The 51,306-nt window shown below is 71.4% G+C and carries 52 protein-coding genes and 1 pseudogene (1 of these 53 only partly in view); 31 read left to right on the top strand and 22 right to left on the bottom strand.

All coding sequences use genetic code 11. The features are described from left to right. Positions 1-156: 156 nt before the first annotated feature. Complete coding sequence (locus tag JOB34_RS03415; RefSeq protein ID WP_208051390.1) at positions 157-1,176, bottom strand: hypothetical protein; 1,020 nt, start codon at positions 1,174-1,176, stop codon at positions 157-159. Positions 1,177-1,195: 19 nt separating this feature from the next. Then, complete coding sequence (gene dapD, locus JOB34_RS03410) at positions 1,196-2,125, bottom strand: 2,3,4,5-tetrahydropyridine-2,6-dicarboxylate N-succinyltransferase (RefSeq protein ID WP_179479288.1); 930 nt, start codon at positions 2,123-2,125, stop codon at positions 1,196-1,198. A gap of 112 nt (positions 2,126-2,237) precedes the next feature. Here dapD and JOB34_RS03405 point away from each other — a divergent pair, with 112 nt between their 5' ends. Genes JOB34_RS03405 through JOB34_RS03375 form a run of 8 tightly spaced genes read left to right on the top strand, consistent with a single transcriptional unit; the run spans position 2,238 to position 8,867 of the window. Next, positions 2,238-3,209 carry an aldo/keto reductase gene (locus tag JOB34_RS03405; protein WP_208051389.1) on the top strand — a complete coding sequence of 324 codons (972 nt, stop codon included), beginning with the start codon at positions 2,238-2,240 and terminating at the stop codon, positions 3,207-3,209. Positions 3,210-3,227: 18 nt separating this feature from the next. Beyond that, positions 3,228-4,400, top strand: a complete 1,173-nt coding sequence (locus tag JOB34_RS03400; protein ID WP_208051388.1) for a hypothetical protein — start codon at positions 3,228-3,230, stop codon at positions 4,398-4,400. A gap of 22 nt (positions 4,401-4,422) precedes the next feature. Further along, positions 4,423-5,493 (top strand): succinyl-diaminopimelate desuccinylase, encoded by a 1,071-nt coding sequence (gene dapE, locus JOB34_RS03395; RefSeq protein ID WP_208051387.1) that lies wholly within the window; start codon positions 4,423-4,425, stop codon positions 5,491-5,493. A 35-nt stretch (positions 5,494-5,528) separates the two neighbouring features. Further along, positions 5,529-6,242 carry a TIGR00730 family Rossman fold protein gene (locus JOB34_RS03390; RefSeq protein ID WP_208051412.1) on the top strand — a complete coding sequence of 238 codons (714 nt, stop codon included), beginning with the start codon at positions 5,529-5,531 and terminating at the stop codon, positions 6,240-6,242. Between the two features lie 45 nt (positions 6,243-6,287). Further along, on the top strand, positions 6,288-6,590 hold the full coding sequence (locus JOB34_RS03385; RefSeq protein WP_208051386.1) for a DivIVA domain-containing protein: 303 nt from the start codon (positions 6,288-6,290) through the stop codon (positions 6,588-6,590). Between the two features lie 20 nt (positions 6,591-6,610). After that, the gene (locus JOB34_RS17365; RefSeq protein ID WP_243757535.1) at positions 6,611-7,045 is read left to right on the top strand and encodes an SRPBCC family protein; all 435 of its coding nucleotides are present in this window, start codon (positions 6,611-6,613) and stop codon (positions 7,043-7,045) included. Further along, positions 7,042-7,626: a DNA-3-methyladenine glycosylase I gene (locus JOB34_RS17360; RefSeq protein ID WP_347813697.1), complete on the top strand. Its 585-nt coding sequence runs from the start codon at positions 7,042-7,044 to the stop codon at positions 7,624-7,626. The genes JOB34_RS17365 and JOB34_RS17360 overlap by 4 nt, the downstream gene beginning before the upstream one ends. Then, positions 7,623-8,867 carry a hypothetical protein gene (locus tag JOB34_RS03375; protein ID WP_208051385.1) on the top strand — a complete coding sequence of 415 codons (1,245 nt, stop codon included), beginning with the start codon at positions 7,623-7,625 and terminating at the stop codon, positions 8,865-8,867. The genes JOB34_RS17360 and JOB34_RS03375 overlap by 4 nt, the downstream gene beginning before the upstream one ends. Before the next feature lie 3 nt (positions 8,868-8,870). On the opposite strand, the gene JOB34_RS03370 is transcribed toward JOB34_RS03375, so the two are convergent. Then, positions 8,871-9,677: an enoyl-CoA hydratase-related protein gene (locus JOB34_RS03370; protein WP_208051384.1), complete on the bottom strand. Its 807-nt coding sequence runs from the start codon at positions 9,675-9,677 to the stop codon at positions 8,871-8,873. Positions 9,678-9,844: 167 nt separating this feature from the next. Between JOB34_RS03370 and JOB34_RS03365 the strand changes: the two genes are divergently transcribed. After that, on the top strand, positions 9,845-10,012 hold the full coding sequence (locus JOB34_RS03365) for a DUF3117 domain-containing protein (protein WP_083450321.1): 168 nt from the start codon (positions 9,845-9,847) through the stop codon (positions 10,010-10,012). Between the two features lie 68 nt (positions 10,013-10,080). On the opposite strand, the gene JOB34_RS03360 is transcribed toward JOB34_RS03365, so the two are convergent. Continuing rightward, positions 10,081-10,707, bottom strand: coding sequence for an O-methyltransferase (locus tag JOB34_RS03360; protein WP_208051410.1), 627 nt, complete (start codon positions 10,705-10,707; stop codon positions 10,081-10,083). 172 nt (positions 10,708-10,879) lie between these two features. Here JOB34_RS03360 and sigE point away from each other — a divergent pair, with 172 nt between their 5' ends. The 4 genes from sigE to JOB34_RS03340 are packed head-to-tail and all read left to right on the top strand — an operon-like array spanning position 10,880 to position 13,660. Further along, positions 10,880-11,524, top strand: coding sequence for an RNA polymerase sigma factor SigE (sigE, locus tag JOB34_RS03355; protein WP_208051383.1), 645 nt, complete (start codon positions 10,880-10,882; stop codon positions 11,522-11,524). 23 nt (positions 11,525-11,547) lie between these two features. Continuing rightward, positions 11,548-12,063, top strand: coding sequence for a zf-HC2 domain-containing protein (locus tag JOB34_RS03350; protein WP_208051382.1), 516 nt, complete (start codon positions 11,548-11,550; stop codon positions 12,061-12,063). Positions 12,064-12,090: 27 nt separating this feature from the next. Continuing rightward, a complete protein-coding gene (locus JOB34_RS03345; protein ID WP_243757534.1) occupies positions 12,091-13,263 on the top strand; it encodes a trypsin-like peptidase domain-containing protein in 1,173 nt (390 codons plus the stop codon). Between the two features lie 22 nt (positions 13,264-13,285). Next, entirely contained in the window at positions 13,286-13,660 is a 375-nt protein-coding gene (locus tag JOB34_RS03340; RefSeq protein ID WP_208051381.1) for a preprotein translocase subunit TatA, read from the top strand. 16 nt (positions 13,661-13,676) lie between these two features. Here JOB34_RS03340 and gndA read toward each other — a convergent pair whose 3' ends face one another. The 5 genes from gndA to JOB34_RS03315 all read right to left on the bottom strand — a co-directional run bounded on the left by gndA (position 13,677) and on the right by JOB34_RS03315 (position 18,844). Further along, complete coding sequence (gene gndA / locus JOB34_RS03335) at positions 13,677-15,134, bottom strand: NADP-dependent phosphogluconate dehydrogenase (protein WP_208051380.1); 1,458 nt, start codon at positions 15,132-15,134, stop codon at positions 13,677-13,679. Positions 15,135-15,249: 115 nt separating this feature from the next. After that, positions 15,250-16,383 (bottom strand): P-loop NTPase, encoded by a 1,134-nt coding sequence (locus JOB34_RS03330; protein WP_179479311.1) that lies wholly within the window; start codon positions 16,381-16,383, stop codon positions 15,250-15,252. Between the two features lie 28 nt (positions 16,384-16,411). Next, positions 16,412-17,014: a DUF1003 domain-containing protein gene (locus JOB34_RS03325; protein WP_208051379.1), complete on the bottom strand. Its 603-nt coding sequence runs from the start codon at positions 17,012-17,014 to the stop codon at positions 16,412-16,414. Beyond that, the gene (locus tag JOB34_RS03320; protein WP_208051378.1) at positions 17,011-18,333 is read right to left on the bottom strand and encodes a CBS domain-containing protein; all 1,323 of its coding nucleotides are present in this window, start codon (positions 18,331-18,333) and stop codon (positions 17,011-17,013) included. The genes JOB34_RS03325 and JOB34_RS03320 overlap by 4 nt, the downstream gene beginning before the upstream one ends. Before the next feature lie 10 nt (positions 18,334-18,343). Next, a complete protein-coding gene (locus JOB34_RS03315; protein ID WP_208051377.1) occupies positions 18,344-18,844 on the bottom strand; it encodes a hypothetical protein in 501 nt (166 codons plus the stop codon). 50 nt (positions 18,845-18,894) lie between these two features. Between JOB34_RS03315 and JOB34_RS03310 the strand changes: the two genes are divergently transcribed. Next, positions 18,895-19,092, top strand: coding sequence for a hypothetical protein (locus JOB34_RS03310; RefSeq protein WP_208051376.1), 198 nt, complete (start codon positions 18,895-18,897; stop codon positions 19,090-19,092). Between the two features lie 4 nt (positions 19,093-19,096). Here the strand turns inward: JOB34_RS03310 and JOB34_RS03305 are convergent, their stop codons facing one another. The 3 genes from JOB34_RS03305 to JOB34_RS03295 are packed head-to-tail and all read right to left on the bottom strand — an operon-like array spanning position 19,097 to position 21,790. After that, positions 19,097-20,617 (bottom strand): aminopeptidase P family protein, encoded by a 1,521-nt coding sequence (locus JOB34_RS03305; protein ID WP_208051375.1) that lies wholly within the window; start codon positions 20,615-20,617, stop codon positions 19,097-19,099. A 19-nt stretch (positions 20,618-20,636) separates the two neighbouring features. Next, on the bottom strand, positions 20,637-21,248 hold the full coding sequence (locus tag JOB34_RS03300; RefSeq protein WP_208051374.1) for a DcrB-related protein: 612 nt from the start codon (positions 21,246-21,248) through the stop codon (positions 20,637-20,639). Between the two features lie 5 nt (positions 21,249-21,253). Further along, complete coding sequence (locus JOB34_RS03295; RefSeq protein WP_208051373.1) at positions 21,254-21,790, bottom strand: hypothetical protein; 537 nt, start codon at positions 21,788-21,790, stop codon at positions 21,254-21,256. A 79-nt stretch (positions 21,791-21,869) separates the two neighbouring features. On the opposite strand from JOB34_RS03295, the gene JOB34_RS03290 reads away from it, so the two are divergent. From JOB34_RS03290 to JOB34_RS03280, 3 genes are read left to right on the top strand one after another with little or no spacing between them, the layout of a single operon-like run. Continuing rightward, complete coding sequence (locus JOB34_RS03290) at positions 21,870-22,718, top strand: PHP domain-containing protein (protein ID WP_208051372.1); 849 nt, start codon at positions 21,870-21,872, stop codon at positions 22,716-22,718. Then, a complete protein-coding gene (locus tag JOB34_RS03285; protein ID WP_208051371.1) occupies positions 22,715-23,563 on the top strand; it encodes a PD-(D/E)XK nuclease family protein in 849 nt (282 codons plus the stop codon). The genes JOB34_RS03290 and JOB34_RS03285 overlap by 4 nt, the downstream gene beginning before the upstream one ends. A gap of 58 nt (positions 23,564-23,621) precedes the next feature. Further along, entirely contained in the window at positions 23,622-24,668 is a 1,047-nt protein-coding gene (locus JOB34_RS03280; RefSeq protein WP_179479330.1) for an NAD(P)-dependent alcohol dehydrogenase, read from the top strand. Between the two features lie 81 nt (positions 24,669-24,749). Here JOB34_RS03280 and JOB34_RS03275 read toward each other — a convergent pair whose 3' ends face one another. Both JOB34_RS03275 and JOB34_RS03270 read right to left on the bottom strand, forming a co-directional pair. Further along, entirely contained in the window at positions 24,750-25,697 is a 948-nt protein-coding gene (locus tag JOB34_RS03275) for an SDR family NAD(P)-dependent oxidoreductase (RefSeq protein ID WP_208051370.1), read from the bottom strand. Positions 25,698-25,731: 34 nt separating this feature from the next. Next, the gene (locus JOB34_RS03270; RefSeq protein WP_208051369.1) at positions 25,732-27,288 is read right to left on the bottom strand and encodes a DEAD/DEAH box helicase; all 1,557 of its coding nucleotides are present in this window, start codon (positions 27,286-27,288) and stop codon (positions 25,732-25,734) included. 208 nt (positions 27,289-27,496) lie between these two features. On the opposite strand from JOB34_RS03270, the gene JOB34_RS03265 reads away from it, so the two are divergent. Continuing rightward, positions 27,497-28,213, top strand: a complete 717-nt coding sequence (locus JOB34_RS03265; protein ID WP_208051368.1) for a ferritin-like fold-containing protein — start codon at positions 27,497-27,499, stop codon at positions 28,211-28,213. Here the strand turns inward: JOB34_RS03265 and JOB34_RS03260 are convergent. Beyond that, entirely contained in the window at positions 28,203-29,426 is a 1,224-nt protein-coding gene (locus JOB34_RS03260) for an HNH endonuclease signature motif containing protein (RefSeq protein WP_208051367.1), read from the bottom strand. The two genes, JOB34_RS03265 and JOB34_RS03260, sit on opposite strands and share 11 nt — an antisense overlap. A gap of 79 nt (positions 29,427-29,505) precedes the next feature. Here JOB34_RS03260 and JOB34_RS03255 point away from each other — a divergent pair. After that, positions 29,506-29,799: pseudogene (locus JOB34_RS03255) on the top strand (GNAT family N-acetyltransferase); the annotation flags it as partial. Between the two features lie 20 nt (positions 29,800-29,819). Further along, complete coding sequence (locus tag JOB34_RS18020; protein WP_347813698.1) at positions 29,820-29,948, top strand: hypothetical protein; 129 nt, start codon at positions 29,820-29,822, stop codon at positions 29,946-29,948. A gap of 14 nt (positions 29,949-29,962) precedes the next feature. Here the strand turns inward: JOB34_RS18020 and JOB34_RS03250 are convergent, their stop codons facing one another. Beyond that, positions 29,963-30,184, bottom strand: coding sequence for a DUF3107 domain-containing protein (locus tag JOB34_RS03250; protein WP_208051366.1), 222 nt, complete (start codon positions 30,182-30,184; stop codon positions 29,963-29,965). 120 nt (positions 30,185-30,304) lie between these two features. Beyond that, the gene (locus JOB34_RS03245) at positions 30,305-30,934 is read right to left on the bottom strand and encodes a TetR/AcrR family transcriptional regulator (protein WP_179479338.1); all 630 of its coding nucleotides are present in this window, start codon (positions 30,932-30,934) and stop codon (positions 30,305-30,307) included. 111 nt (positions 30,935-31,045) lie between these two features. On the opposite strand from JOB34_RS03245, the gene moeB reads away from it, so the two are divergent. From moeB to JOB34_RS03230, 3 genes are all read left to right on the top strand, one after another. Further along, positions 31,046-32,185, top strand: a complete 1,140-nt coding sequence (moeB, locus tag JOB34_RS03240) for a molybdopterin-synthase adenylyltransferase MoeB (RefSeq protein ID WP_347813696.1) — start codon at positions 31,046-31,048, stop codon at positions 32,183-32,185. Between the two features lie 66 nt (positions 32,186-32,251). Beyond that, the gene (locus JOB34_RS03235; RefSeq protein WP_208051365.1) at positions 32,252-35,398 is read left to right on the top strand and encodes an ATP-dependent DNA helicase; all 3,147 of its coding nucleotides are present in this window, start codon (positions 32,252-32,254) and stop codon (positions 35,396-35,398) included. Next, positions 35,395-38,718 (top strand): ATP-dependent DNA helicase, encoded by a 3,324-nt coding sequence (locus tag JOB34_RS03230; RefSeq protein WP_208051364.1) that lies wholly within the window; start codon positions 35,395-35,397, stop codon positions 38,716-38,718. The genes JOB34_RS03235 and JOB34_RS03230 overlap by 4 nt, the downstream gene beginning before the upstream one ends. Before the next feature lie 21 nt (positions 38,719-38,739). Here the strand turns inward: JOB34_RS03230 and JOB34_RS03225 are convergent, their stop codons facing one another. Beyond that, positions 38,740-39,912, bottom strand: a complete 1,173-nt coding sequence (locus JOB34_RS03225) for a phosphotransferase (protein WP_208051363.1) — start codon at positions 39,910-39,912, stop codon at positions 38,740-38,742. A gap of 41 nt (positions 39,913-39,953) precedes the next feature. On the opposite strand from JOB34_RS03225, the gene nudC reads away from it, so the two are divergent. From nudC to JOB34_RS03205, 4 genes are all read left to right on the top strand, one after another. Continuing rightward, entirely contained in the window at positions 39,954-40,868 is a 915-nt protein-coding gene (nudC, locus tag JOB34_RS03220; RefSeq protein WP_208051362.1) for an NAD(+) diphosphatase, read from the top strand. A gap of 16 nt (positions 40,869-40,884) precedes the next feature. Beyond that, positions 40,885-43,008 (top strand): ATP-dependent DNA helicase UvrD2, encoded by a 2,124-nt coding sequence (locus JOB34_RS03215; RefSeq protein WP_279538817.1) that lies wholly within the window; start codon positions 40,885-40,887, stop codon positions 43,006-43,008. A gap of 128 nt (positions 43,009-43,136) precedes the next feature. After that, positions 43,137-43,349, top strand: a complete 213-nt coding sequence (locus JOB34_RS03210; RefSeq protein ID WP_208051361.1) for a hypothetical protein — start codon at positions 43,137-43,139, stop codon at positions 43,347-43,349. A 165-nt stretch (positions 43,350-43,514) separates the two neighbouring features. After that, positions 43,515-43,802, top strand: coding sequence for a WhiB family transcriptional regulator (locus JOB34_RS03205; RefSeq protein ID WP_208051360.1), 288 nt, complete (start codon positions 43,515-43,517; stop codon positions 43,800-43,802). A 379-nt stretch (positions 43,803-44,181) separates the two neighbouring features. Here the strand turns inward: JOB34_RS03205 and JOB34_RS03200 are convergent, their stop codons facing one another. Then, a complete protein-coding gene (locus tag JOB34_RS03200; protein WP_208051359.1) occupies positions 44,182-45,504 on the bottom strand; it encodes an AarF/ABC1/UbiB kinase family protein in 1,323 nt (440 codons plus the stop codon). 18 nt (positions 45,505-45,522) lie between these two features. Then, positions 45,523-46,332: a hypothetical protein gene (locus tag JOB34_RS03195; protein WP_208051358.1), complete on the bottom strand. Its 810-nt coding sequence runs from the start codon at positions 46,330-46,332 to the stop codon at positions 45,523-45,525. Between the two features lie 123 nt (positions 46,333-46,455). On the opposite strand from JOB34_RS03195, the gene JOB34_RS03190 reads away from it, so the two are divergent. Beyond that, positions 46,456-47,046: a M48 family metallopeptidase gene (locus JOB34_RS03190; protein WP_208051357.1), complete on the top strand. Its 591-nt coding sequence runs from the start codon at positions 46,456-46,458 to the stop codon at positions 47,044-47,046. Here JOB34_RS03190 and JOB34_RS03185 read toward each other — a convergent pair. Together JOB34_RS03185 and JOB34_RS03180 are read right to left on the bottom strand one after the other, a co-directional pair. Beyond that, positions 47,039-47,599 (bottom strand): NUDIX domain-containing protein, encoded by a 561-nt coding sequence (locus JOB34_RS03185; RefSeq protein ID WP_208051356.1) that lies wholly within the window; start codon positions 47,597-47,599, stop codon positions 47,039-47,041. The genes JOB34_RS03190 and JOB34_RS03185 overlap by 8 nt on opposite strands. Next, complete coding sequence (locus JOB34_RS03180) at positions 47,596-49,089, bottom strand: zinc-dependent metalloprotease (protein ID WP_208051355.1); 1,494 nt, start codon at positions 49,087-49,089, stop codon at positions 47,596-47,598. The genes JOB34_RS03185 and JOB34_RS03180 overlap by 4 nt, the downstream gene beginning before the upstream one ends. Positions 49,090-49,158: 69 nt before the next feature. Here JOB34_RS03180 and JOB34_RS17355 point away from each other — a divergent pair, with 69 nt between their 5' ends. The 3 genes in view from JOB34_RS17355 to JOB34_RS18015 are tightly spaced (at most 4 nt apart) and all read left to right on the top strand, a layout consistent with a single transcriptional unit that may run on beyond the window. Beyond that, positions 49,159-50,202, top strand: a complete 1,044-nt coding sequence (locus tag JOB34_RS17355; protein ID WP_243757532.1) for an NAD-dependent epimerase/dehydratase family protein — start codon at positions 49,159-49,161, stop codon at positions 50,200-50,202. A 4-nt stretch (positions 50,203-50,206) separates the two neighbouring features. Then, positions 50,207-50,632 carry a molybdenum cofactor biosynthesis protein MoaE gene (locus tag JOB34_RS03175; RefSeq protein ID WP_347813695.1) on the top strand — a complete coding sequence of 142 codons (426 nt, stop codon included), beginning with the start codon at positions 50,207-50,209 and terminating at the stop codon, positions 50,630-50,632. Further along, positions 50,629-51,306, top strand: the 5' portion of a protein-coding gene (locus JOB34_RS18015) for a PDZ domain-containing protein (RefSeq protein WP_208051353.1). Its footprint extends 426 nt past the window's final position; the window shows 678 of its 1,104 coding nt (coding positions 1-678); it begins with the start codon at positions 50,629-50,631; its stop codon lies off the right edge, out of view. Before JOB34_RS03175 ends, JOB34_RS18015 begins: the two co-directional genes overlap by 4 nt.

Here is a 51,306-nt window from a genome sequence, read left to right as displayed (position 1 = left end):
TGATGCGCGAGATCATGAAGGGCCTTGCCAAGTAGAGCGACTCACGCACTGTGAGGATGCAGTCGGCCGGTCACCCCGCGGGGTGACCGGCCGTCGTGCATCTGGGCTTGCGTCGTTCGGGGCCGAGCGGGCCGGAAGGAGGGCGGGCGCGGGGGATCAGCGGCCGGCGAGCGTGATCCGCACGCTGGTCGCCGACCCGGCCGACCTGCTCGCGCCGATCCACTTCGCGCCGTCACGGCCACGATGCCGTTTCCACTCACGATCACCGACGGTGACGCTGGTGATGCCCTCGGCGTCGGCGTGGGTCACCGCCCACGCGGCGACAGCCCAGGCGCGGTCGGTGCTGCGGGCGCGGAAGGTGACGTCCGAGGTACCCGCATTCGCCTGCAGACCCGTCTGATTCGCGATCTTCGACACCACCGCCGCGGGGGTGGAGGAGGTCTTGGCCGGGTCGAGACGGCAGGTCACCTTCTCCGGTGCGCCACCGTCGAGGGAGGCGGTCAGCACCTGACCGGCCGATACGTGGTCCGCGTACGCCGTGGGAACCCCCGAGCGCTGTACCTCCTGCGCCGCGACCTCGACGGCCTGCGCCTGCCAGCCGTCGATGCTGGTCAGCCGGTTGTAGAAGGCGGTGCTGGACTGCACCGGATCGAGGATCTCGGCCTGGGTGCCCCAACCCTGGCTGGGCCGCTGCTGGAAGAGCCCGAGGGAGTCCCGGTCGCCGTAGGTGAGGTTGCGCAGTTTGGACTCGGTGATCGAGGTCGCGACGGCGACCTGCGCGGCGCGTGGCTCCAGGCCCAGCTTCATCGTGCCGACGTCGACGATGGTCGCGGCGTTCGCGGCCTGTTCGGGGGAGTATTCGAAGCTGCCGTTCGCGGTGAACTGGCAGGTGGGTGAGCCGAAGTTGTCCAGCAGATGCTGGTAGCCGTAGTACGCGCCACCGGCCACCGCCGCCACGAGCACGATCGGCACCAGGCAGCCGGCGGTCCACCCGCAGCCGCGCCGTCGGCGGGGTGCGTCGTGGAAGTCGAACTGCGCCACGGGATCGTGGGGATCCACGTCGTGGTCCCAACCGTGCGCGTCATCGGGCTCACGTGAGGCGTCGAGGTGATCGTCGTACAACCCGTCGAACTCGCGGTCGTGGGCGTGCGGATCCTTCTTCTTGCGGAATGGCATGTGGGGGACGGTGGCTCTTTCAGTTCTGGTGCAGTACGTCGTTGAGGGCGATGCCGTGACCCTGGCGACCCCGGCATCGGACGACGCCGGTGGTGGAGTCGCGCAGGAAGAGCATCGAGGATCGCCCGGACAGATCGCGGGCCTTGACGACCGAGTCGTCGTCGAGAGTGACCTTGGTGCCCGCGGTGACGTAGAGGCCCGCTTCGACCACGCAGTCGTCGCCGAGGGAGATACCGACCCCGGCCTGTGCTCCGATGAGACAGCGCTCGCCGATGGACACCCGTTCCTTGCCGCCGCCGGACAGGGTGCCCATGATCGAGGCGCCCCCACCGATGTCACTGCCGTCGCCGACCACCACGCCCTGCACGATGCGACCCTCCACCATCGAGGTGCCGAGCGTGCCGGCGTTGAAGTTGCAGAAACCCTCGTGCATGACCGTCGTGCCCGGCGCCAGGTGCGCACCCAGCCGGACCCGGTCGGCGTCGGCGATCCGGACGCCCGACGGCACGACGTAGTCGGTCATCCGAGGAAACTTGTCGACGCCGTAGACATGCACCGGCCCGTCGATCTTCAACCGCATCCGGGTCTCCTCGAACCCCTCGACGGGGCAGGGACCCGCGCTGGTCCAGACCACGTTGGACAGCACCCCGAAGAGCCCGTCCAGGTTGATCGAGTTCGGCCGCGCGAGCCGGTGGGACAGCAGGTGCAGGCGCAGGTACGCGTCGGGCACGTCGGCGGGCGGCGCGTCCAGGTCGACCTGGGTGGAGACCGTCGCGGTCTTGACCCTGCGCGCGATGTCGTCGCCTGCCAGCGCGGCGAGGCGGGCCGGCGTGGAGTACGGGTCGTCCGCGGGCGCGTCACCGAGCTGGGGGGTGGGGTACCAGGTGTCGAGGACGGTGCCGTCGTACGTCGTGGTCGTGAGGCCATGACCCCAGGCGCTGCGCGTCATGGCCCCAGGGTAGGTGAGCGACCTGTCGTATCAGCCCGTCCCCGACGCGGGGCCGGTGCGTGTCGGCGTACGGTCGCATAGAAAAGCGAACCGACGGCGAGGAGCGACAGTCATGAAGTACACCCGACTGGGTACGACGGGCCTGCAGGTTTCCAGGATCGCGCTGGGCTGCATGAGCTACGGCGAGCCGCAACGTGGAGCGCACCCCTGGAGCCTGGACGAGGAGGCCAGCCGGCCGTTCTTCCGGCAGGCGATCGAGGCGGGGGTCACCTTCTTCGACACCGCGAACGTCTACTCCGCCGGGTCCAGCGAGGAGATCACCGGACGCGCACTGAAGGACTTCGCCCGCCGCGAGGAGGTCGTCATCGCGACCAAGCTCAACGGCCGGATGGGCCCGGGACCGAACGGCGCGGGCCTCTCCCGCGGTGCGGTGCTGACGCAGATCGACGAGAGCCTGCGGCGCCTCGGCACCGACTACGTCGACCTCTACCAGATCCACCGCTGGGATCCCGAGACGCCGATCGAGGAGACGGTCGAGGCGCTGCACGACGTCGTGCGGTCGGGGAAGGCGCGCTACGTCGGCGCCTCCTCGATGTGGGCGTGGCAGTTCGCCAAGGCGCTGCACGTCGCCGATGCGAACGGCTGGACCCGTTTCGTGACCATGCAGGACCACTACAACCTCCTCCAGCGCGAGGAGGAGCGGGAGATGTTCCCGCTGCTCGCCGACGAGGGCGTCGGGTCGATCCCCTGGAGCCCGCTGGCCCGCGGCAAGCTCACCCGCGACTGGGACGCCACCAGCACGCGCAGTGAGACCGACGAGTTCGGCAAGTCGCTCTACCGCGACGAGGACCGCACGATCGTCGACGAGGTGGCCAAGGTCGCGGACGAGCGCGGGGTCACCCGCGCGCAGGTCGCGCTCGCGTGGGTGCTGCGCAACCCCGTGGTGAGCTCGCCGATCGTGGGAGCCACCAAGGCCGCCCACCTCGACGACGCGATCGCGGCGGTCGACCTGGAGCTCACCGACGTCGAGTGCGATCGTCTCGAGGCGTCGTACACGGTGCGGGAGCCCGCCGGCTTCAGCTGATCTGCGACCCTGGCGCACGTGTCCGTCCGTCAGGTGCTGCGCACCCACCCGGTGCTCACCGCATGCGTCGGGTACGTCGTGCTGCGCGCGATCTCGGCGCTGGTCATCATCTGGGTCGGCCAGCACGCCTACCACCACCCGTCGCGCGACTACTTCGGTGTCGCCACCCAGTGGGACGGCCAGTGGTACCGCCGGATCGTCGAGCACGGCTACCCGGCCACGCTGCCGCACCGCCCGGACGGGTCGGTGGCCGAGAATGAGTACGCGTTCCTGCCGCTCTACCCCGGGCTGATCCGAGCCCTGATATGGGCGACCGGCGGATCGTTCGAGGTCGTCGCCACGACCCTCAGCCTGGTGCTGGGCGTCGCGGCGACAGGGATGCTGGTGGTCCTGCTGCGGCGGTTCGTCGGACCGGCGGCCGCTGCGGTCGCGGCCATCCTGTGGGCCGCGAGCCCGGCGTCGCCGACCCTGCAGATGGCCTACACCGAGTCGCTGGCCATGCTGCTGCTCGGCGCCTTGCTGTGGGCACTCACGCGTGAGAAATGGCTCATAGCAACGGTTCTGGCGCCTGTGGTGGGTCTGGCGCGGCCGCTCGGGCCGCCGTTGATCGTCGCCGCACTGGTCGCGGCGTGGCTGCGGTGGCGCGCCCGCGCGGACCGTCCACTCCTGCGCGGCGAGCGCATCCGGATCGTGGCGATGGTGGTGGTCACGGCGCTCGCAGGGTGGATCTGGGCGGCGTACGTCGGGTGGCGCACCGGCGTGCGCAACGGCTACGTCCTCACCGAGCTCGCCTGGCAGTTCACCGACAAGGCGCACCCGTTCGGCTCGCTGCTCAGCCAGCTGAACCGGGTCGTGCCCACCCCCGTCAGCGTCGCGATCGCCGTGGCGGTCGGTCTCGGCATCCTGGCGCTGGCGCTCGGACCCTGGGCGCAGCGTCTGGGCTGGGTGCTGCGCCTCTGGGTGGTCGCCTACCTCGGGTACATCGCGGCGGCCGCTCTGGTCAACGCCAGCGTCGTGCGCTACCTGCTGCCCGCCTTCCCCCTGGCGGTCGTCCTCATCGGCGCCGGCCGCGCCCGACCCAGCAGGCGCCAGGGAGCGCGAGCGATCGGATGGTGTCTGGCATTCGTGATCCTGCAGGTCGTCTGGGCCTGGGGGGTGTTGCGTGGGCCGGGCTTCGGCGGCGCACCGTGACCGATGGGACAGGATGAGGCCCATGCCGATCCACACGCTCGACCTGACCCGGGACGTGGTCACCCTCACCGCCGATCTGTGCGACATCGCTTCGGTCAGCACTCAGGAGCGTGCGATCGCCGATGCGGTCGAGGCCGCGCTGCTGTCGCTGCCGCACCTGGACGTCGTGCGCGACGGCAACGTGGTCGTCGCCCGCACAGAACTCGGCCGTGACGAGCGGGTGGTGCTGGCGGGTCACCTGGACACCGTCCCGCTGACCGATCCGCCCAACATCCCCGTACGACGCGTCGACGGGATGCTGGTGGGTCGCGGCACCACCGACATGAAGGGCGGCGTCGCGGTGCAGCTCGCGCTGGCGGCGCGGGTGCCCGATCCGTCGCGGGACGTCACCTTCATCTTCTACGACTGCGAGGAGATCGAGGAGGAGTTCAACGGCCTCAAGCGCATCGGCGAGCAGCAGCCCGACCTGCTCGACGCCGAGTTCGCCGTGCTGCTCGAACCGACCAACGGCGGCATCGAAGGCGGCTGCAAGGGCACCCTGCGGGTCGACGTCGTGACGAAGGGGACCTCGGCGCACTCCGCGCGACCGTGGAACGGGCACAACGCGATCCACGACGCGGGCGACGTGCTGGCGCGGCTCACGGCGTACGAGCCGGCGACCGTGCAGGTCGACGGCCTCGACTACCACGAGGCGCTCAACGCCGTGGGCATCAGCGGCGGCATCGCCGGCAACGTGATCCCCGACGTGTGCACCGTCAGCGTCAACTACCGCTTCGCCCCCGACAAGTCCGCGGAGGAGGCACTGGCCCACGTGCAGCAGGTGTTCAGCGGGTACGACGTGACGCTGGGTGACTGCGCGATCGGCGCCCGACCCGGTCTGGACCAGCCCGCTGCCCAGGCGTTCGTCGACGCGCTGGGGCTGCCCGTCGTGGCCAAGGAGGGCTGGACCGACGTGGCCCGGTTCGCGGCGCTGGACATCCCGGCGGTGAACTTCGGTCCCGGTGATCCGAACCTCGCGCACACCGACGACGAACGGTGTCCCGAGCAGCAGATCGAGGACGCGCTGGCGGCGCTGACCCGGTGGCTGGCGTGAGCGGGCGGCGTACGCACCGCAAGGGTGCGAGCACGATGCGGGGCAAGTACCTGCCCGCGACGACGACCGACCAGCGGCTGCTGGACAAGGACCAGGACACCGACTGGGTGCACACCGACCCATGGCGGGTCATGCGCATCCAGGCGGAGTTCGTCGAGGGCTTCGGCACCCTCGCCGAGCTGGGCCCGGCGATCAGCGTCTTCGGCTCGGCCCGGCTGAAACCCGGCTCGGACCTCTACGCCATGGGCGAGGAGGTCGCGCGGCTGCTCGTCGACGCCGGCTACGCGGTGATCACCGGCGGTGGACCCGGCGCGATGGAGGCGGCCAACAAGGGCGCGCACGAGGCGGGCGGCACCAGTGTCGGGCTCGGCATCGAGCTGCCCTTCGAGTCCGGCCTCAACGACTACGTCGACCTGGGCGTGAACTTCCGCTACTTCTTCGTGCGCAAGACGATGTTCGTGAAGTACGCGCAGGGGTACGTCGTGCTGCCCGGCGGTTTCGGCACGCTCGACGAGCTGTTCGAGGCCCTCACCCTGGCCCAGACCCAGAAGGTGACCAGCTTCCCGGTCGTCCTCATCGGGCGGTCGTTCTGGGAGCCGATGATCCAGTGGCTCGGCACAACCGTGCTGGAGCACGGGATGATCGCCGCCAGCGACGTCGCACGCCTGCAGGTCGTCGATACCGCGGCCGACGCGGTGCAGGCGATCGTGAAGGAGAACGCGGTCATTGCCGCGAGCCGCCCGGAGTAGCCGCGGCGTGGAGTCGGCGCCGGGTCTGCCGGATAGTCTGGCGCGGTGACGATCTTCCTGCTGGTGCTCCTCGTGCTGCTGGTGGGTGCCGTGCTCGCGGGCATCGCCGGCTGGTTCGGCGGCCATATGGACGAGCCGACCACGACGACGCCCTACACCGGTCTGCCCGAGGGCCGACTCGCCGTCGAGGACGTGGAGTCCGTGCGCTTCGACCAGACCCTGCGCGGCTATCGGATGGGTCAGGTGGACGACGTGCTCGACCGTCTGGTCGCGGCCCTCGGAGAGCGGGACGACGAGATCGCCCGGCTGCGTGCCGATGCCTCCGCGCCGCACCCGCGGCGGGACTGAGAACGATGGCCGTCATCCGCATGACGCGCGACACGACCGCCTCCGCCGACGCCGTGTGGGCGGTCGCCTCGGACTGGTCGCGGCACGGGGACTACTTCCCGCTGACCCGGATGTCGGTCGGCGACGAGCCGGCCGGGGTGGGGCAGCACTTCACCGCGACCAGCCGGCTCGGTCCGCTGGCGATGCCCGACCCAATGGTGGTCACCGAGTGGGATCCGCCGCGGGACGGTGGGCCCGGATCGTTCGCCATCCGCAAACTGGGCAAGGTCCTCGCGGGCACGGTGTCCTTCACGGTGACGCCCACGTCGACCGGGTCGCAGCTGACGTGGGTGACCGACGTCCGGCCGGCGCCCGCATCGCTCGCCGCGGTCAGCAGACCGGTCAGCCGCCCGATCAGCCGGGCCCTCTACGCCGGAGTGCTGAAGAAGATCGTCGCGGCCGCGGAGTCGCAGTGACATCCGACGGGGTGGTCGTCGGAGAGGACGGATTGGCACGCTGTGCCTGGGGATCCAGCCCGGACTACCTCGTCTATCACGACACCGAATGGGGTGTCCCGGTGCGCGGCGAGCGCGCACTGCTGGAGCGGATAACCCTCGAGGCGTTCCAGTCCGGGCTGTCCTGGCTCACGATCCTGCGCAAGCGGGAGGGGTTCCGCGCTGCGTTCGCCGGTTTCGACCCGCAGGTCGTGGCGGCGTACGACGACGCGGACGTCGAGCGGCTGCTGCAGGACACCGCGATCGTGCGCAACCGCCGCAAGATCGAGGCGGCCCGCGCCAACGCCCGTGCCACCCTCGCGCTGCGCGAGCGCGGCGGTCTCGATGAGCTCTTCTGGTCGCACGCACCCGCTGTGCACACCCCGCCGGCCGGGCTCGCCGACGTCCGAGCGACCTCCCCGGAATCGGTGGCGCTGGCGAAGGAGCTGAAGACGGCGGGCTTCGCGCACGTCGGGCCCACCACGATGTATGCCGCGATGCAGGCCTGCGGGGTGGTCGATGACCACCTGCGTGACTGTCACCGGTCCGCGGCGAGCGCGTGACCGCTCTGTTGGCCCCCCGCGCCGTCGCACGCGCGCGCGCCGACTGGCGGATCCTGGCCGACCGTCGCCTGGTGCCGCTGGTAGTGCTCGGATATCTGGTCTGCCGGGCGTTCTCGGCCGTCCTGATGATCTGGCTGGCCCGTCATCAGCCGCCCGCCGGCGTTCCGGGCGGGGTCTCCGGCGGCCACGCGACGTACTGGGACGAGACCCGCATGTGGGACGGGCGGTGGTACCAGGAGATCGCCGCGCACGGGTACCCGCATCACCTGCCGGTCGGTCAGGACGGCAAGGTCGCGCAGAACGCCTGGGCGTTCCTGCCGCTCTACCCGCTCGCCGTGAAGTGCCTGATGCTCGTGACCGGAGCCTCGTTCGCGGTGGCCGGTTCTCTGCTGTCACTGGTGCTCGGCGGCGCCGCGGTGGCGGTGATGGCCGTGCTGCTGCGCGACCGGATCGGCGCGCCGGCCGCGATCGCCAGTGCGGTGGTCTTCAGTGCGCTGCCGCCGGCGATCGCCCTGCAGATGACCTACACCGAGTCGCTGGCACTGCTGGTGCTGATGGGCTTCCTGCTGGCGCTCGAGCGTGAGCAGTGGGTCGTGGCCGCCGTCCTCGCGCTCACCATGGGCCTGACCCGTCCCATCGCCGCGCCGATGGTGTTGGTCGTCCTGGCCGTGGCCGTCTCGAGGTGGCGCGAGCGGCGCATCCGGCCGGTGCGGGGCAGCGACTGGGTCGGCATGTCGGCGGTGGCGGCCGCGGGCGTCGTGGGGGCGCTGTTGTGGGCGCAGATCGCCGGTCGGGTGACCGGCGTCCGGTCGGCGTACTTCGACACCCAGGGCGCCTGGCGCGCTGACGGAGTCGTATTCTTCGTGCCCTGGGTGCGCAACTTCGAGTTGCTCTTCGGCCAGGTCGGGGCGGTCATCGTCCTCGTGGCGCTGCTCGCGACGTTCGTGGTGATGGTCACCGGGCCGTGGGCGCGCGCGCTCGGACCGGTGCTGCTGGGCTGGACCGTGGCGTACGCGGCGTACCTGGTCGCGACCGTCGACGTGTGGACCAGCACCTACCGCTACGCGATGTTCCTCTTCCCGCTGGTGCCCGTCACGCTCGGCGTCGGATGGGTGCGCCGCGAACGCCGCGTCCTCGTCCCGCTGCGGTGCGCGGTCTTCCTGCTGCTCTCGCTCGGCTGGCAGGTCTGGTGGGCCTGGACGCTGCTGCGTTTCGTGCCGCCGGTCGGCAACCCGATCTGAACCTCAGCGTCCCTCGAAGCGGGCCGGCGTCTTGGACAGGAACGCCTCGACCGCGGCCGCGTGGTCCTGCGAGGACCCCGTGCGCGCCATGAGTTCCGCCTCGTGTGCCAGGGACGCCTCCAGGTCGTGACCGGCCGAGTAGGCCAGAGCCTGCCGGATCGAGGCGTACGCCAGCGTCGGCCCGGCCGCCAGCTGCGCCGCGAACCGGGCGACGGTCTGTTCCAGCTCGGCCGCCGGCACGAGGCGGGTCACCAACCCCAGCTGCTGCGCCTCCTGCGCCGGGACGGTCCGGGGGAACATCAGCAGCTCGCGCGCCGCCGGGTAGCCGATCAACCGCGGCAACGTCCAGGACGACCCGGTGTCACTGGAGAGCCCGATGGCCGCGAACGAGGTGTTGAAGCCGGCGGTGTCCGCGACGATCCGCGCGTCGGCCGCGAACGCCATCGACGCACCCGCACCGGCGGCGATGCCGTTGACGGCGGCGATCACCGGCTTGTCCATGGTGAGCAGGAGGGTGGCGATCGGGTTGTAGTGCGACTCCACCGTCGAGGACAGCGGCTCGCCGCTGCGCAGCTGCGTGACGTGCTCCTTGAGGTCCTGCCCGACGCAGAACGCCTTGCCGGTGCCGGTGAGCACGACGGCACGCACCTGCGTGTCCGCCGCCAGCTCCTGCAGGTTGGACAGCAGCGACTCCTTGGTCGCGAGGTCCAGGGCGTTCATGGCCTCGGGCCGGTTCAGCCGGACGGTGGCGACGCCCTCGGTGTGCGTGACTACGACGGGGTGTTCGGCCTGCTCGGCGGCGGACGTCATCGGGGTCTCCTCGGGGAACGGGCGGGTGTGCGGGGCGCGGCGGATTTCCGCAACGCACCCGGTTCGGCGATAATAAGGCTCAATTGCGAGGCCGTTCCGGCCAGCAGATCGTTCGGAAAGCTGCGTGGCGGGTGGCGCGAAGGCGTCACGCCACCGAAGGGAGCACCATGGCGGCGATGAAGCCGCGGACCGGAGACGGCCCGCTCGAGGTCACCAAAGAGGGCCGCAGCATCCTGCTGCGCATGCCGCTCGAAGGCGGTGGCCGGCTGGTGGTGGAGATGAACGCCGAGGAGGCCGCCGCGCTCGGTGATGCGATCAAGGGCTGTATCGGCTGAGGCGACCCTCATCCGCGACGAAGACCTCACCCGCTCGGGTGGGGTCTTCGTTCTTGTGCGGGCCCCGGTCAGTCGGGGGTGACGACGGTCAGCAGGCCGTCGCCGACCGGCAGCAGCGCGACCCGCAACGTCGGGTCGTCGCGTAGCGACTTGCCGAGGTCGCGCACGATGGTGGTGGCCTCGTCGCGCGCCACCGGGTCGGCGACCTTGTCGTGCCACAGCATGTTGTCGATCGCCAGCACGCCGCCTGGGCGCAGCAGTCGCAGGGCCTGCTCGACGTACACGGGGTAGTCGGGCTTGTGACCGTCGACCAGCACCATGTCGTACGCCGAGTCGGTCAGCCGGGGGAGCACCGTGAGGGCGTTGCCGCAGATGATGCGCAGCCGGTGCGGCGCGACACCCGCCTCGGCGTAGGCCTCGCGGGCCGCGCTCTGGTGTTCGGCGCTGACGTCGATGGTCGTGAGGACCCCCCGTGCCGGCATCCCGGAGAGCAGCCACAGGCCGGAGACTCCCGCTCCCGTGCCCACCTCGACGACCGACGTGGCACGCGCCGCGGCGGCCAGGGTCTGCAACGCGGCTCCGGTGCCCGTGCCGATCGGGGTCGCGCCGAGCTTCTCTCCCCGCTCGCGGGCGCGGGCGGCGGCCTCGGGCTCGGTGACGAAGTCCTCGGCGTAGCTCCAGCTTGACGCGCGCATCTGCATGGGTGCAGTCTGCCGGGCCGCGGCGGCACATACCAATACGGCACCGATCTGCTCGGCCGCCGGGAGAACATTCCGGACCCGTCGTACGTTGAAGCGATATGCACCGCATCGAGGATGCCAAGCAACCGCACAGCCCACGCACAGCGGACCTGGCGAGGCTGAGGTCATGACGACCCAGCATGCCCCGTCGACGACCCGCACGATCGTGCCCGACGAGGCGCCACCGGGCTGGGTGCCGCCCACCTGGGAGGAGATCGTCACCGAGCACTCCGCGCGCGTCTACCGGCTGTCCTACCGCCTGACCGGGAACGTGCACGATGCCGAGGACCTCACCCACGACGTGTTCCTGCGCGTGTTCCGCTCGCTCGGCTCCTACCGTCCCGGCACGTTCGAGGGCTGGCTGCACCGCATCACCACCAACGTCTTCCTGGACAAGATGCGCCGCAAGCAGCGCATCCGCTTCGACGCCCTCTCCGACGAGTCCGCAGCGAGGCTCCCGAGCCGTGAGGGCAGTCCGGAGCAGACCTACGTCGACGCGCACTTCGACGACGACATCCAGCGGGCCCTGGACGCGCTCGCACCCGACTTCCGCGCGGCCGTGGTGCTGTGCGACATCGAGGGCCTGTCGTACGAGGAGATCGCCGCGACCCTGGACGTGAAGCTCGGCACGGTGCGATCGAGGATCCACCGCGGGCGTGCACAGCTGCGCGAGGCGCTGGCCCACCGGGCGCCCCGTCCGCAGACCACGTCCACGGCGCCTGCCACCCGCCCGGGTCTGAGCATGCCGGCGATGCCGGCGGGTTCCCTATGATCCGCGTGCGTGACGGGCACGACATGCACGATCAGGACGTTTTGTCCGACTACGTCGACGGGATGCTGGACCCTGAGCGGACCTGCGGCGTCGAGCGGCATCTATCGGTCTGCCTGCACTGCCGCGCCTTCGTGCAGGAGCAGCGCGAGGTCATCGCGCGGATGCGCAGCTTCACCCTGGGTCATCAGGGCCAGCACGACCTCGCGGCCGGGCTGATGCACATGGCGCGGGAGGTGCACCGGGAGTGCGCACCCATCCGGCCGCAGGGGCCGGCCACCCTGGCGATCTCCGCGCCCGCGCAGTACGCATCGGCACGGCGTTCCGTCGCGTGCGCCGTGTTCGCCGTGGCGGGATGCGTCGGCGCCGCGCTCGTCGCGGTCCAGGTGCCGGTGGGCACCACCGGCGGGACGCCGGGTCAGATGCAACGGGGAGGGTCCTCGGTCGTACGGCAGCTGCCCCGGGCCTCGAGCGGTTCCGGCACCGAGCCGGTGGCCGATCCTGTCGTGCGCGCGGCGATGGTGCGGTCCGGCGGCCACTGACCCGTGTCGTAGGCGACAATCGCCGGTATGACGCCGTTCGACCCGCCGAGCCCGGATCCCATGCCCGGCGGTGCACCCCATGGACCTCGACCACCGTTCCATGTGCCCGGGCCGCCGCCTGTCCCGCAGCCGACGTCGCCCCGCAAGGGCCGCGCGGGGCTGCTCGCCGGGGGCGCGCTGGTGCTCGCGCTCCTCGCCGGTGCGGTCGGTGGCGTCGGCGGCTCGCTCATCACCCACCACTACGACCGCACGGATACCGCGGACGTGGCGGGCGGTGAGCAGGTCAGCGCCATCGCCAAGCGGTCGCTGCCCAGCGTGGTCACCATCCAGATCGCCGACTCCACCGGCAAACCCGTCGGCACCGGGTCCGGTTTCGTGATCCGCTCCGACGGTTACATCGTCACCAACAACCACGTCGCGGAGGGCGCCGGCTCGACCGGCCGGCTGACCGTGCAGTTCTCCGACAACTCCACGGCGAGCGCCCGCATCATCGGTGCCGACGCGTCGTACGACCTGGCTGTCATCAAGGTCTCCCACGGCACCCTGCCCACCCTGCGGTACGGCGACTCCGACGCGCTCATCGTGGGGCAGTCGGTCATCGCGGTGGGCGCGCCGCTCGGGCTGACCGGCTCGGTCACCACCGGCATCGTGAGCGCGCTGAACAGGCCGGTCACCACCGGACAGTCGATGTCGGACGTGTCCTACCTCAACGCGGTGCAGACCGATGCCGCGATCAACCCCGGCAACTCCGGCGGCCCGCTGCTCGACATGCACGGGCGGGTCGTGGGCGTGAACTCGGCGATCGCCAGTACGGGGGGCAGCAGCGCGTCGGACGGCCAGCAGAGCGGCAACATCGGGGTGGGGTTCGCGATCCCGTCGGCACAGGTGCAGCGCACGGTGGACCAGCTGATCAGGACCGGCAAGGCGGAGCACCCCAGCATCGGGATCCAGGTCGACACGGACTACGACGGGACGGGAGTGCGCGTCGGGGGCGTGGATGCAGGCGGCCCGGCGCAGCGTGCCGGCGTGGCCACCGGCGACGTCATCACCGCGGTCGACGGGGTCAAGGTGGCCGGTCCGACCGCGTTCATCGTGGCTCTGCGCTCCAAGCCGATCGGCGCCACGGTGACCTTGACGATCGCGAGCAACGGCGGCAGCCGTAGTGTCGCAGTGCAGACCAGCGCATCGACCAACAACTGAGGCTCGCAGAAAGGATGGTGACATGTTCGGGATCACGTCGTGGAAACTGCTGATCCTGCTCGTCGCCGCCATGGTCCTGATCGGGCCGGAGCGGATGCCGGAGTACCTGGAGAAGCTGCGCACGTTCGTCCGGCAGGCCCGTGACATGGCCAACGGCGCCAAGGGCAACCTGAAGGACCAGCTCGGGCCGGACTTCGAGGACATCGACTGGCGCCAGTACGACCCTCGCCAGTACGACCCGCGCAAGATCATCCGCCAGGCGCTCTACGACGACGAGGACTCCGGCGAGCCGACCGAGGAGGCGCCCTACCTCGGCCACGACGGGATCGTCGCGCACGAGGACCACCGCCGGTGGGATCCGGACCGCGCCACGCCGTACGACGTCGACGCCACCTGAGGGCGCCCGGCAGCCCTCAATGCGTGGAGGGCTCCGTCTCGATCTCGGTGCGGTCACCGGACCACAACGTGTGGAACGTGCCCTTCTTGTCCACCCGCTGGTAGGTGTGCGCGCCGAAGAAGTCGCGCAGCCCCTGCACGAGCGCGGCCGGCAGCCGGTCGGAGGACAGCGCATCGTAGTAGGCGAGCGCAGAGGAGAAGCCCGGCGCCGGGATGCCCGAGGCGGCAGCGATGCCTACGATGCGCCGCCACGCCGCGTCACCCTCGGCGACCGCGTTCGCGAAGTAGGGGTCCTCGAGCAGGGTCTCCAGGTCGGGGTTCTTCTCGTACGCCTCGACGATCCGGTTGAGGAACTGGGCGCGGATGATGCAGCCGCCGCGCCAGATCTTCGCCATGTCGCCGAGGTCGATGTCCCAGTCGTACTCCCTGGCCCCGGCGATGATCAGGTCGAAACCCTGCGCGTAGGCGACCACCTTCGAGGCGTAGAGCGCGGCGCGCACGTCGTCCTCGAAGCCCTCACCGACCTCCTGGATCTGCGGCCGTGATGCCGCGGTCTTCCGGACGGCCGCCCGCTGGGTCGGCTTGGAGGAGACCGCGCGGGCGAAGACCGCCTCGCCGATACCGGACACCGGGATGCCGAGGCCGACGGCGTTCTGCACGGTCCACACGCCGGTGCCCTTGGAGCCGGCCTGGTCCTCGATGACGTCGACCAGTGGCTCGCCGGTGTCGGCGTCGGTCTGCTTCAGGACCTCCGCGGTGATCTCGATCAGGTAGGACTCCAGATCGCCGTCGTTCCAGTCGGTGAAGATCTGCGCGACCTCGCTCGTGGAGTGCCTGCCGACGCGCCGGAGCAGGTCGTACGCCTCGGCGATGAGCTGCATGTCGGCGTACTCGATGCCGTTGTGCACCATCTTCACGAAGTGCCCGGCGCCGTCGGTGCCGACATGGGTCACGCACGGCTCGCCCTCGGCGACGGCGGCGATGGATCGCAGGATCGGCCCGAGGGTCTCCCACGCCTCGGCGGAGCCGCCCGGCATGATCGACGGGCCGTGCAACGCGCCCTCCTCGCCGCCGGAGATGCCGGTGCCGACGAAGTTCAGGCCGCGTTCGCGCAGCTGCTTCTCGCGCCGGATGGTGTCCTGGAAGTTGGCGTTGCCGCCGTCCACGATGATGTCGCCCTCCTCGAAGAGGTCGGCGAGCTGGTCGATCACGGCGTCCGTGCCCGCGCCGGCCTGCACCATGATGATCGCCGTACGCGGCTTGGCCAGGGAGGCCGCGAAGTCCTCGATCGTCTCCGACGCCACGAAACCGGCGTCGGCGTGCTCGCGCACGAGATCGTCGGTGCGTGCCTGGGTGCGGTTGAAGACCGCGACGGTGTTGCCCTCCCGGGACGCCAGGTTGCGCGCCAGGTTCGATCCCATCACCGCGAGGCCGACGACCCCGATGTTGGCCTGCTGCTGGTGGTCGTCGCTCATGGCCGTTCCTCTCGAGTGCTGCACTGCGTCCTCTGCGCCCCGGTCGGGGTAGGAATCACTATCAGTGCGAACCCTGCCCGGAGGTCAAGCATTCCGCGAGCAGCAGCGGGACGGACTACCGCCCGGCGGGAGTCAGACCGAGGGAGCGCCCGGCGAGACCGCGCGAGCGACTTCCGAGGCCCGCCGCGATGCCGCGCAGAGCGACGGCAGCCGCGCTGTCGGGGTTGCGCAGCACGACCGGCAGACCCTCGTCGGCGCCCTCGCGCAGGTTGGTGTCCAGGGGCACCTGGCCGAGCAGTTCGACCGGCGCACCGATCGCGCGGCTGAGCGAGGCGGCGACCGCGGCGCCGCCGCCGCTGCCGAAGATCTCCTGACGGCTGCCGTCGGGCAGTTCCAGCCAGGACATGTTCTCGATGACGCCGGCGACGCGCTGGTGGGTCTGCAGCGCGATCGCCCCGGCTCGCTCGGCCACCTCGGCAGCCGCCTGCTGGGGGGTGGTGACCACGAGGATCTCGGAGTTGGGGATGAGCTGAGCGACCGAGATGGCGATGTCGCCGGTGCCCGGCGGCAGGTCGAGCAGCAGGATGTCGAGGTCACCCCAGAAGACGTCGGCCAGGAACTGCTGCAGCGCCCGGTGCAGCATCGGGCCGCGCCACACCACGGGCTGGTTGCCCGGCACGAACATCCCGATCGAGATGACCTTCACGTCGTGGCTGTCCGGGGGCAGGATCATGTCGTCGACCTGGGTGGGCTTGCGCTCCACACCCATCATCCGCGGCACCGAGAAGCCGTAGATGTCGGCGTCGACCACGGCCACCCGCAGGCCCTGCTTCGCGAGCGAGGCCGCCAGGTTGGTGGTGACGGAGGACTTTCCGACGCCGCCCTTGCCGGATGCCACCGCATACACGCGGGTCAGCGATCCGGGCTTGGCGAACGGGATCTCCCGCTCCTGGGCGCCCCCGCGCAGGTGGTCCTTGAGCGCGCCGCGCTGTTCGTCGTTCATCACGCCGAGGCGTACGTCGACGCCGGTCACACCCTCGACCGTCTGCACCGCCTGTGTGGTGTCGGTGGTGAGCTTGGCCTTCAGCGGGCAGCCGGAGATCGTGAGCAGGATGGTGACGGTGACGTGGCCGCTGTCGCTGACGTCCACGCTCTCGACCATGCCGAGCTCGGTGATGGGTCGGTGAATCTCCGGGTCCTGGACACGGGAGAGGGCATCACGAACGGCGTCGACCGTAGGGGTGGGCATGCCACAAGTGTAGAACCGCCCGATCGGGTCAGCCTTTGCTGGTGGGGGAGCCGGACGTCGACGGGCCCGTCTCGTCGGCGGCGCGCAGGTGGCCGCGCTCCTCCATCTCCTCCAGCAGCGAGCGCAGCTCGGACCGCACGAAGTCGCGGGTAGCCGTCTCGCGCATCGCGACCCGCAACGAGGCCACCTCACGGGTGAGGAACTCGGTGTCGGCGAGGCTGCGCGCGTTCTGGTTGCGGTCCTGCTCCAGCGCGACCCGGTCGCGGTCGTCCTGGCGGTTCTGCGCCAGGAGGATCAGCGGTGCGGCGTACGACGCCTGCAGGCTGAGGATGAGCGTGAGCAGGGTGTAGTTGAGCTTGCGCGGGTCGAACTGGAGCGAGTGGGGCAGGAACGTGTTCCAGGCCAGCCAGACGATGACGAAGACGCTCATCCAGATCAGGAACGTCGCGGTGCCCATGAACCGAGCGAACTGCTCGCTCAGGACCCCGAACCGGTCACCGTCGGGCCGGAACTTCGGCAGGAACCCCCGGCGGATCTCCTGGGGCTGGTCGATGCGGTCGCGCTCGCGCCGCTCGTGGGTCGCGCGGGAGCGTCCGCCGCGACGCTTGCGGCCGGTGTCGAGGTCGGTCATGACGCGCTCGCCGCGTCCGACCCGGATGCCTGCGTGTAGCGGCGGCCCTCGTGCCTGGCCTCCCGCCAGTCCTCGGGGAGGATGTGGTCGAGCACGTCGTCGACGGTGACGGCGCCGAGCAGTCGGCCCGCGTCGTCAACCACCGGCAGGCTCACCAGGTTGTACGTCGCGAGCGTGCGGGTCACGTGACCGAGGGGCGCGTCGTCGGCGACCGGCTCGACGGTCTTGTCGATGATCATCCCGACCGCGGACGCCGGCGGCTCGCGCAGCAGCCGCTGGGTGTGCACGACGCCGATGAACCGCCCGGTGGGGGTCTCCAGCGGCGGACGGCACACGAAGATCGAGGACGCCAGCGCGGGCGCGACCTCCTCGCGGCGCACGAGTGCCAGGGCCTCGGCGATGGTGGCCTCCGGGCCGAGGACCACGGGATCGGTGGTCATCAGACCGCCGGCGGTGTTCTCGTCGTACTCCATCAGGCGACGCAGCGGCTCGGCCTCGTCGGGCGCCATCCGCTGCAGCAGCTGCTCGGCCTGCGCGGGCGGCAGGTCGGCGAGCAGGTCGGCGGCGTCGTCGGGCTCCATCGCCTCCAGCACGTCGGCGGCACGCTCGACGTCCAGGCCGGTCATGATCTCGACCTGGTCGTCCTCGGGCAGCTCCTGCATGATGTCGGCGAGCTTGTCGTCGTCCAGCGCGGCGGCGACCTCGCCGCGGCGCTTGGGGGTGAGGTCGTGGATGACCTCGGCCAGGTCGGCGACGCGCAGGTCCTCGTAGGTCTCCAGGAGCCGCTCGGCGCTCTGCGCCTCAGGCTGACGGCGCAGGCCGGTGACGTCGCTGACGGGCACCAGCACCGTGGTGCCGCTGCGCCGCCGGGTGAGCCGGGACATCGCCTTCGAGGCGGCCGAGACGGGGATGGAGCGGCGCACGAAGACCTTGGTGGCCATCCAGTCGCGGCGGGCGTTCTGCTCGATCTCCAGGTCCTCCACCAGACCGGTGAAGACCTCGTCCTCGTCGCGCACGTTGACCTCGCGATCGAGCAGCTCCGCGAGCACGAGGGTCTCGTTCGTGCGCTGCTCGAAGCGGCGCATGTTGACCAGGCCCGTGGTGATGACGGCGCCCGCGTCGATGCTGGTGACCCGGGTCATGGGCACGAAGACCCGCCGCTTGCCGGGCACCTCGATGACCAGGCCGATGGCGCGCAGGGCACCCGTCGAGGCGAACACGACGACCACGTCGCGCACGCGCCCGACCTGATCCCCGAGGGGATCGAGGACCGTCAGGCCGGAGATGCGCGCGATGAACACGCGAGTCAGTGAACTCACGGTGGACAGGTTAGCCCTCGCGTCGCCGACGCTTTCCGAGGTGACCGGGCATCCGCCCGCGGGTGGTCGCAGTGGTCGGTGCGGGTTCGCGGGCGCCACTCGGTGCGTCGGGCGCGACCGGCGCGGGCGCGTCGAAATCCGGTCGCAGCGCCCAGACCGCGCCGTCCCGCGACCAGCGTGCGGCCGGATCGGCGTCGGGGGGGTTCAGCCGCGCCGGCCGCAGCGCCCCGACGGCCTCGTCCCACTCCTCGTCGCCGGGGTGGAGCCGGGTCGCTGACGCGGTGAATCTGCCGGCGTACTCACGGGTGTCCTTGGCGCGCAACGTGATCGACACGCTCGCCGGAAGGGCGGGCAGCTCCTGCTCACCCGGGCCCGACACGACGTACGCGACGTCGCCCAGCGGCGCGTACCAGACCGGCCAGTCCCGGCCGTCGACCTGCACCCAGCAGATGGCGGACTTGCCGAAGGCGGCGGGCGCGGCGGCCGTGACGGGCGTGACGGGCACTGTCATGCCGGGAGCGTAACGGTGCGACGTCGGCGGCTGCTGTTAGCGTCGAACGCATGAGCGACATCGACGAGCCGACCACCGAAGACCCGAACACCGACACCCAGCAGCCCGTCAGCGAGGAGCCCGGCACCGCCGGCGGCGACCCGCTCGCCGGTGTGCGCATCAGCGAGGAGGACGCGAAGGACGCCGTGCCCGGCGACACCGGGCCGGAGCTGCCCGGCGAGCCGGGCAACAACGCCGGTCACGCCTGAGGGACTAGGAGCGCTCGGCCCAGACGCGCGCGATCCAGTCCTCGACCTCGGCGCTGGCCCGGGGCATGGCCGCCGACAGGTTCTCGTGGCCGGTGGCCGTGACCAGCACGTCGTCCTCGATGCGCACGCCGATCCCGCGCAGCTCCGGCGGGATCAGCTCGTCGTCGGCCTTGAAGTACAGGCCGGGCTCGACGGTCACGATCATGCCGGGGGTCAGCCTGCCCTGCATGTAGTCCTCGTCGCGGGCCCGCGCGCAGTCGTGCACGTCCAGGCCCAGGTGATGGCTGGTGCCGTGCACCATCCAGCGGCGGTGGTACTGGCCGTTCTCCTTGTCCAGGGTCGCCTCGACGTCGACGCCGTCCGGAAGCAGCCCCCAGTCGAAGAGCGTCTGGGCGATGACCCGGATCGCCGCCGCGTGGATGTCGGCGAACGTGGCTCCGGGTCGTACGGCGGCCAGCCCCGCCTCCTGCGCGGCGTAGACCGCGTCGTAGACCTTGCGCTGGGCGTCGGAGAAGCGGCCGGTCACGGGGAAGGTGCGGGTGATGTCGGCGGTGTAGAGCGCGTCGACCTCGACGCCGGCATCCAGCAGCAGCAGGTCGCCCTCCTTGATCTCACCGGTGTTGCGGATCCAGTGCAGGGTCGTCGCGTGGTCGCCGGCGGCGCAGATCGAGTCATACCCCACGCCGTTGCCCTCGTGACGCGCGGTGAGCCCGAAGACACCCTCCACCCAGCGCTCGCCCCGCCCACGGCGTACGGCGTCCGGAAGGTCGGCGATCACGGACTCGAAACCGCGGGCGGTCGCGCTGACGGCGGCGCGCATCTGGTCGATCTCGAAGTCGTCCTTGACCAGACGCTGGGTGGACAGCACCCGGGCCAGTTCGTCGTCCAGCTCGTGCCGGTCGCGGTCGTCGTCGTCGCCGGCCTGCTGCTGGGTCTGCACGGTCTGCGCACGGATCTCGTCGATCAGCGCGGTGACCTCCGCGTCGGCGTCGCGCACCACCCGCACGGTCACCTCGCCGGCGTCCTTGGACACCGCGTCCTTGAGCTCGTCGATGTGCCGTGCGCCGATGCCGAGCTCGGATTCCACGTCCTCCAGTCGAGGGCGGGCACCCACCCAGAACTCGCCGTAGCGGGAGTCGCCGAAGAACTCCTCGGTGTCGCGGCCGGCGAGCGGGCGGAAGTAGATCGTCGCCTCGTGGCCGCCGTCCTCGGTCGGCTCCAGCACGAGCACCGCGTCGGGCTCGCGGTCGCTGCCGAGGCCGGTCTGGTGCGCGAACGCGGTGTGTGGCCGGAAGACGTAGTCGCAGTCGTTGCTGCGGACCTTCAGCCCTCCGGCGGGGATGACGAGTCGCTCGCCTGGGAACCGGGCTCCGAGTGCGTCGCGGCGCGCACCGGTGTGGTCGGCCACGGGCTCGCGCGGGGTGGGTTGATCCGGGCGCGGTGCCCACCCGGAGGCCACGAACGAACGGAACTGCGCGCTCGTGGGTTTGCTGCGATGTTCGGCCGCCGGCTGCTTCTCACTCATACCGGCATCGTCGCACCGGCTAGGAACGACTCCAAGCCCAGCTACCGAAGATGCCCGTCTGCGCGGCGGTCGCGGCGGCCGCGTCGGGTGCCGAGGAGGTCATCGTGGTGATGTAGATCGCCGACCCTTGCTGGACGAAGTACTGCCGTTCGCTGATCTGCTTGTCCTGCACCGTCCGGGTGGCGGTCAGCCCCTGGCCCTCGATGCCGCCGACCGTCGTGGGGGAGGCGGCCGTCACGGCGTACCCGCCCTGCTGCAGGCTCGCCTGGCTCTGTGCGACGACGTCGGCCAGAGCCACCCCGGGCGGCGCCTGCTGGCGCAGCACGCTGAAGTTGGTGCGCACCCCGTGCGTGGCGGTGGGCGCCTGCACGAAGATCACCACCCCGGACGCGGAACTCTTGACCGGCTTCCACCCGATCGGGAGCACGACCGAGAAGGACTTGTCCGCGCTGACGGTGCTGCCGGCGTACGCGCTGGTGCTGGAGGAGGCGGTCGTGCCCCCGAGGGGGACCGAGGAGGTCGGGTAGGACGGCGTCTGCGGCGTCGTGCTTCCGCTGGAGCCGCAGGCCGCGACGGAGCAGGTGGCAAGAAGGATGAGGAGGGGCGCCAGGCGCGCACGAGCGGTCGGCATGGCGGTCACCCTAGATCTCGCGCCGGTGGCTCGAAGTGGGCGGCACTGCGCCTGCTCCACATGAGGACCGTCACCGCCACGGCCACCGCGAGCTGCGCCAGGTCCACCAGCACCCCGAGCACGGGGGTGCCGCCCTGGGTGATCGTGCCGTAGACCTTGAGGACGCACAGCACCGCCAGCACCGTGCCGAAGAGGCGGGCCCTGCGCGAGCCGTGCCGGATGCCCCAGGCCAACGCCAGCCACAGGATCGCGCTGAGGATCGCGGCGCAGACCATGAACGAGACGGTGAAGCCGGCGGCGTCGCTGATGTCGTGGGCGCCGAGCCGGCGGCCTCCGGTGTGCGCGTTGTGCCGCTCGAGGGAGGCGCGGATGTCGTCGCGCGCGTGCAGCTCCACCAACGCGGCGAGCACGCTGAGGACGGCTCCGGCGTACATCAGGCGCACGGTCTGGTGCACGCTCGGCGGCGTGACCTGGCGGCGGATGGGGATCGTGACCTCGGACCCGGCGGGCGCGCCGGGGGTGGGTGCGGGCGGTGAGGTCATCGCTCCAGTCTGACAAAGACGGGCAACTGCTCTGTGCATGACCGAAGGCGTGTCGGCGGGTCTCGATAGGGTCGAAGGTGTGCGCATCGACCTCCACACCCACTCCACCGAGAGCGACGGCACGGAGGCGCCTCAGCAGGTGATGGCCGCGGCCGCGGTCGCCGGGTTGGACGTCGTCGCGCTCACCGACCACGACACCACCAGTGGCTGGCAGCAGGCGGCGTCGGCGGTGCACGAGCAGGGGGTGGCCCTGGTCCGCGGTATCGAGATCTCCTGCTCGGTCGGCGGCATCAGCGTGCATCTGCTGGGCTACCTGATCGATCCGAGCAGTGAGCCGCTCACGCGTGAGCTGGACCACGCCCGCGACTCCCGCGAGCACCGCGCGCGCCGGATGGTCGACCTGCTCACCCCGGACACCGGTCTCACCTGGGAGCAGGTGCGTGCCCAGGCCGCGCCCGGCGCGACGCTGGGGCGCCCGCACATCGCCGACGCCATGGTCGTCGCCGGTGTGGTCGCCGACCGCAACGAGGCCTTTGCGACCTACCTGGCGTCGAGTGGGAAGTATCACGTGTCGCACTACGCGCCGCACCCCGCCCGTACGGTCGAGCTCGTGCGCGCAGCCGGTGGTGTGCCTGTGATGGCCCATCCGCTGGCCCATCAGCGCGGCCGGGTGGTGGACGAGAGCGTCATCCGCGAGATGGCCGACGCCGGCCTGGGCGGCATCGAGGTCTTCCACCGCGATCATGACGACGCCTCGCGCCGTCGCGCGGGGGAGTTGGCGAGCGAGCTGGGGCTCTTCGTCACCGGCTCCAGCGACTACCACGGCAGCGGCAAGGACAACCGGCTCGGCGAGAACACCACGACGCCGCAGGTGCTCGAGACGATCGCGGCACAGGCGACCTCCCCGACCGGGATCCTGTGGCCATGAGCGGATCCGAGACGCCGACGCAGACCGAGATCCCCGGCCTTCCCGCGCGGCTCTACTCCGCGAGCCCGAGCAAGCTGTCGATGTGGCTGGACTGCCCGCGCGCCTACCGGATGCGCTACCTGGACCGGCCCTCTCCGCCCGGTCGTGCACAGCGTGCGCACACCTCGGTCGGCCTGGTCGTGCACAACGTGCTACGGGACTTCTGGGACCTGCCCGAGCATGCCCGCACCCCGGACGCCGTGCGGGAACTGGTGCGCACCAGTTGGATCGACGTGGGGTTCCGCGACGCCGAGCAGTCGGCGCGCTGGCGTGCGCGGATCACGGACGAGGTGCTGGACTACCTGCGCGAGAGCGATCGCAGCACCCAGCCCGCGGGGATCGAGCGCACGGTGGGGCTGAAGACCGCCACCTTGGCGCTCACCGGTCGGATCGACCGGCTGGACGACCGTGACGGCGAGCTGGTGGTCGTCGACTACAAGACCTCGCGGCGGCCGCTCGGGCGCGACGACGCGCGGACGTCGTTGGCGCTGGCGTTCTACGCGCAGGCAGTGGCGCGGCTCTTCCGACGCGCGTGCACCCGCGTCGAACCGCACCACGTGCCGACTCGCGAGGTCGTGGCTCACGAGCACACGCCGGAGTCGCTGGAACGCAAGGCCGCCGAGGCGGAGTCCATCGGGCGCGACCTGCGAGCGGCCGACGCGTCGTACGCCAAGCTGGGCGTCGAATCGCCCGTGTTCGCGCCCCGCCCGTCGGCGCTGTGCCGGTGGTGCGACTACCGCCGGCACTGCCCGGAGGGCCAGCTCATGGGTCCGGAACAGCAGTCCTGGGCCGCACTCGAACCGTAGGAGTGACAAGGCTCACCTGATTGGCGTGAGACCCCCGCGCGGTCGTAACGTCGGTGATATGACAACAACTCCTGCCCTGTCCGTCGCGTCGCCCAGCGGCTCGTTCGAGGCCGGCCCCGTCGAGCTTCGCGCGCTGCGCGACGACGACGTCCGCATCGACGTGAAGTTCGCCGGTATCTGCCACAGCGACATCCACCAGGTCCGTGAGGAGTGGGGCACCGCCATCTTCCCGATGGTGCCCGGCCACGAGATCGCGGGCGTCGTCGCCGAGGTCGGTGACGCCGTGACCCGCGTCAAGGTCGGCGACCACGTCGGCGTCGGCTGCATGGTCGACTCCTGCGGTGAGTGCGAGTTCTGCAAGGAGGGCTACGAGCAGCACTGCGTCAAGGGCGCCGTGATGACCTACAACGGCACCGGCTACGACGGTGAGAAGACCAAGGGCGGCTACGCCCAGGGCGTCGTCGTCTCCGAGCGCTTCGTCCTCACCATCCCCGAGGGCCTGGGTCTCGACGTCGCCGCGCCGCTGCTGTGCGCCGGCATCACGACGTACTCCCCGCTGCGCCGTTGGGGCGCCGCTCCTGGCACCAAGGTCGCCGTCATCGGCATGGGCGGCCTCGGCCACATGGGCGTCAAGATCGCGGCCGCCATGGGCGCCGAGGTGACCGTGCTGTCGCGCACCACCGACAAGGCCGACGACTCGGTCAAGCTCGGCGCGACCAAGCACCTCGCCACCAAGGACGGGAAGGTCTTCGAGGACCTCAAGGGCTACTTCGACATCATCCTCAACACGGTGAGCGCCGATCTGCCCATGGAGGACTACGTGGGGCTGCTGAAGGCCCGTGGCGTGCTCGTCTCGGTGGGCCTGCCGCCCAAGAAGTACGAGATCGCACCGGGTCTGCTGATCGGCAGCAGCAAGGTGGTCGCCGGGTCCAACATCGGCGGCATCCCCGAGACCCAGGAAATGCTCGACTTCTGCGCCAAGCACGACTTCGGCGCGACCGTGGAGGTCATCGGTGCCGACGAGGTCGACGCGGCCTACGACAAGGTCGTGGACGGCAAGGTGCGCTACCGCTACGTGATCGACACCAGCACCATCTCCGCCTGATTCTGCTCAGGCTCTGACACGAACAGGGTCGCGGCGCGCTCCATCGAGCGCGCCGCGACCCTGTTCGTCGTGGGTGCGGGCTCAGGCGAAGGCGTCGACCCCGGTCAGCTCTGCCGACAGCTGCCACAGGCGCTGCGCCTGCTCCGGGTCGTGCGCCCACGGCTTGACGCCCACACGCCGTTCACCGTCGGCCATCGGCGCGATGTCGCAGTCCTCGCAGTAGACGCCGCCATGGTCATCGAGCTTGGCTGACGTGGCGGCCCAGATCTGAGTGGCTGCGCCCTGCTCGGTCGTCTTGAAGACATCGCTCGGCGTCCCGTGCTCGTCGATCCAGCCCATCGCGATCTGCTCCTGCTTCGGCAGGTGCCGCTGCAGCGGCGTGAGGATCCCGCCCGGGTGCAGTGAGTACGCGTGGATGCCGCGGTCCGCGCCGAGACGGTCCAGCTCGAGGGCGAAGAGCGCGTTCGCGGTCTTGGACTGCCCGTAGGCGTCCCACTTGTCGTAACCGCCCGCGAACCACATGTCGTCCCAACGGATCCCGCTGCGGTGGTGGCCGACCGAGGACACGCTGACCACTCGGGCGCCGTCGGCCAGGTGCGGCCACAGCCGATTCACCAGGGCGAAGTGACCGAGGTGGTTGGTCGCGAACTGGCTCTCCCAGCCGTCACCGACCAGTTGGTAGGGCGATGCCATCACGCCCGCTCCGGCGATCACGATGTCGAACGGATCGCCTTGCGCAGCAAGACCTTCGGCCGCCGCGCGCACGCTCTGAAGATCACTGAGATCGAGCGGCACGACCTGTACGTCGGGGACGTCGGCCAGCGCCTCGCGCGCCTCGTCCACCCGCCGGGCGGGTACGACCACCTGTGCCCCGGCAGCGTCGAGCGCGCGGACGCCCTCGATGCCTATGCCGGAGTAACCGCCGGTCACGAGGGCACGCCGACCGTGCAGGTCGACGCCCTCGAGGACCTGAGCCGCTGTCGAGTCCGCGCCGAATCCGCTGCCGAGTGGAGTCTGTGTCGAGGTCATGCCACGACGCTACGCCGGTCCGGCGGCACCGGGCTCAGGAGCCTTGCGGCGACCCGCCACGGGTACGACGGCGGTTGCGCGAACGTGCCGGACGGTCACCCGAGGCGGCCGGTGCGCTGCCCTGACCTCCGCCGGTGCGGTCTCCACCGCGCTGGCCGTCGCGTCCGCCGCGGTCGCCGCGTGAGCGGTCGTTGCCGCCGCGGGACGGTGCCCGGTGCGCCTTGCCGGTCTCGCCGAGGTCCTCGAGGACCTCGGCGTCCAGCCCGGCGCGGGTGCGCTCGGAGCGGGGCAGCCTGCCGGTGGCCGTGGTAGGGATGTCCAGGTCGGAGTACAGCTCCGGGGAGGAGGAGTAGGTCTCCGCGGGGTCGGGGATGCCCAGGTCGAGAGCCTTGTTGATCAGGCCCCAGCGCGGGAGGTCGTCCCAGTCCACGAAGGTGACCGCGACACCGGTGTTGCCCGCACGACCGGTGCGGCCGGTGCGGTGCAGGTAGGTCTTCTCGTCCTCGGGGCACTGGTAGTTGACGACGTGCGTCACGTGTTCGACGTCGATGCCGCGGGCCGCGACGTCGGTCGCCACCAGGATGTCGATCTTGCCGGCACGGAACGCGCGCAGCGCCTGCTCGCGGGCACCCTGTCCCAGGTCGCCGTGCAGCGACGCCGAGGCGAAACCGCGCTCGCGCAGGTCATCGGCCACCTTGGCGGCGGTGCGCTTGGTACGGCTGAAGACGATGGTCAGGCCGCGTTCGCGTGCCTGCAGGATGCGCGCCAGCATCTCCACCTTGTCCATGGCGTGCGCGCGGTAGACGAACTGCTCGATCGCGGCGACGGTGTGCCCGGAGTCGCCCTCTTCGTTGATCGCGCGGATGTGGGTGGGCTGGGTCATGTAGCGACGCGCGAGGGCCACGACTGCTCCGGGCATCGTCGCGGAGAAGAGCATCGTCTGGCGCGACGCGGGGGTCATCGCCAGAAGCTTCTCCACGTCGGGCAGGAACCCCAGGTCGAGCATCTCGTCGGCCTCGTCGAGGACGACGGTTTGGACGTAGGACAGGTCGAGGTGGCCCTGGCCGGCCAGGTCGATGAGGCGGCCGGGGGTGCCCACGACGACCTCGACACCGGCGCGCAACGCCTCGAGCTGCGGCTCGAACGCACGGCCACCGTAGATCGCGGTCACGCGGATGCCCCGCAGCGAGGCAGCGGTCTTGATGTCGCCCATCACCTGATTGGCGAGCTCACGCGTCGGCGCGACGACGAGGGCCTGGGGCTTGCCCGGCGCCGGGCGGTCGTCGTACCCGGGGTCGGTGGGGGAGACGATGCGGTGCAGCAGCGGCACCCCGAAACCGAGCGTCTTGCCGGTGCCGGTCTTGGCCTGGCCGATGATGTCGTGGCCGCCGAGAGCGACCGGCAGGGTCATGGCCTGGATCGGGAACGGTGCGTGGATACCTGAATCGGCCAGCGCCTGCACGATCAGCGGGTGCACCCCGAAGTCGGAGAAGCTGGGCGGGGTCACGGGACCAGCGGCCTCGGGCACGTAGGTGCCCACGTCGTCGCCGTCGTCGTCGGGCAGGGTGATGTGGTCGGGCTGGGTCGTCATGATGACGCGATTCCTTATCGAACGGCCCCACGCGTGCGGACGCAGGGTCGCGCCACGGTGAGTGGTTGGGGGAGCCGATCGGGGGATGTCGCTGCCGGCGCGCGTGCGCTGGCGAAGTTGATGTCGAACGTGTCGTATGCCGACCGGGCACCTCTTGACAACCTGCAGTCTACCGGTAGTTCCCCATCCGCCCCGATAGCATCGCGTGATGACCGACTCGCCCACGCAGACCTCCGACGAACGACCCACCGACGCGGACCTGCAGGACCCGGTCTTCCGGTCAGGTGTGACGGCGTTGCTGGGGGTGCTCGCCTACGGCGAGCTGAAGAGTTTCTTCGCCACGGTCGAGGACGCCGGGATGGCGCCCGGAGTCGGGCGCACGGAAGCCATGGCGGCGTTCGCGGTGCGCGAATTCGAGCACTATCAGGCGTTGTCGGAGCGACTGCGGCAGTTGGGCGCCGACCCGCAGCGGGCGATGGAGCCGGTGGTCGATGCGGTCGACGAGTGGCATCGCCGTACGAAGCCGAAGAACTGGACCGAGGGCCTGATGAAGGCGTACGCCGGGCAGTCGATCGCCACCGACTTCTACCGCGAGTGCGCCCAGTGGGTCGACCCGGAGAGCCGGACCCTGATGCTGGAGGTGCTGGGCGACAACGAGCAGGCCGACTACGTCGAGACGCAGCTGCGCGACGCCATCGCCGCGGACAGCCGGGTCGCGAGCACGCTCGCCCTGTGGGGACGGCGCCTGGTCGGCGAAGCCATCACTCAGGCGCAGCTGACGATCGCGGAGAACGACCAGCTGGAGAAGTTCCTCGTAGCCGACGGCTCAGGCAGCGGGATGTCCCTGGAGGAACTGTCGGAGCTGTTCACCCGGCTCACCGATGCCCACAAGGCGCGGATGGAGACCCTCGGCCTCACTGCCTGAGGCGCTCGTTCCGTCGGCGGAATCTGACCTGGTCCAGGTGGAGGATCTCGTTGGTGGGGCCGGGGTAGCGCGGTGGTGCTGGCTGAACCGGGGGTGGTGTCGCGTCGGGTGGGGTGGTGGCGACGGCGGGTTCGATGGGGTGGCCGTGGCGGGTGGCGAATCGGAACCGTGCGGGTCTGCCGGGTCTGCCAGGTTCGGGGTGGATGGTGTAGTCGCCGGTGTGGTGGCGGTCGTGGTGGTGGGGGCAGAGGCTGATCAGGTTGGTGATGTTCGTGGTGCCGCCGTCGGCCCAGTGGACGATGTGGTGGCATTCCAGGTGGTGGACCGCTGCGCAGCCGGGGTAGGCGCAGCCGCGGTCGTGGTCTTCGATCAGGCGGCGGGTGCGGCGGGGGACGATGCGGTGGGTTCGTCCGACGTTGACGGGTGTGCCGTCGGTTTCCCAGACGGGTTGCACGAGCCCATCGCAGGTCCACTTCCTCAGGAGGTGCGGGGGTAGGGCGCCGCGCTTGGTGAGCCAGCCCTGGCCCGATGTGTCGAGGTGCAGGTAGATCCGGAACGTGTCGGCCCGTCCGGCAATCTCGGTGGTGCCGACGTGCAGGGAGCGGGTGGCGATTTGGGCCATCGCGTCCGCGAGACGCACTCGCCGCCCTTGTTCTTTGCTGTCGGTCGCCAGGAAGAGGGCGTCTTTGGCTTCGATGAGGGCTTGTTCGACGAGGGCTCCGATGTCGGCGGGTGCGGAGTAGGTCAGGTGGAACCGGTCGTGGTCGTAGTGCATCGACAGTTCCGCGGGTTGGGCGGAGATGGAGAACGGGTCCGGTGGTGGGGTGGGGCTGTCGGTGTCCGGCTGGTCGGAAAAGTCGTAGTTGACCAGGGCACGGCGTAGTTGGGGGACGGTGGCGTGCACGGCCAGGTCCACGACGGCCTGGTCGTACCCGACCGGGGTGTGCGCGGCGACGACGGCGGCCTGACCCAGCGACAGCCGACCGGTGTGCAGTTCACGGGACAGCGCGGGCAACTCGACCGACCGGGTGGCGATCCAGACCAGGTCGCGGGCGGTGGCGGGGGAGACCCCGGCGAAGCAGGTCAGCCAGTGCTCGGGGGACCGAATCCCGCCGATCGCCCACGACTCCTCGCGCACCAGGTCGGTGACCAGGTCGATCAGGTCAGCGTGTGCGGCGTTCAACCGCCCGCAGATCGCCCTGACCTCATTCAACGGGTCCGTTACCGAAAGTGCAGCAGGCACAGGGCTGTCCGCGCTGTTACCGACAGCTGCGAGACCCGGTGTCGAACTCATGTATGAAGTCAATCACCGACCACCGACAAGCCCTTATCTGCCGACGCCCGAGGACCTCGATGAGGTCCTAGCCTTTTACCGCTCGGTGGGGTGGGTGACTTACGCCGAAGACGCCGTGGTGCTCCGAGCGGCTCTAGCCGGTTCCACCATCGTCGCGGTCGCCCGCCGCGCCGGCGTCCTGGTGAGTCTGGCCAGAGTTATAAGCGACGGCGCGACCATCTGCTTCCTCAGGGACGTTCTCGTTCATCCGAAGGCGCAGCGGGCCGGGATCGGCCGCCGTCTCGTCGAGACCGCGCTTCACCCTTCGGCTCGGTGCGCCAGAAGGTCCTGCTCAGCGACGACGAGCCCGGCCAGCGAGCCTTCTATGAATCACTCGGTTACAGCGAAACCCGCGACTTCGACCGCGGCACGCTGAGGGCGTTCGTCAGGGTCGATCGGTGACAGCGCTCGATCGCTCAGCTGCCGAAACCGACCCGTCGTGCCTGCTCCGAGGCGACGTCGACGTACGCGAGAGCGGACGCGGACACCGTCACGGTGTGACCGCGCTCGTCGGCGAGCACCAGCGGCTCGCCGGACTTGAGCGAGGCGGCAACGAGGTCGCGCACCTCGTCCGGGGTCTGCTCTGACTCCAGCACAACTTCGCGTGCCACGTGCTGCACGCCGATCCTGACCTCCATCGGGGGTCCTTCCGGGTAGTCGGGGTCGGCGTACGCCGACCGTCGCAGGTTGATCTCCTACCCACCGTAAGCGCGTGCGGCCCCAGAAGATTCCACGGGGCTGCGTCCGGGCCGGGTGGGCTATTCGGCGGTCTTCGGGAATCCGGCGAGCCCGCGCCACCCCAGGGCGATGACGAGACGCTCGGCCTCCGCACGCGACATGCGGGTGGCCGCCTCCTGGTGCAGCCAGTCGCGGGCGACCACCTGTGCCATCCCGACCAGCGACACGCCGAGCAGTTGGGCCTGTTGTGGCGTCAGATCGGTGTCCTCGGCGATGACGGCGGCGACCGACGCCGCGCACGCTGCGTCCATCTGGCGCACCCGCTGACGGACCGCCGGCTCGTCGATGAGGTCGGACTCGAAGACCAGCCGGAAGGCACCGTCCTCGCGCTCGACGAACTCGAAGAACGCGCTCATCGCAGCCGCGACGCGCGTGGCGTTGTCGTGGGTTGCGGCGAGCGCCTCCTGGACGAGCCGGGGCACCTCGGTGGTGTGCCGGTCGATCAATGCCAGATAGAGGTCCAGCTTGCCCGGGAAGTGCTGGTAGAGCACGGGTTTGCTGACACTGGCGCGGATCGCTATCTCGTCCATCGACGCAGCGTGGTACCCGGAATCGGCGAACACGGCCTGCGCCGCCTCGAGCAGCTGCGCGCGGCGCGCCGATCGCGGAAGTCGCCCACCCCGGGCGTACACATCGGTCTGGCTTCCCACTCTGACTCCATCCTCCGGCCGGACCGACCGTCCCGGCGCGGATTGCGCACGAGTCGGCCCCCTACCGGCGAGTTAGGTCGGCATCCTATTCCCACGACTACCGTTGCCGATGTGACGCGCCGACCTCTGACCACCCCCGGACCGCCGTTGGAACAAGGCCAGGTGCAGCGCTATTCCCGGCATCTGCTGCTCGAGGAGATGGGCGACACGGGTCAACGACGGCTCGCGACCGCCCGCGTGCTCGTGGTCGGTGCGGGGGGCCTCGCCGCCCCCGTGGTGTCCTATCTGGCCGCCGCCGGCGTCGGTCGGCTGACCATTGTCGACGACGACGTCGTGGAGCTGTCCAACCTGCAGCGGCAGGTGCTTTTCACCCCCGGTGACGTGGGTGCTCTCAAAGCGCAGGTGGCCAGAACCGTCGTCGCGCGGGCGAACCCGGACGTGGAGTTCGAGGCGGTCGCGCAGCGGTTCGAGCCTGGGAACGCGATGGACCTGGCCGCGGACCACGACCTGGTGGTCGACGCGACCGACAACTTCGAGACCCGTTACCTGCTCAACGACACCTGCGTGCTGCTGGGTCTGCCGTTGGTGTGGGCGTCCGTGGAGCGCTTCGCGGGGCGCGCCGCCGTGTGGTCGGCGGGCGAAGGGCCCTGCTACCGCTGCGTCTTCCCTCACCAGCCCCCGGCCGGCGCCATTCCGTCGTGCGCCGAGGCGGGCGTGCTCGGCGCCGTACCCGGCGTGATGGGCGCGATCCAGGCGGCCGAGGTCGTCAAGCTGATCCTCGGGGTCGGCGAGCCGCTGATCGGCAGGCTGCTGGTGCACGACGCGCTCGCCCAGAGCTGGGACACGCTGCCGGTCGCGGCCGATCCGGGGTGCCCGGTGTGCGGCGAGGCGCCCACCATCACCTCGTTGCCGCGGCCCGTCACCGAGTCGCCCGTGCCGGAGGTCTCACCCGCTGCGCTGCGCGAGCTGTTGGCGAGCGGTGGCGCCCGCGTCATCGACGTACGCACCTCGGCCGAGCGCGACATCGTGTCGCTGCCGTTCGCGGAGCACCTGGACGCCGCCGACGTCGGGGTACGACGGGTCGGCCCGCCGGACGGGCGCACGCTCGTGCTGCACTGCAAGTCCGGCGCCCGATCCGCGGCTGCCGTCCGCGCCCTGCTGAACGAGGGGTACGACGGGCCGGTCGCATCCCTGCGCGGCGGCATCCTCGCCTGGGCCGACGAGGTCGACCCCGCTTTGCCGCGCTACTGAATCCCTCCCGGTGCCGGGAGGGATTCAGGTGTCGGTGGCCCGTGATGGGATGCGGGCGTGGTGAGGATGCGACGCGCTGCCGTGTCCGCGGCGGACAGGCCCGCGCTGGACGACGTCCAGGAGCAGGTGGTGAGGGGGACCGAGCGGTCCCTCGTGGTGCTCGGGGCGCCCGGCACCGGCAAGTCCACCGTCGCGATCGAGACGGTCGTCGCCGCCGTCGAGGGCGGGCTCGCACCCGACGAGTGCCTGCTGCTCGCCCCCACCCGGGTGCAGGCGGCAGCGCTGCGCGACCGGCTGACCGCGCGACTGCAGGCCACCTCGACCGAGCCGGTCGCTCGCACCCACCAGTCGCTGGCCTTCGGGATGCTGCGCGAGGCGGCGGCGCTGCACGGCGAGCCAGCACCACGCCTGCTGTCCGGGCCCGAGCAGGACGTCGTGCTGCGCGAGCTGCTAGCCGGGCACGCGGCGGGCGACGGCGACGCACCGCAGTGGCCGGACTTCGTCCGGGAAGCGTTGCCCACCAGAGGTTTCCGGGCCGAGCTGCGCGATCTGCTCATGCGCGCCGTCGAGTGGGGCCTGGACGGTGAGGCGCTGCGCGAGCTCGGGGTGCGGCACGAGCGGCCGGCATGGGTCGCCGCGGCGCAGGTGCTCGACGAGTACGACCGGGTCACGGCCCTGTCGCGCCCCGGCGCGTACGACCCGTCGTGGATCCTCGGCGCGGCCGCCACGCTGCTCGACACGGACGCCGAAGCTGCCGCGAGACTGCGCCGGCGCACCCGCCTCGTGGTCGTCGACGACGCACAGGAGCTCACGCACGCGTCGGCGAGCCTGCTCGACGCGATCGCGCACCCCGGCGCCCGCCTGGTGCTGCTGGGCGACCCCGACTCCACGGTGCAGGGTTTCCGCGGCGCCGATCCGCGCTACCTGCGGATGCTGGCCGAACGACGCGGCGCCCCGGATCCGGTCGTGCTGCCCCGGTCCTACCGTGTCGGGCCCCGCATCGGTGCTGCGACCGGACGGGTCGCCGAGCGGATCGGCACGGTCGGCGCGGGGCTGCAGCGCGCGGCGGCGCCGGTCCAGCGCGTCGACCACGTCGAGGTCGCCCTGCTGCGCGCGACGTCCCAGGAGGCGGCCTACGTCGCAGCGCGGTTGCGCGAGTGCCACCTGATGGAGGGCGTGCCGTGGTCGCAGATGGCGGTGATCGTGCGCGGGCAGGCCCGCGCAGTCGCCCTGCGGCGCGCGTTCGCCGGGTCCGGCGTGCCGGTCGCCGTGCCTGCCACCACGCTGCCGGTGCGTGACGAACCTGCGGTGCGCCCGTTCCTGCTGCTGCTTGAGACGGCGATCGCGCTGGTCGACGGGCAGCCGCACCCGATCACCCCGGAGGCCGCGGTCGACCTGCTGACCTCGCCGCTCGGCGGGGCCGACGCGATCGAACTACGCCGGATGCGCCGGGTGATGCGCGCGACCGAGCTCGACGACGGCGGCAGCAGGTCCAGCGACGAGCTGCTCGCCGCCGCGGTGGTGTCCTCCGGGCCGCTGGACGAGCCGGAGCTGGCGCCCGCGGCCCGGATCGCGCGGGTCCTGCGCGCGGGCCTGACCGCCGGGGAGCAGCCAGCCGCCAGCGCCGAGACGGTGCTGTGGGCCATGTGGTTGGCGAGCGGCCTGGCGAACCAGTGGCGCGACGCCGCGCTCGCGGGCGGAGCGTCCGGCACGCGGGCCGACCGCGACCTCGACGCGATGATGGCGCTCTTCGCGGCGGCCGCGGCGTACGACGACCGGCTCCCCGGTTCGGCGCCCGCCGGTTTCCTGGAGCACATCCGCGGTCAGGACGTGCCCGGCGACCGCATCGTGCCCGCAGCGCCCGAGGACGGCTCGGTGGCCCTGATCACCCCCGCGGCCGCCGCGGGGCGGCAGTGGCGGGTGGTGGCGGTGTGCGGCGTGCAGGAGGGCGTGTGGCCCGACCTGCGGCTGCGCGGCTCCTTGCTGGGCTCCGAAGCCCTCGTCGACGTCATGCGGGGCCGGGAGGCGCGGCTGGAGTCCGCAGAGCTGCTGCGCGCGGCGCAGGCGGCCGTCCGCTACGACGAGACGCGCCAGTTCCACGTCGCGGTGAGCCGGGCGAGCGAACGCCTGCTGGTGACGGCGGTGCGCAGCGACGACGAGCAGCCGTCGGCGTACCTGGACCTGATCGACCCGACGCAGCAGGACGGTGACGGCACGGCCTCCGAGGCGCGCCAACCGGTCGGCGTCCCGGTCGCGCTCACCCTCACCGGCACGGTGGCGGCCCTGCGCCGGGAGATCGTGACCGGGTCGCCCGCTGCTGCAGATCGGGCGGCGGACGAGCTGGCCTATCTGGCGGCGCAGCACGTCCCCGGCGCCGACCCGGCCCAGTGGTGGGCTCTCACGCAGCTGTCCGACGACCGCCCGGTGCGTGCAGCGGATGCCGAGGTGCCGGTGTCGCCGTCCCGGGTCGAGTCGTTCGGCACCTGCGGGCTGAACTGGCTGCTCACCAGCGCGGGCGGTGACGGGCCCGATCTCGGCACCCGCAACCTCGGCACGCTGGTGCACGAGATCGCTGCCGAGTTCCCCGACGCCGATCTCGACACGATGACCGCCGAGCTCGACGAACGCTGGGCCCGGCTGGGCTACGGCGACACCTGGATGAGCGAACGCGACCGGGTCCGGGCCCACCGGATGCTCGCCTACCTGCACGACTACTTCGAGAAGGCCGCGGCCCAGGGGTGGAAGCAGGCCGGCGTCGAGGTGCGCATGGACGTCGTCGTCGGGCGAGCCCGCCTGCGTGGATCAGCGGACCGTCTGGAGTCGCAGGAGGGCGACGCCGGGATTCGGATCGTCGACTTCAAGACCGGGTCGTCCAAACCCAAGAACCCCGACGTGGAGGAGAACCCCCAGCTCGGCGTCTATCAGGTGGCCGTGATCGAGGGAGGCTTCGACGCGGGCGACCGGACGGCGGGGGCCCAGCTCGTGCACCTCGGCACGGCCGCGGGCAGGAAGAGCTTCCTGCCGCAGCCGCAGTCGCCGTTGGACACCGCCGAGAGGCGGTCGTGGGCCTACGACCTGCTCGCCCGGACCGCCGAGGGCATGTCGGCGGCGCACGTGACCGCCACCCTCAACGACCGGTGCCGCACCTGCCCCGTGCGTGGCTGCTGCCCGCTCCAGGAAGAGGGCCGCCGGCTCGGGGGTGACCAGGCGTGACACCGCGACTGGGGGCAGCCCACCTCGCCGACCAGCTGGGGCTGCCGGCACCCACCGCCGAACAGACGGCGGTCATCGAGGCGGCGCCCGACGAGCCGCTGCTGGTGGTCGCCGGCGCCGGATCCGGCAAGACCGAGACGATGGCCTCCCGGGTCGTGTGGCTCGTGGCCAACCGGTTCGTGCAGCCCGCCGAGGTGCTGGGCCTGACCTTCACCCGCAAGGCCGCCGGCGAGCTCGCCGAACGCGTCGGGCGCCGGTTGCGCCAGCTCACCGCGGTGGGTCTGTGGGAGCCGCCGGTCGATGCCGACGGCACCCGCAGCCTCGCCGACATCCCGACCGTGCAGACCTATCACTCCTACGCGGGCCGGATCGTCTCCGAGCACGGCCTGCGTCTCGGGATCGAGCCCGACTCCCGCCTGCTGTCCGAGGCGGCGGCCTGGCAGCTGGCCGCCGAGGTGGTGAGCGCGTACGACGGGCCGATGGAGCGGGTCGACAAGATGGAGTCCACCGTCGTCGCCGCTGTGGTCGACCTCGCCGGTGAACTCGCCGAGCACCTGCGCAGCACCGACGAGGCGCGCGACTACCTCGAGGAGGTCGTGCGGCACATCGAGGGCCTGCCGGCGACCGGCCGCATCAAGGCGCTGTCCCAGGCCGACCGCCTCCTGCCCGCTGCCCTGCAGGCGCGTATCGACCTGCTGCCGATCATCGACCGCTACCAGGCCGCCAAGCGGGCGCGCACCAGTCTCGACTTCGCCGACCAGGTCGCCGTGGCGGCCCGTCTCGCGCGGTCCTTCCCCGACGTCGGGGCCGCCGAACGGGCGCGCTACCGGGCGGTGCTGCTGGATGAGTTCCAGGACACCAGCGAGGCCCAGCTCGTGCTGTTGCGCTCGCTGCTCGTGGCGCCGGGTGAGCCCGTGCCCGTCACGGCGGTGGGCGACCCGCACCAGTCGATCTACGGCTGGCGCGGTGCGAGCGCGACCAGCCTGTCGTCGTACGCCAGGGAGTTCGGCGGCGAGCACGGCACCCGCCAGTTGCCGCTCGCCACGAGCTGGCGCAACGACGTGGCGGTGCTCGACGTCGCCGATCGCACGGCGCAGCCGCTGCGCGAGGAGGGACTGCCGGTCGAGCCGCTGCGCCCCCGACCGGGCGCCCGGACCGGCGCCGTCGACGCGGCACGGTGCGAGACCTCCGACGACGAGGCGCAGCAGGTGGCGGGGTGGGTCGCGCAGCGGTGGTTCGACGACCGTGGGCGGCACACCGGCGCGACCGCCGCGGTGCTGTGCCGCAAGCGGTCCCTCTTCCGGTCGGTCGTCGAGCACCTGGAGCGTGCCGGACTGCCGGTCGAGGTCGTCGGCGTCGGTGGGTTGCTCACGACGCCGGAGGTCGGCGACGTCGTGAGTCTTCTGTGGGCCGTGCAGGATCCGACGCGCGGCGACCGGTTGATGCGATTGCTGACCGGGCCCGCGATGCGCCTGGGGGCGGCCGATCTGGCCGGGCTCTATGCGCGGGCGCGCGAGCTCAGCTTCCAGGAGAGCGGCACCCGGCGCGCGGACGATCTCGAACGGGACTCCCGGGAGCAGCCGAGCATCGTGGAGACGCTGGAGCGACTGCCGAACGCGCAGTGGCGCGGCCGGGAGGACGAGCGGATCGGGGAGGTCGCGCTGCACCGGCTGCACTGGCTGGCGGGCCTGATCCGGCGGGTGCGGTCGATGACGGCACTGCCGCTGCCCGAACTGGTCGGGGAGGCCGAGCGGCTCCTCGGCGTCGACCTCGAGGTGCTCTCCCGCGCCGAGCACACGCCGGGGTCCGCCCGCGTGCATCTCGACGCGTTCGCGGACGTCGCGGCCCAGTTCACCGCGCAGGCCGAGCGGCCCACGCTGAGCGGTTTCCTGTCGTGGCTGGACGCCGCGCTGCGCGAGGAACGCGGGCTGGAGACGACGTTCCTGGAGACCAACACCGCCGCCGTGCAGGTCCTCACCGTGCACGCGGCCAAGGGCCTGGAGTGGGACTACGTCGCAGTGCCCGGCCTGGTGGAGGGCACCTTCCCCGCTCATTCCAACCCGCCCACCTGGAAGAAGCAGCACGACGGCTGGGCCATCGGCGCCTCGGGCGAGCCGGACCTGCACCACACCTGGGCCACCACCGACACCGGCTGGACCGGCGGACTGTCCGGCCTGCCATACGACCTGCGCGGCGACGTCGACGGCCTACCGGAGTTCGAGTGGGCAGCCGACGACATCGCCGGTTTCCGTGAGGCCGTGACCGACTTCAAGGGGCGCGGCGGCGCGCACGCGATCGCCGAGGAACGCCGGCTGGCCTACGTCGCGTTCACCCGGGCCCGTCACGGGATGCTGCTGACCGGCGCGGTGTGGGGGGCCGGCAAGAAGCCGCGCCTGACCTCGCGCTTCCTGCTCGAGCTGGTCGACGCAGGTCTCGTGCGCCGCGGCGAATGGGTCGACCTCCCGGCCGACCCCGAGGCCGTCAACCCCGCCGACGACGACGACCGCACGGCGACCTGGCCCGGTGACCCCATGGCGTCCCGGCGCGCGACGCTGCACGACGGTGTCGAGCGGGTGCGCTCGGCCCTGGAACGCGCGACCGTGGACGGACCGGTCGCCCTGCCCGACGACGGGCGCACCCACCGCCTGCGGGTGCTGCTCGCTGAGCGTGAGGCGCAGCGTGCCCGCCGCGAACAGCACGTCGTCCTGCCGGGCCACCTGTCCACCTCTGCGCTGGTCGCCCTGGCACAGGACCCCGAGCAGTTCGCGCTCGATGTCCGCCGGCCGATGCCCGCGGCGCCTGCGCTCGCAGCCCGACGCGGCACCGCGTTCCACGCGTGGGTCGAGCAGCACTTCCAGCGCGCCGCCCTGCTCGACATCTCCTCGCTGCCCGGCTCCGGTGACGACGACGCCGACCTCGACGCGGACCTGGAGGCGATGAAGGCCCGGTTCCTCGCCTCGGAGTGGGCCGACCGCACTCCGGTCGACGTCGAGGTGGCACTCGAGACGTGGATCGACGGGATCAGCGTGCGCGGCCGGGTCGACGCCGTCTTCCCGTCCGCCGACGGCACGGGTTTCGTGATCGTGGACTGGAAGACCGGTCGTCGTCCGACCGGCGAGCTGGCGGCCACCCGGGCGTTGCAGCTGGCGGCGTACCGAATCGCGTACGCCCGGTTGCACGGCATCGACCCCGAATCGGTGCAGGGCGCGTTCTACTACGCGGCGACGGGGGAGACGGTGCGTCCGCCGCTGCCGAGCGTGCAGGAGATCGCCGCGGTCGTGGGCTCCATCCCCGCCGAGCACGAACCCGACCGCACCTGACGCCGCCCGTTCGCGGGCGCCTCAGCCCTGGCTGGAGCCTTTGCTCTCGTCCTGCCCGTCGTGCGAGTCGTCATCGGCACCGTCGGCGTCCTGCTGACCGTCGGTGAGCGAGGGCGGCGCGACGGTGGCGCCGCCGGCACCGCTCGGGCGAACGCTCGTCGTGATCGGGATCTCGACGGTCTCGTCGTCACCGGACAGGTCGTCCAGTGCCTCGACGTCGGCCGGGTCGACCGGCTCGACCGGGACCGCCGCGGGCGGTCGCTGCCGTACGAAAGGCGACGGCATCAGACGGTCATCGTCGGCGGAGGTCTCGGCGAACCGCCGCAGCGCGGCCGCCCGTCGGTCGACCAGCCGCTCGTCGTCCGCGGCGACGGCGTCGAGCAGGGCGGTCACCCGGTGCAGCTCGGCGCTGAGCCGGATGCGGCGTTCCAGGTGCACGTCCGGGCGCTCGCGCCGGGCACCCGCGTAGGCCTCGAGCACGGTGTCGAATGCGCCGGGGGATGCCAACACGAGCAGCGCCGCGAAGTCCTCGGCGGGGTCGGCGACGCCCGCGCGCTCCCAGACGTCGATGGCGGTGACGGTGCCGTCCGCGAGGACGTGTGCCCCTTCGAGGGTGCCGTGGGTGACGCAGGTCGCGAACTTCCACAGCGTCACCTCCTCCAGTGCGCGCTCCCAGCGGGTGAGCAGTGCGGGGGGCACGTGCCCGGTGCTCGCCGCGCGGTCGAGGGCTGCGAGGCGGCGCGCGCGGTAGGCGTCGGCGTCGTACGTCGGTAGGCCGGCCTCCTCGACCACCCGCGGGTCGGCGTCGTGCAGGGCGGCGACGGCGGCTCCGACGGAGCGCGCCAGGTCCGACCCGGAGACCAGCTCACGCCACACCATCGGTGCCCCCGGCAGCACGGGGTGGACGACGACGGTGGTGCCGTCGTCGCCGGTCGCGGTCCCGGCGACGTCCGGCACCGCGAACGGCATCCGGGTGCGCAACAGCCGAAGCAGCGCGACCGAGGCCTCGAGGGCGGCGCCGGCAGCCGGGTCGAGAGCGGCGCGCACGGTCCACGGCGTTCCGGCGGCATCGGTCACCAGCACGCTCTGGTACTGCGCACCGGGGGCCGTCGGCAGCTCCTGGACGCTCACGGGCCGCAGGGTCGGGGTCGCGGCGTGGGCCAGGGCGGCGAGGATGAGGATGGGGCGGAGCACGTGCTCAACGGTAAACGCAGGGCGGGCCGTAGCCTGGGAACGTGCCTGCGACACCCACGAGCCTGTCCGATCTGGTGCTGTCCCGCACGACGCTGGATCGCGCCGCCCACCGACGCCACGATCCCGGGCTATTGGGGCGGCTCCTGACCAGTCCGCAGACCCGCGTCCTCGATCTGTACGGCGATCGCGCACGGGTGCGCGACGGCGGGCTGGTCCTGCGCGCGCCGGAGGCCGGCGACCTGGATCGGCCAGCCGTCTTCCTCGGGGTGGCCGACGGCGCCGACGTGGTCGCCGTCGACCGGATCGACGACGAGGCGCCGCAGGACGCGGCCACCATGCGCAGCGTCGGGCTCGACCTGGACACCCATGACGTCGGCATCCTCACCACGGGTCTCGGCATCGTGAACTGGCAGCGCACGCAAGGCTTCTGCCCGCGCTGCGGCGCTCGCGCCGAGGTGTCCGAGTCCGGATGGGGCCGGCGCTGCACCCGCGAGGGCACCGAGCAGTACCCCCGGACCGACGCTGCCGTGATCATGTCCGTCATCGATGACGACGACCGGCTGCTGCTGGCGCGCGGCACCCGCTTCGGCGGCACCACCAACCGGATGTCGGTGCTGGCTGGTTTCGTGGAGCCCGGTGAGTCGCTGGAGCACGCGGTCGCCCGTGAGGTCGAGGAGGAGGTGGGTGTGAGCGTGTCGCAGGTCGACTTCCGCGGCGACCAGCCGTGGCCCTTCCCCGCGTCCCTAATGGTGGGGTTCGCGGCGCGCGCGACGTCCACCGAGCTGGTGCTGCAGGACGAGGAGATCGCCGAGGCGCGCTGGTTCAGTCGCGTGGAGCTGGCCGCCGCGCTCGGCGACGGATCGCTCGGCGTCCCACCTTCGCTCTCGATCGCCCGGCACCTCATCGAGGACTGGTACGGCGGCCCGTTGCCGGAGCAGGCCGGCGAACGATGGTGACGTCGGTGGGCTGCTGATGGCCAGCGCCGACGAGGTGCTGGCGGGCCTGGATCCGGAGCAACGTCAGGTCGCCTCACAACCGCTCGGTCCGATGTGCGTGCTCGCGGGTGCGGGCACCGGCAAGACCCGGGCGATCACCCACCGGATCGCGTACGGCGTGCTGTCCGGCGCCTACCAGCCCGGCCGCGTACTCGCGGTGACCTTCACCGCACGCGCGGCCGGTGAGATGCGCACCAGGTTGCGCGAGCTCGGCCTGCCGGGCGTGCAGGCCCGCACCTTCCACTCCGCGGCGTTGCGTCAGCTGCACTTCTTCTGGCCGCAGACCATCGGCGGTCCCGCGCCGGAGGTGCTGAAGCACAAGGCGCCGGTCGTCGCCGAGGCCGGTTCGCGGCTGCGGCTGCGACTGGACCGGGTCGTCATCCGCGACCTCGCGGCCGAGATCGAATGGGCCAAGGTCGCGATGGTGACCCCGGCGGGCTACGCCGTCGCGGCGCGGACCGCCGGGCGCACGCCGCCGGAGCTCGATCTGACCGCGATGGCGCGGCTCTTCGAGACCTACGAGGAGGTCAAGACCGCGCGCGGAGTCATCGACTTCGAGGACGTGCTGCTGCTGATGACCGGCATCCTTGCCGAGCACGAGGACGTCTCGCGGGCCGTGCGCGCCCAGTACCGGCACTTCGTGGTCGATGAGTACCAGGACGTCAACACCGTCCAGCAGGCGCTCCTCGATCAGTGGGTGGGGGACCGCGCCGACCTGTGCGTGGTCGGCGACCCCGCGCAGACGATCTACTCCTTCACCGGTGCCAGTCCTCGGCACCTGACCGACTTCTCCCAGCGCGCCGGCGTCGCAGTCACCAGGCTGGTGCGCAACTACCGCTCGACCCCGCAGGTCGTGCAGCTGGCCAACCTCGTCCTGCAGGCCGGTGCCCGCGAGAGCGAGGGGGTGCAGCTGCAGGCGCAGTCCGACGCGGGACCCGTCCCGCAGCTGGTGCAGCTGCCCGACGACCAGGCCGAGGCCGACGAGGTCGCCCGCCGGATCAAGGCACTGATCGCCGACGGCGTAGCACCGTCCCAGATCGCGGTGCTCTACCGGATCAACGCCCAGTCCGAGGTCCTGGAGCAGGCGCTGTCCGCGGTCGACGTGCCCTATCTCGTGCGGGGCGGAGAGCGGTTCTTCGAGCGCGCCGAGGTGCGGTCGGCGGTGGTGCTCCTGCGGGGGGCCGTGCGCTCGGACGACGGCGCCGACCCCCTCGGCAAGGTGGTGCGCGACGTCATCACGGCGGCCGGGTGGTCACCCCGCCGGCCCGGCGGGGGCGCCGTTCTCGAACGCTGGCAGTCCCTCGACGCGCTCGCGACCCTGGCCGACGACTTCGCCGACACGACCGGGCTGCGGATGCGGGAGTTCGTGGCGGAGCTGGACCGCCGGGCCAGCGAGCAGCACGCCCCGACCGTCGAGGGCATCACACTCGCCTCCCTGCACGCGGCCAAGGGCCTGGAGTGGGACGCGGTCTTCCTCATCGGCTGCTCGGAGGGACTGCTGCCCTTCTCGATGGCGGAGGGTCCGGCGCAGGTCGCGGAGGAGCGCCGACTGCTCTACGTCGGCCTCACCCGCGCCCGCCGACACCTCACCCTCACCTGGGCGGCGTCACGCAACCCCGGAGGTCGCGCGTCGCGCAAGCCCTCCCGTTTCCTGTCGTCCGCGACGGCGGTCCTCGGCGAGGGTGCCCGCGGCCCGGCCCGCACGGCCGGACCCGCCCGCAGCTCGCGGGTGCGCACCGCCAAGGTGAGCAACTGCCGGGTCTGCGGCAAGGTGCTGCACGCCGCAGCAGAGCGCAAGATCGGCCGGTGCGGGGAATGCCCTCCCGGTTACGACGAGGCGCAGTTCGAGGCGTTGCGTGCCTGGCGGCTGGCCGTAGCCACCACCACGAAGGTGCCCGCGTTCGTGGTGTTCACCGACGCCACGCTGGTCGCCATCGCCGAGCAGCGACCGACCGATGTGGCCGGCCTGTCGGGCATCTCCGGGGTGGGGGCCCGCAAACTGGCGACGTACGGGGAGTCCGTGCTCGGCGTACTCGCAGGTGACGACCCGCAATCTGCTGCCGAAAAGTGTTGTGATGCAATGAAATCCGAATCAAAATGACATTGGTGGAAGATTTCAAGGAAAATCAGTTGCCCCGTCTTGTAGGGCACCCGTAACCTCGAACACGTTCAGCCCAGCCGCTTCGGTAGCGGTGTGGGGACCATGACAGCGAAAGGAGGGTCGGCCTGATGGAGAACATCACCGCCACGATCGAGCGCTCGCAGCGCGCGGCGATGACGTCTGCCCAGATCACGATGCCGACCCTCGCGGAGTTCGCACGTTGGTCCCAGGGGAGCAGTGTCGCTACCGCCGCCCGGCGCCCGAAGTTCGCGCCGTACGGCACCGATGTCGTCGGCGACAACACCCCGTCCCGTTCCGCAGCTTGTGGACCACCTGGCTGAGATCAGCTCAGGAGTCTCACCTCCAGGCCGCGGAACCCACCACAGGGTCCGCGGCCTTTTTGTATGTCGCGGCCTTCGCACCGGAAGCGAAAACCCATGCAGACCAGCACGACCCGCCAACACCAAGCCCCCACAAGGGGCGCGACAACCAAGGAGGTGCCGGAGATGATGCTGACCGATCTGATCGATCACACCCAGCAGCAGGAGGACGCCGGGGCACGACTGCCGTGCCGGGTGAACGAAGCCGAACTGTGGTTCGCCGAGAGGCCGCAGGACGTCGAGTTCGCCAAGGCCCTGTGCGGCGACTGCCCACTGCGGGAGGCCTGCCTCGCCGGCGCCCTGGAGCGGTCCGAGCCGTGGGGCGTCTGGGGTGGGGAGCTGTTCGTCGGCGGCGTGACCGTCGCCAGGAAACGGCCCCGTGGTCGCCCGAGGAAGCACCCGGTCGCTGCGTGATCAACGATTGACTCATGAATCGTCATATTCCACAAGGAGTTTCACCATGTACAGCATGCGGTATGTACAGGCCGCCACCCGACCACCCGGTCGGACGGAGAAGCGAGGGGTCCCGCGACCCGCTCACCAGATCACGAGCGAGGTACGCCGGATCGAACGGCGTCGCTACCGGAAGTAGCAACACCGGCACTACGGGCCGGGTGGCCCACCACGGCCGCCCGGCCCGTTTGTCGTATCCCGGGAGGCCGTCGTTGGGTGCGGGAAAGTGACCGCGGCGCCGACAACCCACCCTGGCGCCGTACGCCGGTGCAGGAAAGTGACCGCCCGGCCGATGTTCCACGCAGGTGATACCGGCAGCGCGAGCCAATCGCAGTGGTGATCAGTCCAGCGGGGGGAAGTCCGCGCCGGGCACGGCGCGATTGACGATCTCACGCGCCGGCACGGTACCCTCGATCTGACTGAGCACCGCGATCCCGCCGAGCCAGGCACGGTGGATGAGCAGGTAGCTTGGCGGCAGGTTGAGCTTCAGTCCGGTGGCGAACTGTGCGCTGCGCGGGTCGTTGACGTAGGCGAAGATGCTGCGCATCCACGCCCGGCTGAACTCGAACTCGGCGGTGTGCAGCGGCTCGAGGAAGACGCTGAGGTAGGCCAGCACCGCTTCGTCGTCGATGCGCACGCCGCGGCGGATGAAGCCCTCGGCGCGCAGTCCGTCGAGCAGTGCCGTCGCGTCGCCGTGGACGGCGGCGTTGAGCAACTCGCCCAACGCCGGCGGCAACCCGTCGGGCAGCCGGTTGATCGCACCGAAGTCGAGGACACCGAGACGGCCGTCGTCCATCAGGCGGAAGTTGCCCGGATGCGGGTCGGCGTGCAGCAGCCCGGCGCGGCCCGGACCGGCGACCAGGAACTCCAGGTAGTGGGCCGCCGCGGTGTCGCGCTGCTCCTGCGTGCCTGAGGCGATGATCGCCGACAGCGGTGTGCCGTCGATCCATTCGCTGACGATGGCGCCCGCACTGCTGGTCACGACGTGCGGGATCAGGTAGTCCGGATCGTCGTCGTAGGCCGTCGCGAACTGCTCCTGCATGGTGGCTTCGAGGGGATAGTCGGTCTCTTCGGCCATCCGGCCCTTGAGCTCGTCCAGGATCGGGCCGACGTCCAGGCCCGGCACCCAGCTGGTCGTCAGACGCATCACCCGGGAGACCTGCTGCAGGTCCGACATGAGTGCCTCGCCGGCACCGGGATACTGCAACTTGACCGCCACCTGGCGTCCGTCCTTCCAGACTGCCCGGTGCACCTGACCGATCGAGGCCGCGGCGATGGGCTTCTCGTCAAAGGACTCGAACTTGCCGCGCCACCGGGTGCCGAACTCCTCGCGCATGATCCGGCGCACCGAGGCGACGGGCATGGCCGGTGCGGAGTCCTGCAGCTTGGTCAGCGTCGCCCGGTAGGGACCGGCGATCTCGTCCGGCAGTGCGGCCTCGAACATCGACATCGACTGCCCGAACTTCATGGCGCCGCCCTTGAGGGAGCCGAGCACCCGGAAGAGCTGCGCCGCCGTCTGTGCCTGCAACTCCGCGGCGACCGCCTCGGCCGGCTTGCCGCCGACCCGCTTGCCCAACCCGATCGCCGTACGCGCTCCGAACCCCAGAGGAAGACTGGCGAGTTTGGCTGCGCGTACGACGCCCTTGCGGGGCAGGTCTGTCATGACATCGAGTATCACGCATCAACCGTCGGCGTCCGGGCAGCACCGGGGGTGTGCACGCCACAGCCGGTGCTGCACCCTGGGGCTCGGGGTGGTCACGGTGACCGAGACGCCGACCGGCAGCGGCTGCCCGCTCAGATGGCCCCGGGCCACGAGCCCGACCAGCCCGGACACGACCGCGCGCAGGTCGGCGGGGGCCGACACCGGGCCGAGCATGCCGAGCACGCCGGGAGCATCGACGCCGATGGCGGCGACGTCGTCCCACGGGCCACCGGCCGCGATGGCGGCCCACCCCGGGTCGCGGACGGCACGGTGGTGGTCCAGGCACCCCAGGCACGGACCGATGCCCGGCCGGATGAGCGGTCCGATCACGGCCCGGCCGGCGCCCAACACGACCGGCAGGTGGGGCACCCCGTCACGGCGCCAGCGTTCGGCGGCTCTCGCGGGGACGTGTTCCGCGGCGATCAGCACCGCCAGCGTGGTGTGGTCCGGGTCGGCCTGCGCGCCCATCGCGGTCAGTACGTCACGGATCGCGTCCGGCACGCTGCCGACACCCGCGACGGTCACCGAACCGGAGACGGCGTCGCGGCCGGTCAGGCGGGAGGCGGCGTCGCCGAGCAGGCGCACCACGTCCGGCCATCGGGTCGACGGCGGCCGGACGAGGTGCGCGCTGCCCCACTGGCGGGCGGTCATCGGTCCCAACCCGATGACCGCCCGTGTCTCGGCGTCACTCAGCCCACTCAGCACCAGAGCGCGCTCAGCCCCGAGACCCAGTGCCACCTCGCCGGGATCCCGCAGGTGGGCACGGAGCGGGACGGCGGCTGTGCTCACGGCAGGACTCCTCGTCGGCGGGAAGTCCACACCCTGGCAGTGGGCACCGACAGGGCGCAGAAGTTGTCCACAGGCCACTCGTGGCGCCGTGGTCCTGACGGTGGGCGGACCTACATTTGGCCCATGAGCTCCTCCTCCGTCGCGGTCGACCCCGACGCGCCCGAGCCTGAGGTGGAGATCCGGCGGTCCACGCGGCGGAGTCGCACCGTCTCGGCGTACCGCGAGGGCGACCGGATCATCGTGCTGGTGCCCGCTCGGCTCTCCGCGCAGGAAGAGGCCCGCCTGGTCGCTGACATGGTCGCCCGGGTGCAGCGATCGACCGCCCGCCGCAGGAGCCCGGGCGACGTCGAACTCGGCGCCAACGCCGAACGCCTCTCGCGGCGCTATCTCGGTGGTCTCGCCCGGCCGACCTCGGTGCGGTGGGTGGACAACCAGCGCACGCGGTGGGGTTCGTGCACCCCGACCCGCGGCACCATTCGGCTCTCGTCGCGGCTGGCCGGGATGCCGGCGTACGTCGTCGACTACGTGCTGCTGCACGAGCTGGCCCACCTGCTGCGCCCGGACCACAGCCCGGCGTTCTGGGAGCTGCTGGGCGGTTACCCGCGATTGGAGGAGGCCAAGGCCTACCTCGACGGCGTGGCCTTCGGCGCCGGCCTTCCCGCGGCCGACGACGACGCGAGCGATGTCGACGACGCGGAGGAGCCGGCTAGCTGAGTCCGGCGAGGGCAGGCACGACGACGCGTAGCTCGGGATCGGTATCCACGGGCAGGTCGCGCACGGGCCACCAGCGCACGTCATCCGACTCGTCGGAGACGGCCGGTGTCGCGCCCGGCGGTGCCGTCGCGACGAACCGCAGGTCGCGGTGTGACCGACACCGACCGAAGCGCGTGCTCAACTCGTGATGGCTCAGGTGCGCCAGACCCGGCCGGACGCGAAGGCCCGCCAGACCGGTCTCCTCGGTCGCCTCGCGCAGGGCCGCTTCGGCCACCGACCCGTCGCCCGGCTCGAGGTGGCCGCCGGGCTGCAGCCACAGCCGGGCCTTTTTGTGGAGCACGAGGCAGACGTGTTCGCGGCTCGCGTCATAGACGAACATGCTCGCGGTGAAGTGGTCCGGCGGCCCGCCGCGCCACATCGCCTTGGGGCCGACCGCGAGTGCCCGCACGAAATCGTCCCTCAGCCGCACTTGCGCGGCGTCGGGTGAAGCATGGTCCGTCAGCAGGATCCTCACGTCGCTCGCCAGCACGTCGTACGACGGGTCGAGACTCACCCGCGCGGGGTGTCCGGTCCGTCGGGACCGCGCTCGGGGCCATCCGAGCCATCGGAGCCATCGGAGCCTTGCTCACCCTCGAACTCGGCCTCACCCTGCGCGAGCAGCGCGTCCAGCGCCGCGTCAACGTCGTCCCGCGGAGGCTGCACCTGCTCGCCGGTGCGGCGCGCAACGTAGGCCTGCGGGTCGTCCAGATCGGCGGCGGTGGGCGCGAAGTCCGGGTGCTGCCAGGACTGGTCGCGCGCGTCGGCTCCGGCGGCCTCCTCGAGTGCACCGAAGAGTGCTGCGGCGTCGCGCAGGCGGCGCGGACGCAGGTCCAGGCCCACGAGCGAGGAGAAGACGCGCTCGGCGGGTCCGCCGGAGGCGCGGCGGCGGCGTACGGCCTCCGACAACGCGGCGGCGTGCGGCAGGTGACCGTCGGCCGCGCGGTCGCTGACCACGTCGACCCAGCCCTCGACGAGCGCGAGCAGGGTCTCCAGGTGTGCGAGCGCCCGGCGCTGCGCCTCGCTCGGCTCGGGGGTGAACAGCGAGCCCTGCAGCGCGCTCTGCATCGCCTGGGGGTCGGTCGGGTCGATGTCGCGCAGCGACCGCTCGATGCCCTCGGTGTCGATGCTGATGTCCCCGGCGTAGCTCTGCACGGCGGCGATCAGCGCGGGGGAGAGCCACGGCACCGCGTGGAAGAGCCGCATGCGGGCCGCCTCCCGGGTCGCGACGTAGAGGTGCACCTCGCCGGCGTCGACGCTCTGGCCCTCGGCGAACGCCGCGACGTTGGTCGGCAGCAGCACGACCTGATCGCCGTCGAGCAGCGGAATGCCGATCTCGGCGCCGCTCACAAGGTCACCGGCGAGCGCGCCCACCGCCTGGCCGACCTGCATCGCGAACATCGCGTTGCTCATCCGCGCCATCATCGGCTCGATCTGGCCCATCATGGCCGCGGGATCGGTGCCGGCGGGCAACCCCAGCTGCTCCGCGGCGCCGTCCCCCAGCTGACCGAGCTGCTCCCGCATCGCGTGCTGGATCGCGTTGCCCACGCCCGCCGCGACCGGCTCGACCAGCCGACGCCACATCGGCATGGTGTGCTCGACCCACTCCGCGCGACTCCACGCCAGGCCGGGGCCGACCGCCGCGAAGGTGGTGACGTCGTCCAGCCACAGGTTGGCGACCTGCACGACCTGATCGGTGTCGCCCTTGGTGCGCGCGGAGACCGACTGGTCGCCGTCGGTCGCCACCTGCTTGCGGGCGATGTCGGTGGCCATCTCGATGTTGAACCCGCCGTCGGCAGGGCCGGACATCATGGCCTGCATCTGCGCCTGCAGCATGCCCATGGTCGCCGGGTCGAGGCGGTCGATCCCCATGTTCTTCAGAGCCTCGGCGAACTCCGGGTGCTCGGCCAGCCCCTCACCGGAGAGCAACGAACGAAGGAGCTCGCCCAGGTCCGGCTGATCGGGGTCGTTCGGGTCGCCGGGCCTACCGGTCGGGTAATCGCTCACGGTGAACTCCTCGGTCGGCAGGGTCGGTGAGAGGATGCGTACGTTCCAGATAACCACGACGGGCGGTCCATGAGTTCCACAGGTCGACGTGTTCGCGCAGGGCGCAGCGTGGAGACCCTCGCGGTGACCCGCCCGTCCGGGCCGATCGCCGCCGCCGTCGAGGCACGGTGGACCGATCGTGGCGGCCTGGTGGCGCAGCTGGAGGACAACCTCACCAGCCCGTTGATCGGCCAGGGCCTGCGGGGCGTGAGCGCGTTGGTGCACGTGGTCACTCCGACCGATCTGCTGCAGGACCAGGCCGAGGACCCGGTCGAACGCCGCGACCGGCTGGTCCGCGAGGTGCGCACCCTGGTGCTCGCCTGTGCCGCCAGCGCGGTGCGCCAACTCGTCGTCGTCACCGCCGCCCAGGTGTACGGCGCCCTGCCGGACAACCCGATCCCCCTTCCGGTCGACGCACCACTGCGCGCCCGCGGTCAGGTGGGCCTCTTCGCCGACCTGGTCGCCGTCGAGGAGGCGCTCGCCGAGGCGGCCCCGGCATACCCGGGGTTGCGCATCGCGGTGCTGCGCCCGGCCTCCGTCGTGGGCGGCGTCGACACGCTGACCACCCGGCACTTCGCGGCCCCGCGGCTGCTGCGGGTCGCCGGTGCCAACCCGACGTGGCAGTTCTGCCATGTCGACGACCTGGCCACGGCGGTCGAGGTGACGCTCGATCGGCGGCTGGCCGGCGGGCTGCCGGTCGCCTCACCGGGGTACCTCACCCAGGAGGAGGTCGAGCAGCGCAGCGGCATGCGGGCCGTCGAGGTCGGCGCCAGCACCGCCGGCGCCATCGCGGCGCGGTTGCACCGGCTCGGCACCCTGAAGTCGCCCGAGTCCGATCTGGACTTCGTGATGCACCCGCTCGTGGTCGACTCGGTGACCCTGAGCGCAGCGGGGTGGACCCCCGCGTATGACAATGACCTCTGCCTCGCGGTCCTGCTGGAGGACGTCGCCGCGCAGACCCGTGGCGCGCCGCGTTTCGGAGCCAGGGACGCGGCCGCGCTGGGCGCTGCCAGTGCAGCGGTCGCCGTCGGGGCCACGGCCGCGATCATGCGGCGCCGACGACGGAAGGGTTGAGCCGGTGGATCACGACGCACGGGTGCGTCTCGCGCACCTGCGGGACGCGCCGCTGTCGGTCGACGAGGTGCTCCAGGCCGTGCAGGATCCGGAGGCCGGCGGGGTCGGCCTCTTCGTCGGGCAGGTGCGCGCTCACGACCACGCCCAGCCCGTCGTACGGCTGGACTACACCGCGCACCCGACCGCCGAGCAGACCCTGCACGACGTCGTCCGCAGCGTGCTCACCGACGAGATCACCGCCGCCGCAGCCGTGCATCGCACCGGCGAGCTCGTCGTGGGCGACCTCGCGGTGGTGGTGGCCGTGAGCGCCGCGCACCGGCAGGCGGCGCTGCGGGTGTGCGCCGAGTTGATCGACGTCCTCAAGACCACGGTCCCGATCTGGAAGCATCAGGTCTTCGCCGACGGCACGGATGAATGGGTGGGTTTGTGACGACTTCCTATGACGCTCGCGATGCGGGACGTGCAGGTAACGCGCGTCTGGGCGGACTGCGCCCCCGCACCGTCGTGTGGCTGGTGTTCGCTGTCGTGGTGGTGCTCGCGGTGGCGGCTCTCAACCTGATCCACGTGCCGGTCGCGATCCTGCGGCCGGGCCCGGCGCAGAACACCCTCGGCGCCGTCGACGGCAAGCCGGTGATCTCCATCTCGGGGCACCCGACCTACCCGACGTCCGGCTCGCTGGACTTCACCACCGTGTCGCTGGCCGGCGGCCCGCAGTACCCCGTCAGCGTGTGGGAGTGGGCGACCGCGCACCTCAACAGCAACGCGCAGATCGTGCCCGCCGACGAGTACTTCCCCAAGAACGTCACGAGCAAACAGGTGGAGCAGCAGGACACCACCGACATGGCCGACTCCCAGCAGACCGCACAGGTGGTGGCGCTGCGCCAGGCCGGCATCGAGGTGCCCGAGACCGTGTCGGTCGGCATGGTGAGCCCGGGCTCGCCGGCGGCGAAGTACCTCAAGGTGAGCGACGTCGTACGCAGCATCAACGGCACCGCGCTCGTCCGTCTGGCGACCGCGCGTGCGGTCCTGGACAAGGTCAGCCCGGGCAGCACGGTCACCCTGCAGGTCACCCGCGCGGGCAAGCCGCTCACCCTGCGGATCAAG

The organism is Allobranchiibius sp. GilTou38, from assembly GCF_017565325.1.
Lineage (GTDB): Bacteria > Actinomycetota > Actinomycetes > Actinomycetales > Dermatophilaceae > Allobranchiibius > Allobranchiibius huperziae.
The sequence above is the reverse complement of the archived record's forward strand: the minus strand, read 5'-3'. Positions and strand labels throughout refer to the sequence as shown.

What these genes read in the sequence shown, in the direction of transcription:
- JOB34_RS03275 (WP_208051370.1), bottom strand. Translation starts at nt 25,697, where the DNA reads ATGACCTCGACACAGACTCCACTCGGCAGCGGATTCGGCGCGGACTCG.
- JOB34_RS03305 (WP_208051375.1), bottom strand. Translation starts at nt 20,617, where the DNA reads ATGAGTGAGAAGCAGCCGGCGGCCGAACATCGCAGCAAACCCACGAGC.
- JOB34_RS17365 (WP_243757535.1), top strand. Translation starts at nt 6,611, where the DNA reads ATGACGCGCGACACGACCGCCTCCGCCGACGCCGTGTGGGCGGTCGCC.
- JOB34_RS03265 (WP_208051368.1), top strand. Translation starts at nt 27,497, where the DNA reads ATGACCGACTCGCCCACGCAGACCTCCGACGAACGACCCACCGACGCG.
- JOB34_RS03360 (WP_208051410.1), bottom strand. Translation starts at nt 10,707, where the DNA reads ATGCGCGCGTCAAGCTGGAGCTACGCCGAGGACTTCGTCACCGAGCCC.
- JOB34_RS03345 (WP_243757534.1), top strand. Translation starts at nt 12,091, where the DNA reads ATGACGCCGTTCGACCCGCCGAGCCCGGATCCCATGCCCGGCGGTGCA.
- JOB34_RS03285 (WP_208051371.1), top strand. Translation starts at nt 22,715, where the DNA reads ATGAGCGGATCCGAGACGCCGACGCAGACCGAGATCCCCGGCCTTCCC.
- JOB34_RS03370 (WP_208051384.1), bottom strand. Translation starts at nt 9,677, where the DNA reads ATGACGTCCGCCGCCGAGCAGGCCGAACACCCCGTCGTAGTCACGCAC.
- JOB34_RS03350 (WP_208051382.1), top strand. Translation starts at nt 11,548, where the DNA reads ATGCACGATCAGGACGTTTTGTCCGACTACGTCGACGGGATGCTGGAC.
- JOB34_RS03270 (WP_208051369.1), bottom strand. Translation starts at nt 27,288, where the DNA reads ATGACGACCCAGCCCGACCACATCACCCTGCCCGACGACGACGGCGAC.
- gndA (WP_208051380.1), bottom strand. Translation starts at nt 15,134, where the DNA reads ATGAGCGACGACCACCAGCAGCAGGCCAACATCGGGGTCGTCGGCCTC.
- JOB34_RS03325 (WP_208051379.1), bottom strand. Translation starts at nt 17,014, where the DNA reads ATGACCGACCTCGACACCGGCCGCAAGCGTCGCGGCGGACGCTCCCGC.
- JOB34_RS03390 (WP_208051412.1), top strand. Translation starts at nt 5,529, where the DNA reads ATGCGGGGCAAGTACCTGCCCGCGACGACGACCGACCAGCGGCTGCTG.
- JOB34_RS03200 (WP_208051359.1), bottom strand. Translation starts at nt 45,504, where the DNA reads ATGACAGACCTGCCCCGCAAGGGCGTCGTACGCGCAGCCAAACTCGCC.
- JOB34_RS03190 (WP_208051357.1), top strand. Translation starts at nt 46,456, where the DNA reads ATGAGCTCCTCCTCCGTCGCGGTCGACCCCGACGCGCCCGAGCCTGAG.
- JOB34_RS03235 (WP_208051365.1), top strand. Translation starts at nt 32,252, where the DNA reads ATGCGACGCGCTGCCGTGTCCGCGGCGGACAGGCCCGCGCTGGACGAC.
- JOB34_RS03300 (WP_208051374.1), bottom strand. Translation starts at nt 21,248, where the DNA reads ATGCCGACCGCTCGTGCGCGCCTGGCGCCCCTCCTCATCCTTCTTGCC.
- sigE (WP_208051383.1), top strand. Translation starts at nt 10,880, where the DNA reads ATGACGACCCAGCATGCCCCGTCGACGACCCGCACGATCGTGCCCGAC.
- JOB34_RS03215 (WP_279538817.1), top strand. Translation starts at nt 40,885, where the DNA reads ATGGCCAGCGCCGACGAGGTGCTGGCGGGCCTGGATCCGGAGCAACGT.
- JOB34_RS03210 (WP_208051361.1), top strand. Translation starts at nt 43,137, where the DNA reads ATGGAGAACATCACCGCCACGATCGAGCGCTCGCAGCGCGCGGCGATG.
- JOB34_RS03205 (WP_208051360.1), top strand. Translation starts at nt 43,515, where the DNA reads ATGATGCTGACCGATCTGATCGATCACACCCAGCAGCAGGAGGACGCC.
- JOB34_RS03405 (WP_208051389.1), top strand. Translation starts at nt 2,238, where the DNA reads ATGAAGTACACCCGACTGGGTACGACGGGCCTGCAGGTTTCCAGGATC.
- dapE (WP_208051387.1), top strand. Translation starts at nt 4,423, where the DNA reads ATGCCGATCCACACGCTCGACCTGACCCGGGACGTGGTCACCCTCACC.
- JOB34_RS17355 (WP_243757532.1), top strand. Translation starts at nt 49,159, where the DNA reads ATGAGTTCCACAGGTCGACGTGTTCGCGCAGGGCGCAGCGTGGAGACC.
- JOB34_RS03365 (WP_083450321.1), top strand. Translation starts at nt 9,845, where the DNA reads ATGGCGGCGATGAAGCCGCGGACCGGAGACGGCCCGCTCGAGGTCACC.
- JOB34_RS03310 (WP_208051376.1), top strand. Translation starts at nt 18,895, where the DNA reads ATGAGCGACATCGACGAGCCGACCACCGAAGACCCGAACACCGACACC.
- JOB34_RS03280 (WP_179479330.1), top strand. Translation starts at nt 23,622, where the DNA reads ATGACAACAACTCCTGCCCTGTCCGTCGCGTCGCCCAGCGGCTCGTTC.
- JOB34_RS03250 (WP_208051366.1), bottom strand. Translation starts at nt 30,184, where the DNA reads ATGGAGGTCAGGATCGGCGTGCAGCACGTGGCACGCGAAGTTGTGCTG.
- JOB34_RS03330 (WP_179479311.1), bottom strand. Translation starts at nt 16,383, where the DNA reads ATGCCCACCCCTACGGTCGACGCCGTTCGTGATGCCCTCTCCCGTGTC.
- dapD (WP_179479288.1), bottom strand. Translation starts at nt 2,125, where the DNA reads ATGACGCGCAGCGCCTGGGGTCATGGCCTCACGACCACGACGTACGAC.
- JOB34_RS03340 (WP_208051381.1), top strand. Translation starts at nt 13,286, where the DNA reads ATGTTCGGGATCACGTCGTGGAAACTGCTGATCCTGCTCGTCGCCGCC.
- JOB34_RS03315 (WP_208051377.1), bottom strand. Translation starts at nt 18,844, where the DNA reads ATGACAGTGCCCGTCACGCCCGTCACGGCCGCCGCGCCCGCCGCCTTC.
- JOB34_RS03295 (WP_208051373.1), bottom strand. Translation starts at nt 21,790, where the DNA reads ATGACCTCACCGCCCGCACCCACCCCCGGCGCGCCCGCCGGGTCCGAG.
- JOB34_RS03415 (WP_208051390.1), bottom strand. Translation starts at nt 1,176, where the DNA reads ATGCCATTCCGCAAGAAGAAGGATCCGCACGCCCACGACCGCGAGTTC.